The sequence below is a fragment of the Corynebacterium mastitidis DSM 44356 genome (genome assembly GCF_000375365.1).
Classification (GTDB): domain Bacteria; phylum Actinomycetota; class Actinomycetes; order Mycobacteriales; family Mycobacteriaceae; genus Corynebacterium; species Corynebacterium mastitidis.
In genome coordinates this window covers 1-56,913 of record NZ_AQXB01000006.1, presented here as the reverse complement: position 1 = coordinate 56,913, position 56,913 = coordinate 1, and the positions used below count along the sequence as shown (strand labels likewise).

General features: G+C 68.5%; 54 protein-coding genes and 3 tRNA genes (1 of these 57 only partly in view). 10 read left to right on the top strand and 47 right to left on the bottom strand.

The window, feature by feature from the left end; translation table 11 throughout:
* Positions 1–642, bottom strand: partial view of a glutamine-hydrolyzing carbamoyl-phosphate synthase small subunit gene (gene carA / locus B140_RS0107955; RefSeq protein ID WP_083912280.1) — the 5' portion only. Its footprint begins 558 nt before the window's first position; only the first 642 of its 1,200 coding nucleotides appear in the window; its start codon is at positions 640–642; its stop codon lies beyond the left edge, outside the window.
* Positions 643–933: 291 nt separating this feature from the next.
* Between carA and B140_RS0107950 the strand changes: the two genes are divergently transcribed.
* Both B140_RS0107950 and B140_RS0107945 read left to right on the top strand, forming a co-directional pair.
* Positions 934–1,446, top strand: a complete 513-nt coding sequence (locus tag B140_RS0107950) for a YbjN domain-containing protein (protein ID WP_018118828.1) — start codon at positions 934–936, stop codon at positions 1,444–1,446.
* Positions 1,443–1,877, top strand: coding sequence for a YbjN domain-containing protein (locus B140_RS0107945; RefSeq protein ID WP_018118827.1), 435 nt, complete (start codon positions 1,443–1,445; stop codon positions 1,875–1,877). The genes B140_RS0107950 and B140_RS0107945 overlap by 4 nt, the downstream gene beginning before the upstream one ends.
* Here the strand turns inward: B140_RS0107945 and nusB are convergent.
* The 15 genes from nusB to aspS all read right to left on the bottom strand — a co-directional run bounded on the left by nusB (position 1,874) and on the right by aspS (position 17,749).
* Positions 1,874–2,377 (bottom strand): transcription antitermination factor NusB, encoded by a 504-nt coding sequence (gene nusB, locus B140_RS12280; protein WP_040426330.1) that lies wholly within the window; start codon positions 2,375–2,377, stop codon positions 1,874–1,876. The two genes, B140_RS0107945 and nusB, sit on opposite strands and share 4 nt — an antisense overlap.
* An 8-nt stretch (positions 2,378–2,385) precedes the next feature.
* Complete coding sequence (gene efp / locus B140_RS0107935; RefSeq protein ID WP_026166143.1) at positions 2,386–2,949, bottom strand: elongation factor P; 564 nt, start codon at positions 2,947–2,949, stop codon at positions 2,386–2,388.
* A gap of 44 nt (positions 2,950–2,993) precedes the next feature.
* Complete coding sequence (locus B140_RS0107930) at positions 2,994–4,085, bottom strand: M24 family metallopeptidase (protein WP_018118824.1); 1,092 nt, start codon at positions 4,083–4,085, stop codon at positions 2,994–2,996.
* Between the two features lie 100 nt (positions 4,086–4,185).
* The gene (gene aroQ, locus B140_RS0107925) at positions 4,186–4,620 is read right to left on the bottom strand and encodes a type II 3-dehydroquinate dehydratase (protein ID WP_018118823.1); all 435 of its coding nucleotides are present in this window, start codon (positions 4,618–4,620) and stop codon (positions 4,186–4,188) included.
* Complete coding sequence (gene aroB / locus B140_RS0107920; RefSeq protein ID WP_018118822.1) at positions 4,617–5,681, bottom strand: 3-dehydroquinate synthase; 1,065 nt, start codon at positions 5,679–5,681, stop codon at positions 4,617–4,619. The genes aroQ and aroB overlap by 4 nt, the downstream gene beginning before the upstream one ends.
* Positions 5,682–5,720: 39 nt before the next feature.
* Positions 5,721–6,230, bottom strand: a complete 510-nt coding sequence (locus B140_RS0107915; RefSeq protein ID WP_018118821.1) for a shikimate kinase — start codon at positions 6,228–6,230, stop codon at positions 5,721–5,723.
* Positions 6,227–7,438 (bottom strand): chorismate synthase, encoded by a 1,212-nt coding sequence (gene aroC / locus B140_RS0107910; RefSeq protein ID WP_026166142.1) that lies wholly within the window; start codon positions 7,436–7,438, stop codon positions 6,227–6,229. The genes B140_RS0107915 and aroC overlap by 4 nt, the downstream gene beginning before the upstream one ends.
* Before the next feature lie 13 nt (positions 7,439–7,451).
* On the bottom strand, positions 7,452–7,841 hold the full coding sequence (locus B140_RS0107905) for a prepilin peptidase (RefSeq protein ID WP_026166141.1): 390 nt from the start codon (positions 7,839–7,841) through the stop codon (positions 7,452–7,454).
* Positions 7,842–7,851: 10 nt separating this feature from the next.
* On the bottom strand, positions 7,852–8,676 hold the full coding sequence (locus tag B140_RS0107900) for a shikimate dehydrogenase (protein ID WP_018118818.1): 825 nt from the start codon (positions 8,674–8,676) through the stop codon (positions 7,852–7,854).
* The gene (gene mltG, locus B140_RS0107895; RefSeq protein ID WP_040426300.1) at positions 8,673–9,860 is read right to left on the bottom strand and encodes an endolytic transglycosylase MltG; all 1,188 of its coding nucleotides are present in this window, start codon (positions 9,858–9,860) and stop codon (positions 8,673–8,675) included. The genes B140_RS0107900 and mltG overlap by 4 nt, the downstream gene beginning before the upstream one ends.
* Positions 9,857–10,375, bottom strand: coding sequence for a Holliday junction resolvase RuvX (ruvX, locus tag B140_RS0107890; RefSeq protein WP_018118816.1), 519 nt, complete (start codon positions 10,373–10,375; stop codon positions 9,857–9,859). The genes mltG and ruvX overlap by 4 nt, the downstream gene beginning before the upstream one ends.
* A 187-nt stretch (positions 10,376–10,562) precedes the next feature.
* Positions 10,563–13,244 (bottom strand): alanine--tRNA ligase, encoded by a 2,682-nt coding sequence (gene alaS, locus B140_RS0107885; protein ID WP_018118815.1) that lies wholly within the window; start codon positions 13,242–13,244, stop codon positions 10,563–10,565.
* Between the two features lie 77 nt (positions 13,245–13,321).
* Positions 13,322–14,680 carry a replication-associated recombination protein A gene (locus B140_RS0107880; protein WP_018118814.1) on the bottom strand — a complete coding sequence of 453 codons (1,359 nt, stop codon included), beginning with the start codon at positions 14,678–14,680 and terminating at the stop codon, positions 13,322–13,324.
* A 3-nt stretch (positions 14,681–14,683) separates the two neighbouring features.
* On the bottom strand, positions 14,684–15,904 hold the full coding sequence (locus B140_RS14565) for an aminoglycoside phosphotransferase/kinase family protein (protein ID WP_280512658.1): 1,221 nt from the start codon (positions 15,902–15,904) through the stop codon (positions 14,684–14,686).
* 30 nt (positions 15,905–15,934) lie between these two features.
* A complete protein-coding gene (aspS, locus tag B140_RS0107870) occupies positions 15,935–17,749 on the bottom strand; it encodes an aspartate--tRNA ligase (protein ID WP_026166140.1) in 1,815 nt (604 codons plus the stop codon).
* A gap of 147 nt (positions 17,750–17,896) precedes the next feature.
* Between aspS and ypfJ the strand changes: the two genes are divergently transcribed.
* Positions 17,897–18,772 (top strand): KPN_02809 family neutral zinc metallopeptidase, encoded by an 876-nt coding sequence (gene ypfJ / locus B140_RS0107865; protein ID WP_018118811.1) that lies wholly within the window; start codon positions 17,897–17,899, stop codon positions 18,770–18,772.
* A 3-nt stretch (positions 18,773–18,775) separates the two neighbouring features.
* On the opposite strand, the gene B140_RS0107860 is transcribed toward ypfJ, so the two are convergent.
* Entirely contained in the window at positions 18,776–20,872 is a 2,097-nt protein-coding gene (locus B140_RS0107860) for a YhgE/Pip domain-containing protein (protein ID WP_018118810.1), read from the bottom strand.
* Positions 20,872–21,786 (bottom strand): hypothetical protein, encoded by a 915-nt coding sequence (locus tag B140_RS12275; RefSeq protein WP_018118809.1) that lies wholly within the window; start codon positions 21,784–21,786, stop codon positions 20,872–20,874. Before B140_RS12275 ends, B140_RS0107860 begins: the two co-directional genes overlap by 1 nt.
* Positions 21,787–21,942: 156 nt before the next feature.
* Here B140_RS12275 and B140_RS0107850 point away from each other — a divergent pair, with 156 nt between their 5' ends.
* The 4 genes from B140_RS0107850 (at position 21,943) to B140_RS0107835 (ending at position 26,010) form a co-directional block, all read left to right on the top strand.
* Positions 21,943–22,527, top strand: a complete 585-nt coding sequence (locus B140_RS0107850) for a TetR/AcrR family transcriptional regulator (protein WP_018118808.1) — start codon at positions 21,943–21,945, stop codon at positions 22,525–22,527.
* A gap of 159 nt (positions 22,528–22,686) precedes the next feature.
* A complete protein-coding gene (locus tag B140_RS0107845; protein ID WP_018118807.1) occupies positions 22,687–23,871 on the top strand; it encodes a CE1758 family FMN-dependent luciferase-like monooxygenase in 1,185 nt (394 codons plus the stop codon).
* A 58-nt stretch (positions 23,872–23,929) separates the two neighbouring features.
* A complete protein-coding gene (locus B140_RS0107840; RefSeq protein WP_018118806.1) occupies positions 23,930–24,535 on the top strand; it encodes an FMN reductase in 606 nt (201 codons plus the stop codon).
* A gap of 71 nt (positions 24,536–24,606) precedes the next feature.
* Positions 24,607–26,010: an L-serine ammonia-lyase gene (locus B140_RS0107835; RefSeq protein WP_018118805.1), complete on the top strand. Its 1,404-nt coding sequence runs from the start codon at positions 24,607–24,609 to the stop codon at positions 26,008–26,010.
* A gap of 77 nt (positions 26,011–26,087) precedes the next feature.
* On the opposite strand, the gene B140_RS13785 is transcribed toward B140_RS0107835, so the two are convergent.
* From B140_RS13785 to B140_RS0107805, 8 genes are all read right to left on the bottom strand, one after another.
* The gene (locus B140_RS13785) at positions 26,088–26,669 is read right to left on the bottom strand and encodes a hypothetical protein (RefSeq protein ID WP_156801703.1); all 582 of its coding nucleotides are present in this window, start codon (positions 26,667–26,669) and stop codon (positions 26,088–26,090) included.
* Between the two features lie 383 nt (positions 26,670–27,052).
* A complete protein-coding gene (locus tag B140_RS13780; protein ID WP_156801702.1) occupies positions 27,053–27,547 on the bottom strand; it encodes a hypothetical protein in 495 nt (164 codons plus the stop codon).
* 41 nt (positions 27,548–27,588) lie between these two features.
* Positions 27,589–28,095 carry a hypothetical protein gene (locus B140_RS13775; RefSeq protein WP_156801701.1) on the bottom strand — a complete coding sequence of 169 codons (507 nt, stop codon included), beginning with the start codon at positions 28,093–28,095 and terminating at the stop codon, positions 27,589–27,591.
* Positions 28,096–28,371: 276 nt separating this feature from the next.
* Complete coding sequence (locus B140_RS0107825; RefSeq protein ID WP_018118803.1) at positions 28,372–30,984, bottom strand: hypothetical protein; 2,613 nt, start codon at positions 30,982–30,984, stop codon at positions 28,372–28,374.
* Between the two features lie 11 nt (positions 30,985–30,995).
* Positions 30,996–31,271: a hypothetical protein gene (locus tag B140_RS0107820; protein WP_018118802.1), complete on the bottom strand. Its 276-nt coding sequence runs from the start codon at positions 31,269–31,271 to the stop codon at positions 30,996–30,998.
* Positions 31,272–31,283: 12 nt separating this feature from the next.
* Positions 31,284–32,174 (bottom strand): MspA family porin, encoded by an 891-nt coding sequence (locus tag B140_RS0107815; RefSeq protein ID WP_244874408.1) that lies wholly within the window; start codon positions 32,172–32,174, stop codon positions 31,284–31,286.
* Positions 32,175–32,417: 243 nt separating this feature from the next.
* Positions 32,418–33,695: a histidine--tRNA ligase gene (gene hisS, locus B140_RS0107810; protein ID WP_018118800.1), complete on the bottom strand. Its 1,278-nt coding sequence runs from the start codon at positions 33,693–33,695 to the stop codon at positions 32,418–32,420.
* Between the two features lie 10 nt (positions 33,696–33,705).
* Complete coding sequence (locus B140_RS0107805) at positions 33,706–34,329, bottom strand: MBL fold metallo-hydrolase (protein ID WP_018118799.1); 624 nt, start codon at positions 34,327–34,329, stop codon at positions 33,706–33,708.
* Between the two features lie 66 nt (positions 34,330–34,395).
* Here B140_RS0107805 and B140_RS0107800 point away from each other — a divergent pair, with 66 nt between their 5' ends.
* Positions 34,396–35,232, top strand: coding sequence for a peptidylprolyl isomerase (locus B140_RS0107800; RefSeq protein WP_018118798.1), 837 nt, complete (start codon positions 34,396–34,398; stop codon positions 35,230–35,232).
* Between the two features lie 66 nt (positions 35,233–35,298).
* Here B140_RS0107800 and B140_RS0107795 read toward each other — a convergent pair whose 3' ends face one another.
* The 21 genes from B140_RS0107795 to B140_RS0107695 form a co-directional block, all read right to left on the bottom strand.
* Complete coding sequence (locus B140_RS0107795) at positions 35,299–37,581, bottom strand: RelA/SpoT family protein (RefSeq protein ID WP_026166139.1); 2,283 nt, start codon at positions 37,579–37,581, stop codon at positions 35,299–35,301.
* Between the two features lie 7 nt (positions 37,582–37,588).
* A complete protein-coding gene (locus tag B140_RS0107790) occupies positions 37,589–38,155 on the bottom strand; it encodes an adenine phosphoribosyltransferase (RefSeq protein ID WP_425304663.1) in 567 nt (188 codons plus the stop codon).
* Positions 38,151–39,749, bottom strand: a complete 1,599-nt coding sequence (locus tag B140_RS0107785; RefSeq protein WP_018118795.1) for an ABC transporter substrate-binding protein — start codon at positions 39,747–39,749, stop codon at positions 38,151–38,153. Before B140_RS0107785 ends, B140_RS0107790 begins: the two co-directional genes overlap by 5 nt.
* A gap of 163 nt (positions 39,750–39,912) precedes the next feature.
* A complete protein-coding gene (secF, locus tag B140_RS12270; protein WP_018118794.1) occupies positions 39,913–41,088 on the bottom strand; it encodes a protein translocase subunit SecF in 1,176 nt (391 codons plus the stop codon).
* Positions 41,085–42,824, bottom strand: a complete 1,740-nt coding sequence (secD, locus tag B140_RS12265; protein ID WP_018118793.1) for a protein translocase subunit SecD — start codon at positions 42,822–42,824, stop codon at positions 41,085–41,087. Before secD ends, secF begins: the two co-directional genes overlap by 4 nt.
* A gap of 175 nt (positions 42,825–42,999) precedes the next feature.
* Complete coding sequence (yajC, locus tag B140_RS0107770; RefSeq protein ID WP_018118792.1) at positions 43,000–43,314, bottom strand: preprotein translocase subunit YajC; 315 nt, start codon at positions 43,312–43,314, stop codon at positions 43,000–43,002.
* Positions 43,315–43,322: 8 nt separating this feature from the next.
* Positions 43,323–44,399 carry a Holliday junction branch migration DNA helicase RuvB gene (ruvB, locus tag B140_RS0107765; RefSeq protein WP_018118791.1) on the bottom strand — a complete coding sequence of 359 codons (1,077 nt, stop codon included), beginning with the start codon at positions 44,397–44,399 and terminating at the stop codon, positions 43,323–43,325.
* Between the two features lie 6 nt (positions 44,400–44,405).
* The gene (gene ruvA / locus B140_RS0107760; RefSeq protein ID WP_026166137.1) at positions 44,406–45,020 is read right to left on the bottom strand and encodes a Holliday junction branch migration protein RuvA; all 615 of its coding nucleotides are present in this window, start codon (positions 45,018–45,020) and stop codon (positions 44,406–44,408) included.
* Positions 45,017–45,556, bottom strand: a complete 540-nt coding sequence (gene ruvC / locus B140_RS0107755; protein ID WP_026166136.1) for a crossover junction endodeoxyribonuclease RuvC — start codon at positions 45,554–45,556, stop codon at positions 45,017–45,019. The genes ruvA and ruvC overlap by 4 nt, the downstream gene beginning before the upstream one ends.
* 193 nt (positions 45,557–45,749) lie before the next feature.
* Positions 45,750–46,502, bottom strand: coding sequence for a YebC/PmpR family DNA-binding transcriptional regulator (locus tag B140_RS0107750; RefSeq protein WP_018118788.1), 753 nt, complete (start codon positions 46,500–46,502; stop codon positions 45,750–45,752).
* Between the two features lie 161 nt (positions 46,503–46,663).
* Positions 46,664–47,485 (bottom strand): acyl-CoA thioesterase, encoded by an 822-nt coding sequence (locus B140_RS0107745; protein ID WP_018118787.1) that lies wholly within the window; start codon positions 47,483–47,485, stop codon positions 46,664–46,666.
* Between the two features lie 98 nt (positions 47,486–47,583).
* Entirely contained in the window at positions 47,584–48,078 is a 495-nt protein-coding gene (locus B140_RS12260; protein ID WP_018118786.1) for a LemA family protein, read from the bottom strand.
* Complete coding sequence (locus B140_RS0107735) at positions 48,078–49,181, bottom strand: glycosyltransferase family 4 protein (RefSeq protein WP_018118785.1); 1,104 nt, start codon at positions 49,179–49,181, stop codon at positions 48,078–48,080. The genes B140_RS12260 and B140_RS0107735 overlap by 1 nt, the downstream gene beginning before the upstream one ends.
* A gap of 4 nt (positions 49,182–49,185) precedes the next feature.
* Positions 49,186–50,094, bottom strand: a complete 909-nt coding sequence (locus B140_RS0107730) for a phosphatidylinositol mannoside acyltransferase (RefSeq protein WP_018118784.1) — start codon at positions 50,092–50,094, stop codon at positions 49,186–49,188.
* Positions 50,095–50,134: 40 nt separating this feature from the next.
* Positions 50,135–50,812, bottom strand: a complete 678-nt coding sequence (pgsA, locus tag B140_RS0107725) for a phosphatidylinositol phosphate synthase (protein WP_018118783.1) — start codon at positions 50,810–50,812, stop codon at positions 50,135–50,137.
* Complete coding sequence (locus tag B140_RS0107720; protein ID WP_156801700.1) at positions 50,805–51,395, bottom strand: HIT family protein; 591 nt, start codon at positions 51,393–51,395, stop codon at positions 50,805–50,807. Before B140_RS0107720 ends, pgsA begins: the two co-directional genes overlap by 8 nt.
* Complete coding sequence (gene thrS, locus B140_RS0107715) at positions 51,367–53,415, bottom strand: threonine--tRNA ligase (protein ID WP_018118781.1); 2,049 nt, start codon at positions 53,413–53,415, stop codon at positions 51,367–51,369. Before thrS ends, B140_RS0107720 begins: the two co-directional genes overlap by 29 nt.
* A 218-nt stretch (positions 53,416–53,633) precedes the next feature.
* Positions 53,634–54,857 (bottom strand): Dyp-type peroxidase, encoded by a 1,224-nt coding sequence (locus B140_RS0107710; RefSeq protein ID WP_018118780.1) that lies wholly within the window; start codon positions 54,855–54,857, stop codon positions 53,634–53,636.
* Positions 54,858–54,872: 15 nt separating this feature from the next.
* On the bottom strand, positions 54,873–55,478 hold the full coding sequence (locus tag B140_RS0107705; protein ID WP_018118779.1) for a copper chaperone PCu(A)C: 606 nt from the start codon (positions 55,476–55,478) through the stop codon (positions 54,873–54,875).
* Positions 55,479–55,514: 36 nt separating this feature from the next.
* Complete coding sequence (locus tag B140_RS0107700) at positions 55,515–56,066, bottom strand: copper resistance CopC family protein (RefSeq protein ID WP_018118778.1); 552 nt, start codon at positions 56,064–56,066, stop codon at positions 55,515–55,517.
* 207 nt (positions 56,067–56,273) lie between these two features.
* Positions 56,274–56,348: transfer RNA gene (locus B140_RS0107695), tRNA-Val, on the bottom strand.
* Between the two features lie 375 nt (positions 56,349–56,723).
* Here B140_RS0107695 and B140_RS0107685 point away from each other — a divergent pair.
* Together B140_RS0107685 and B140_RS0107680 are read left to right on the top strand one after the other, a co-directional pair.
* A tRNA-Gly gene (locus B140_RS0107685) sits at positions 56,724–56,796 on the top strand.
* A gap of 22 nt (positions 56,797–56,818) precedes the next feature.
* Positions 56,819–56,890, top strand: a tRNA-Val gene (locus B140_RS0107680).
* Positions 56,891–56,913 lie beyond the last annotated feature (23 nt).

The following is a 56,913-nucleotide window of genomic DNA, read 5'->3' as shown; positions in this document are numbered from 1 at the left end:
CTTGATGCCCATGTCAAAGGCCACCACCGTATAGCGGTGCTCCCCGGTGGGCTCCACCGTGTACGGCTCGGCGGTGCTGACCTGCGCGGAGAGGTCGGCCCCCGCCATCGGGTCCTGGCCGGCCACCACGTCCACCAGCTCCTCGACGGGGCGCAGCGCCTCCGGGCCGGAGAAGATGCCGGCGGCCACCGAGCCCTTGTCGCGCAGGTGGCGCACCACGGTGCGGGTGTCCACGCCTCGGATGCCCACGATGCCCTGCCGCTTCATCTCCTCGTCCAGGCTGCGCGAGGCGCGCCAGCTCGAGACCCGGGCCGAGAGGTCGCGGATCACCAGGCCCGCCACCCAGATGCCCCGGTCGCGGGACTCGTCGTCCTCGTCATTCCAGCCGGTGTTGCCGATCTGCGGGGCGGTGGCCACCACGATCTGCCGGTGGTACGAGGGGTCGGTCATCGTTTCTTGGTACCCGGTCATGCCGGTGGTAAACACGGCCTCGCCCAGGGTGGTGCCCTCTGCGCCCAGGCTGTGCCCCTGAAACGAGCGGCCGTCGGCAAGCACCAAGACGGCAGGAGAAGGAGGTGTAGACGTCACTGTATCGACCTTTCGGTTATGCGTACTGGGCTGCTGCAACGAGGGTTTACTCATCCGCCTTGTCCCCCATATGCTAGCCCTCCCCCATGAAGTCCCGCTGCCCCTCGGCAGCCGGTATGCCGGTGCGCGATGCGCTTGGCGACGCCGCGCGTGCTCGCCTCACTCATCGTGACCTCCTTTCCCGCCTCTCTGTGCGGCCCTTAAAGGATGTCCATTAATTGATATGACCTCGTGATACAAGGATCCCCGCCAGCATATCACCGCCACTTAGCTACAGTGGTGGGGAGATCATTAACTTCCCGCTGCAACACTGCAACATTGAGACCCTGCAACCCAAGGAGCTGCGTGACCCACTCAGAACACGACACCCCCATCGAGCCCGTCTCCGAACACACGATCGTGGACATCCTGGAGGCGGAAAACCTCGCCTACCGCCTCCAGGAGGAGCCCGCGATGGTGCGCACCGGATTCCGCAACGCCGCCATCTCGTTCGCCCTGGAGGGCGAGTACCTGGTGTGCGACTCCATGTGGCGCGGCCAGGTGGACAGCCAGCGCGCGGCCACGGCCCTGGCCGCCGCCAACGAGTGGAACCTCACCCAACTGGCCCCCACCCTGCGCTTCTTCGAGGGGTCCCCGGGCGCGCTGACCTTCTCCGCCTGCCGACGCCTCCACGTCGCCCGGGGGCTGAGCCGCAACCAGGCCGGGGCCTTCGTCATGTCCACCCTGGATACCATCGTGGCCTGCTTTCAGTGGCTCGAGGCCCAGTTCCCGGAGGCCATCACCTGGGACGATCCCCACAAGGACGGGAACGAAAGCCCCGCCGAGAACGCCGCCACCACCGAGGAGGAGGACAAGTGAACCAGGAACTTGCGCCCTTAAGCTTTGACCGCGTCACCGCGGCCATGCAGGAGTTCAACATCACCCTGTGGCCCACGGAGGACCCTAACGTGGCCACCGCCAACCTCAACGGGTTCCGCGTGACCTTCGCGCTGCTCAACTCCGTGCTCATCGTGCGGGCCGATCACCCCACCGACCTGGCCTCCGACTCCGGCGTGCCCACCCTGCACCTGGCCGCCAACCAGGTGAACTGCTCCGGCTTCGGGGCCAAGGCCGTGGTCTCGGACAGGGAGGAAAACCTGGTGGTGCGCACGGAGTGCGCGCTTCCCATCGCGGCGGGCGTGTCCGCCGAGCAGCTCACCTCCGCCCTGAGCGGAGCCGTGGACGAGGTGCTCGCGGGCCAGGATCGCGTGGCCCGCGCCGCCGAGGAACTCCTCGACCGGCAGGGTTAATCCTGTCCCTCCGGGGCCACCACGGCCTCCACGGCGATGGCCGCCCGGATCTCCTGAAGGTTCTCCGCCACGTCGTCCAGCACGGCGTGAATGTAGGGCGCGCCCTGCTCGCCGGAGTATTCGCTGGCCAGCTCCACGCCCTCCACCACCGCGGTGGCGGTGGGCACGTCCGGGTTGAACACCAGCTCCCACACGGACATGCGCAGGATCGCGCGGTCCACGGCGGGGATGCGGCCCAGCTCCCACTGCTCGCTGAGGAAGCGGGAGATGGTGGCGTCCACCGCGTCCAGCTCCTCGGCCGCGCCCAGCACGATCTGCCGGGTATATTCCGCGATGGGAGCCACGTGGTTGTCCGGCACCCGCGCCAGCTCCGTGCGATCCTCCACGATCGCCATCGGGTCCAGGTCGCGTGCCTCCGCCTCGAAGAGCACGTCCACGGCGCGACGCCGCGCCTTGTATCGGGCGCCGTGGCGGCGCCACTTGTCTTGCCGCTGCGTCACGGTAGCCACTAGTTGTTCACGCGGGAGAGGTACTCGCCCGAGCGGGTGTCCACCTTGAGCACGTTGCCGGTCTCGATGAACAGCGGAACCTGGATCTCCGCGCCCGTCTCCAGCGTGGCGGGCTTGGTGCCGCCGGTGGAGCGGTCGCCCTGCAGGCCCGGATCGGTGTGCTCCACCTTGAGGTCCACGGAGACGGGAAGCTCCGCGAACAGCGGCTCCTCGTCGTGGAAGGACACCTGCACGCGCATGTTCTCCAGGAGGAAGCGGGCGGCGTCGCCAAACTTGTCCTGGCTCAGCTCCACCTGCTCGAAGGTCTTATCGTCCATCACCACGTAGCTGCTGCCGTCGTGGTACAGGTAGGTCATGTCGCGGCGGTCAACGTTGGCGGTCTCCACCTTCACGCCGGCGTTCCAGGTCTTATCCACCGTCTTGCCGGAGACCACGTCCTTGAGCTTGGTGCGCACAAAGGCCGGCCCCTTGCCCGGCTTGACGTGCTGGAACTCGACGATCTGCTGCAGCTTGCCGTCGATCTTGAGCACAAGACCGTTCTTGAAATCAGCGGTGGTTGCCACTTAGCGGTTCTCCCTCGTGTGATCCGGTATCTAACTGTGCCAGTCTACAACACCATAAGGTCCTTGCTCACCCGGGTAATCACTTCCGGGGCCCCGGGGGTGATGATGAGCGTGTCCTCGATGCGCACCCCGCACCGCCCCGGCACGTAGATCCCCGGCTCGATGGTCAGGGTCATGCCCTCCGCCAGCTCCCCCTCGCCCGAGGCGGAGGCGTAGGGGCCCTCGTGCACCTCGAGGCCCACGCCGTGCCCGGTGGAGTGCACGTAATACTCCCCGTACCCGGCCTCCTCGATGATCTGGCGGGCAGCCCGGTCCACGTCCGCCAGCGCGGTGCCCACGGTGGCGGCCTCCACCCCGGCGGCCTGGGCGCGCCGGACCACCTCGTAGATCTCGGCGGCCAGCTCGTCCGCATGGCCCATCACCACCGTGCGGGTCATGTCCGAGTTAAAGCCCCCCAGGTGGGCGCCGAAGTCCAGGGTCACCACGTCCCCCTCCCGCAGCACCCGGTCCCCGGCGCCGTGGTGCGGCTTGGCGGAGTTGGGCCCGGAGGCCACGATGGTGTCGAAGCTCGTGCGCTCCGCCCCGGCCCTGCGCATCCGGTATTCGAGGTCGGCGGCCACGTCGCGCTCGGAGCGCCCCACCGCCAGCTCCCCGGCGGCCAGCAGGTCCTCGAACGCCCGGGAGGCCAGGTCGGCCACCTCCCGCAGGGCGTCCAGCTCCCGGGGATCCTTGACCAGCCGCTGCTCCTCGATGACCCCGCGCACCGGCACGAGGTCAACGTCCGCGCCCGCCGCCCGGGTCAGGGCGTCCCACTGGGCGGCGCTGACGTGATCCGCCTCCACCCCCACGCGGCGCGGCCCCTCGATCCGGCCCAACAGCGCCTCCGCGCAGGGCCGGGCGATGAGCGCCCGAATGTCCGGCACCTCCTCGGCCACCTGGGTGGTGTAGCGCCCGTCCGTGCAGATCTGCGGGTTGAGATCCTTGGAGAGCAACAGCGCGGCGTTGGAGCCGCTGAAGCCGGAGAGATACTGCACGTGGATGAGGTTGGTCACCAGCATCATGTCGATGCGCTGCCCCGCCAGGCGGGCCGCCAGGGTGCGGCGGCGCTGGGAATAACGGGTATCGGCCAGAGCCATAACGTCCTCCTCTAATTAAATCCTGATGAGCCTCACCATAGCCGCGCGGACCCGGGTTCCGCCGCGCGCCGCTAGAACGGTGCCCCAAGGCGCGCGTGCCTCAGCCGCGCCGGGCGAGAAAGTCCAGGGCCGCGCGGTAGCCCTCCACGCCCAGCCCCGCGATCACCGCCGTGGCGATGGGGGAAAGATAGCTGTGGTGGCGGAAGGGCTCCCGGGCGTGCACGTTGGAGATGTGCACCTCCACGAAGCCCGCGCCGTCGGCCACCTCCGCCAGGGCGTCGCGCAGCGCCACCGAGGTGTGGGTGAACCCGCCCGGGTTGATGATGACCGGCCACCCGGCGTCCGCCGCCTCGTGCACCCAGCCGATCAGCTCGTGCTCCGCGTTGGACTGCCGGCACTGCACCCCCACTCCCCACTCGGCGGCCCGGGCGGCGATCATCTCCTCCACCTGGGCCAGCGTGGTGGTGCCGTACACCTCCGGCTGGCGCTTCCCCAGCCGGTTCAGGTTGGGCCCGTTGAGCACCAGCACGTTCATGCCGTTTCCTCCTCGCTGATCGCCGCGTAGGCCGCGCGCAGCTCCGCCTCGTTTGGCCCCTCGATGCGGGTGGTGCGCCCCGCCGCGCCGTCGAGCGCCACGAAGCGGATCGCCCCGTCCCGGTTCTTCTTGTCCCTGGTCATGCCGCCCAGCAGGGCCTTAAAGTGCCCCCGCGGGTACCCGGTGGGCAGCCCCACCGAGGCCAGGACGTCGCGGTGGCGGCGCAGCAGGGCGGCGTCGATGAGCCCGCGCCCGTGCGCCAGGTGCGCCGCGTACATCATGCCCACGGCCACCGCCGAGCCGTGCCGCCAGCGGTACTCCTCGCGCAGCTCCACCGCGTGGCCGAAGGTGTGGCCGTAGTTGAGGATCTCGCGCAGGCCGGACTCCTTGAGGTCCTGGCCCACCACCTCGGCCTTCACCCGCACCGAGCGCTCGATCAGCTCCGGCAGCGTGCCGCGCGGGTCAAGGGCCGCCCGGGGGTCCTCCTCGTAGAGCCGGAGGATCTCCGGGTCCGCGATGAAGCCGGTCTTGATGATCTCCGCCGACCCCGCCACGATCTCCGCCCCGGGCAGGGTGTCCAGGTGGTCCAGGTCGATCAGCACGGCCCCCGGCTCGTGGAACGCCCCCACCAGGTTCTTCCCGGCGGCGGTGTTGATGCCGGTCTTGCCCCCCACGGCGGCGTCCACCATGGCCAGCAGGGTGGTGGGCACCTGCACCACGCGGATGCCGCGCATCCAGGTGGCGGCGGCGAAGCCCGCCACGTCCGTCACGGCGCCGCCGCCGAGTCCCACCACGGTATCCCGGCGGGTCCAGCCCGCGGCCCCCAGGCGGTCCCAGATCGCGCCCAGGGCGTCCAGCGTCTTGCCGGCCTCGGCGTCCGGAACCTCGATGAGGATGCTCTCCGGGCCGCAGGCCCGGGCCAGCTCCCGGGCGCGCTCCGCCAGCACCGGCTGGTGCAGGATGGCCGCACGCCCCCGGATCTCGGCGGCCACACCCCGGCTCAGGCCCGCCCCGATGGTCACGGTGTAGGGGCTCGGCCCCCGCACGTCAATGGCGTTCATGCGCTCGTCCCTTCCTTGTTTTTGCTTACTGCGCCCTGCTTACTGCTCCACGTCCAGGATCGCCAGGATCAGCGAGACCACCTGGGCGGGGGTGCGGCCGTCGGTGCGCACGCGGTGCGTGGACACCTCCCGGTACCAGGGCTCCCGCTGTTCCAGCAGGGCCCGGTAGCGCGCGGCGGGGTCCGCCGCCTCTAGGACGGGCCGGGTGCCCTCGGCCTGGGTGCGGCGCAGGCCCTCCTTTGCGCTCACGTCCACCCACACCACCACGTGCTCGCGCAGGAGCAGGCGGGTGCCGGGGTGCGTGATGGCCCCGCCGCCCAGGCTGAGCACCCCGGGGTGCTCCAGGGCGGCCGCCACGTGCCGGGCCTCGACCTCGCGGAACCCGGCCTCCCCCAGCTCCGCAAAGACCTCACCGCAGGGCTTGCCGCGCTCCCGCGCGATCAGCTCGTCGGTGTCGATCACGGCGAGGTTGAGCGCGTTGCCCAAGCGCCGGGCCACCGTGGACTTGCCCGCCCCGGGCGGGCCCACCAATACCACCGTGGGCGTCACGGGAGCTCCTCCTCGGGGAAGGAAAGCCGCCGCGCCACGTCCGCGAGGTAGCCCTCGATGTTCCGGCACGTCTCGGCCAGGGAGTCCCCGCCGAACTTCTCCAGCACCGCGCGCGCCAGCACCAGGGCCACCATCGCCTCGGCCACCACCGCGCCCGCCGGAACCGCGCAGACGTCGGAGCGCTGGTGGATCGCGGTGGCCGCCTTCCCGGTGGCCATGTCCACCGTGCGCAGGGCGCGCGGGACGGTGGAGATAGGCTTCATCGCCGCGCGCAGGCGCAGCGGCTGGCCGTTGGTCATGCCGCCCTCCAGACCCCCGGCCCGGTTGCTCAGGCGGGTGATGGTCCCGTCCTCGCGGACCATCTCGTCGTGCGCCTGGCTGCCCCGGCGGCGGGCCTCCTCGAAGCCGTCGCCCACCTCCACGCCCTTGACCGACTGGATGCCCATGAGCGCGCCCGCGAGCTGCGCGTCGAGGCGATCCTCCCCGGAGACGTGGGAGCCCAGGCCCACGGGCAGGCCGTGCACCACCACCTCGACCACGCCGCCCAGGGTGTCCCCGGACTTCTTCGCCGCCTCGATCTCCGCGATCATCGAGTCCTGCGCGTCCAAGGCGCGCACCGGGGAGGCGTCGATAGCCTCCGCGTCCCCCGGGGCGGGCGTGGCCCGGGACCGCTCGGAGGGGCCGATGGAGACCACGTGCGAGAGGATCTCCACCCCGAGGGCCTCGCGCAGGAAGTTCCGCGCCAGGGTGGCCGCCGCCACGCGCGCCGCCGTCTCCCTGGCCGAGGAGCGCTCGAGCACCGGGCGCGCCTCCCGAAAGCCGTACTTGACCATGCCCGCGAAGTCCGCGTGGCCGGGGCGCGGGCGGGTCAGCGCCGCCCCGCGCCCGGAGCTCATGGCGGCGGCGACCTCGGGGTCCTGCGCGTCCACGGGGTCGGCGGACATGATGGTGGTCCACTTGGGCCACTCGGTGTTGCCGATCATCACGGACACCGGGCTGCCCAGGGTGCGGCCGTGGCGCACGCCGCCCAGGATGGTGACCTCGTCCGCCTCGAACTTCATGCGGGCGCCGCGCCCGTAGCCGAGGCGACGGCGCGCCAACTGGGCAGAGATGTCCTCGCTCGTAATCGGAACCCCCGCCGGCATGTGTTCCACCAGCGCCATGAGCGCCTGGCCGTGAGATTCCCCTGAGGTAGTCCAACGAAGCATAGGCACCATTCTTTCACATCGCCGCCGCGCACAGCGCAGAAAGAATCATGGAGGGCCCGTGGGGCACGCTCGCGCGCCGGGTGACGAGCATGACCGCCAGGGAGATCGCGGAGGCGCCCGCCACCGCCACGCACCACCCCCGCGCGCCGCCGAGGCAGGCCATCACGCCCAGGCCGGCCGCCAGCTTGACGTCTCCCCCGCCCACCCCGTGGCTCCACAGGGCCACGCCCAGGTACAGCAGCGCCCACGCCGCGCCGCCGAGGAGCAGCGGCGGATGATGGACCACCGCCCACGCCCACCACGCCGCGGCCCCCGGCAGGGTCAGGGCGTCGGGCAGCCTGCCGTGCCGCAGATCCGCCCAGGCCAGGGCGCACAACCATACCCCCGTACACGTCCCCCACATGGGGGCCATTCTAGCCCAGGCGCTCGGCCAGGGCTTCCTCCAGCGCGCGGCGCATGGCGGTGCGCGGGGCGTCTACCCCCGTGAACTGCTCGAACTGCCCGTAGGCCTGGTGGGCCAGCATCACGTGCCCTCCCACCGTGCGAAAGCCGTTGGCCGCGGCCTGGGTGCACAGCGGCGTGGGCCAGGGATCGTAGATCACGTCCAGCACGGGGGCGTGGGCCAGGTCCCGGACGTGGCCGTCGAGGGCCGCGCTGGGCACGGTGGAGACGATCACGTCCACCCCGCGCGCCAGGGACGCCAGGTCCTCCCCGAAGCGATGCCCGCGCACGCGGCACCCGGTGCCCTCGGTCAGGGGGCGCAGCTCGTCCAGGCGATCGCTGCGGTTGAGCACGTCCACGCGCGCCACCCCCGCGCACGCCAGGGCGTAGAGGGCCGGGCGGGCGGTTCCCCCGGAGCCGATGAGCAGCGCCCGCTCGGGGCGGCGCACGCCCAGCTCCCCCAGCGCGCCGAGGATGCCCTCCACGTCGGTGTTATCGGCCCGCCACCCCGCCTCGGTGCGCACCAGGGTGTTGGCCGCGCCGATGGCGCGGGCCCGCTCGGTGGCCTCGTCGGCGCGACGCAGGGCCGCGAACTTCCCGGGCATGGTCACGGAGAAGCCCGCGTACTCGGGCCCCGCGCCGTCCACCACTCCGGGCAACTGCGCCTCCGCGCACTCGCGGCGCTCGTACTCCCAGCCCTCAAGCCCCGCCGAGGCGTAGCCCGCCCGGTGCAGCACCGGGGAGAGGGAGTGCTCGATGGGGCTGCCCAGCACGGCGGCGCGGCGCGGGGAACTCATCGGTTGCTGTCGAGCACGCCGCTGCCCATCGCTTCCTCCACGGAGCGCTGGTGGGCGTCGAAGTCGTCGTTGAACACGGTGGTGCCCTGCTGGTCCACGGTGACGAAGAAGAGCCAGTTGCCCTCGGCCGGGTTCTCCATCGCCTCGATGGCCTCGTCGGAGGGGGCCGCGATCGGGGTGTCCGGCAGGCCATCCTTGGCGTAGGTGTTCCACGGGGTCACCCGGGCGCGGTCGGCGTCCGTGGTGGCGACCTCCTGCTCGGAGAGGCCGTAGTTCACCGTGGAGTCGAACTCCAGGCGCATGGGCTCCTCCAGGCGGTTGAGGATCACGCGGGCCACCTTGTCAAAGTCCCCGGCGGGCGCCTCGCGCTCCACCAGCGAGGCGGCGGTGAGCAGCTCGTAGGGGGTCAGCCCGGTGGCCTCGGCCCGCTGCTCGATCCCGGTGGAGTTGTAGTAGTCCGCGGAGCGGGTGATGAGGTCGGTCAGGATGTCCTTGGCGTCCATGCCCGGGTCGATCACGTACTGGCCGGGGCGGATCAGCCCCTCGATCCGGCGCGGGTCGGTGCCGCGCTCCAGCACGGCGGGCACCGCCCACTCCGGCACCCCCAGCTCCTGGGGCGCGGTCTTGGCCGCGACGTCGTGGAGCTGGTCCACCGTCACGCAGTCGCCCGGCGTCTCCGCGCAGGAGACCTCGGAGATCATGGTGAAGATGCCCTTGCGGGTATCCCCGGCCACCACGGTCACGTCCATGAGGGTGGCACCGCCCTGCACGTCCAGCATCTCCACCCGGTTGTCGGGATCCAGCAGCGCCGCCACGGCGGAGGCCGCGCTCATCTCCTCCTGGAGGCGGTAGAAGCCGGGCTGGATGCTCCCGGCGTTGGGGTTGCTAAAGGCCGCGCTCTGGTAGGCGGCGTCCGTCTTGACGATGCCGCGCTCCTCCAGCTCCGCGCCCAGCTCGGACACGGAGGAGCCCTCCTGCACCTGCACCAATTGCACCACGCCGTTGCCCTCCCCCTCGTAATCGTTGCCGCCGATGGCTCCGATGGCGCTCAGCGCGATCCACACCAGGGCACCGAAGATCAGGATGATGGCGGCCACCAGCACGGCAGCCCCGCGCTGACGGCGCTTCACGTACTTGGGGTCCATCCGACGCCCCTTGGGCGATCGGCGCGGTTTCTTGGTCATTGGGACTTCTCCTCGTCGTCGACAATGGCGTGGGCGTGCGCATCCAACCAGCTCTGCAGGATCTCTACCGCAGCGGCCTGGTCGATGAATGCTCGTCCCTTCTTGGCGCTAACCCCCGATGCCTGGAGGGCCTGGGTGGCGGCCACGGTGGTCAGGCGCTCGTCCGCCAGGCGCACGGGCACCCGCCGATCGGTCCTGCGCAGCCGCCGCTTGATACGGAAGGCAATGTCCTTCGCGTGCTTGACGCTCCTTGATCCGTTTCCCTTGAGATCGCGCGGCAGCCCCACGACGACCTCCACGGCCTCGTAGGACTCGATGATCTCCAGCAGGCGGTCGATGTCCTCCTGGTCCCGGTCCTTCAGCCCGGTGCTGCGGGGCACGGTCTCCACCGGGGTGGCCAGGACGGCGGCGCGATCGCTCACGGACACCCCGATGCGCACGGTACCGACGTCGATACCCACGCGTCTGCCGGGACCGGGATCATCGGGCCCGGGGGTGTCCACCTTGACGACCATGAAAGACCGCACGCCTCCTTTGACAGCAATACTCACAAACCGGATTCACGAGGGCAACAAGATACGCTACGGACGCTTGCTGGCCAAGATCAGGGATAGTGTAACGAAACGGTCACAAAATACCTAATGCCGTAACTTTTCCGTAATATACGTTAACATCGCCCGCAATGCGAGCGATGTAATCAAATTACAGCGATTCCAATTCCTGCTTCACGGCCTCGAAGGCCTGCACCAGGCCCTCCACCCGGGCGCCGGAGCCCTGGGCCATGTCCGCCTTTCCGCCGCCCCGGCCCTCCACGTACTGCCCCAGCAGCTTGACCAGGTTGCCCGCGTGCACGCCGCGCTCCACCGCGGCCTTAGAGGCGGCCACCACGAAGGGCACGTTGCCCTTCTCCTCGTTCTCCGTGGCCAGCACCAGCACGGCGGCCTCGGAGCCAAAGCGCTGACGCCCCTCCGTGGCCAGGACGCGCAGGTCCCCCACCGCGCTGTTCTTGGGCAGGCGGGCCGTGACCACGCGGAAGCCGTTGATGGTGGTGGCCGCCGCCGCGTACTCCGCGGACTGCGCCGCCAACTGGGCCCGGTGCAGGCGCTCGATGGTCTTTTCCGACTCCTTGAGCTTGGCGGTGAGCTGGGAGATCCGCTCGGGCAGGTCCTCGCTGGGGCTCTTGAGCATCGCGGCCAGCCCGGAGGCCAGCGCCGCCTCCTTGGACATGTAGCGGAAGGCGTCCATGCCCGAGTAGGCCTCGATGCGGCGCGCCCCGGAGCCCACCGAGGACTCCCCCAGCACGGACACGGGCCCGATCTGAGAGGAGTGCGCCACGTGGGTGCCGCCGCACAGCTCCATGGAGAACGGACCGCCGATCTCCACCACGCGCACCACGTCCCCGTAGTTCTCCCCGAAGAGCGCCATCGCGCCCATCTTCTTGGCCTCCTCCAGGGAGGTCTCCGTGGTGTTCACCCGCCAGTCCGCGTCCACCGCCTGGTTGGCGATGGCCTCGATCTCGCGCACCTGCTCCGGGGAGAGCTGCCCGGTGTAGTTGAAGTCAAAGCGCAGGTAACCGGGGCGGTTCAGGGAGCCCGCCTGCACCGCCGTGGGGCCGAGCACCTGGCGCAGCGCGGCGTGGATGAGGTGCGTGGCGGAGTGCGCCTGGCGGGCGCCGTGGCGCCAGGCGCCGTCCACGGTGGTGGTCACGGCGCTGCCCACGTCCAGCCCGCCCTGGGCCACGGTGGCCTTGTGCACCCAGAGCTTCTTACCGATCTTCTGCACGTCGTGCACATCCAGGAGGGCGTCCCCGGCGCGGATCTGCCCGCGATCGCCGAGCTGGCCGCCGGCCTCGGCGTACATGGGGGTGGTATCGAGGATCACCTCCACCTCCTGCCCCTGGCGGGCCTCGCCCACCAGCGCGCCCCCGCTGAGCAGGCCCAGCACCGTGCCGGGCGCCTCCAGCTCCGTGTAGCCCACGAACTCCGTGGGGTGGTTGTCCACGAACTCCCGGTACACGGAGAGGTCCGCGTGCCCGTGCTTCTTGGCCTGGCTATCGGCCTTGGCGCGGGACTTCTGCTCGGCCATCGCCTCCTCGAAGCCGCGCATGTCCACCTCCAGGCCCGCCTCGGTGGCCATCTCCAGGGTGAGGTCGATGGGGAAGCCGTAGGTGTCGTGCAGCTCGAAGGCCTGCCGCCCGCTCACGGTGGTGGCCCGCTGCTCCCGGAGGGAGGCCACGGCCTGCTCGAAGAGGTGCGTGCCGGATTCCAGGGTGCGCAGGAAGGCGGCCTCCTCCGCCAGGGCCACCCGCAGGATGCGCTCGCGGTTCTCCGCGATCTCGGGGTACGAGGGGGTCATCGTGTCCATGATGGTGTTCATGAAGGACTCCATCGTGGTGCCCGTGGCGCCCAGCAGGCGCGCCGAGCGCACGATGCGGCGCAGCAGGCGACGCAGGATGTACCCGCGCCCCTCGTTGGAGGGGGTCACCCCGTCCAGGATGATCATCATGGCGGTACGCGAGTGGTCCGCGATCACGCGGAAGCGGATGTCGTTGGCGCGGTCGGTGTTCGGGTCCTCGTAGGCGGTGCCCGTGATCTTCTCTGCCGCCTCGATCACCGGGCGCAGCAGGTCCGTCTCGTAGACGTTGTCCACGCCCTGCAGGATGCAGGCCACGCGCTCCACGCCGAGGCCGGTGTCGATGTTCTTCTTGGGCAGCGGGCCCACGATCTCGAAGTTGCCCTTGCCCGTGCCCTCGCCCCGCTCGTTCTCCATGAACACGAGGTTCCAGATCTCCATGTAGCGGTTATCGTCCGCTATCGGGCCGCCCTCCTTGCCGTACTCCGGGCCGCGATCGTAGTAGATCTCCGAGGAGGGCCCGCAGGGGCCGGGAATGCCCATGGACCAGTAGTTATCCTCCATGCCCAGGCGCTGAATGCGCTCCCTGGGCACGCCCATCTTCTCGTGCCAGATGTCCGCGGCCTCGTCGTCGTCCAGGTACACCGTCACCCACAGGCGCTCGGGGTCCAGCCCGTAGCCGCCCTCCTCCACCGGGCCCGTGAGCAGCGTCCAGGCATGCGTGATGGCCCCCTCCTTGAAGTACTGGCCAAAGGAGAAGTTGCCGGCCATCTGGAAGAAGGTGTTGTGCCGGGTGGTGATGCCCACCTCGTCGATGTCCAGGGTGCGCACGCACTTCTGGATGGACGTGGCGGTGCCCTGGGCGAAGGGGGGATTCTGCTGGCCCAGGAAGTAGGGCTTGAAGGGCACCATGCCCGCGTTGACGAACAGCAGGTTCGGGTCGTCCAGAATCAGCGAGGCGCTGGGCACCTCGGTGTGGCCCGCGGCCACAAAGTGATGGATAAACCTCTCCCGGATCTCATGGGTCTGCACGAGCGCGTGTTCCTTACTATTAGTCCACTACTACGGGTGGCTACTTTACCCCAGGCCCGCGCCAAGCCGCGCCCGCCCTACCGCCGCTTGGCGCCGCGCACCATGCGCCGCAGCCGCCCCAGGTAGTCCCCGATGCGCTTTTCTCCCCCGTGATCGGTGGGCCGGTAGTACACCGCCTCGTCCAGCTCCTCGGGGATGTAGCGCTGCTCGACGACGCCGCGCGGGTCGTCGTGCGGGTAGCGGTACCCCACCGCGTTGCCGAGCTTCTTGGCCCCCGCGTAGTGGCCGTCGCGCAGGTGCGGGGGCACGTGCCCGATCCTTCCCGCCCGCACGTCCGCCAGGGCGGCGTCGATCGCCATGACCACGGAGTTGGACTTGGGCGCCGTGGCCAGGTGGATCGTGGCCTGCGCCAGCACGATGCGCCCCTCAGGGAAGCCGATCTTCTGCACCGCCTCGGCGGCGGCCACCGCCACCTGCAGCGCGGTGGGGTCCGCCATGCCCACGTCCTCGCTGGCGTGGATAATCAGCCTGCGGGCGATGAAGCGCGGGTCCTCCCCCGCCTCGATCATGCGCGCCAGGTAGTGCAGGGCGGCGTCCACGTCCGAGCCCCGGATGGACTTGATGAAGGCGCTGGTGACGTCGTAGTGCTGGTCCCCGTCGCGGTCGTAGCGCACCACCGCGCGGTTGACGTTGGCCTGCACCGTCTGGGCGTCCAGCTCGCCGCCGTCCGGGACCGCCTCGGCGGCGGCCTCCACGTAGGTGAGCACGCGGCGGGCGTCGCCCCCGGCCAGGCGCACCAGGTGCGTCACGGCCTCCTCGGAGACCTCGATCCGCCCGTCCAGGCCCCGGGGGTCGGCCACCGCGCGGCGCACCAGCACGCGCAGGTCCTCCTCGCTCAGCGGCTCGAGCTGGAGCAGCAGGGAGCGCGAGAGCAGGGGCGCGACCACGGAGAAGGAGGGATTCTCCGTGGTGGCCGCCACCAGGAGCACGGTGCGGTTTTCCACCGCCGCCAGCAGGGCGTCCTGCTGGGTCTTGGAAAAACGGTGGACCTCATCGATGAACAGCACCGTGCGCCGCCCGCGCGCGAGGTCGCGCCGGGCCTGGGTGATGACCTCGCGCACCTGCTTCACGCCCGCACTCAGGGCGGACAGGCCCACGAAGTGCTGGCCGGTGGCGGCGCTGATCAGCGAGGCCACGGTGGTCTTGCCGGTGCCGGGAGGGCCGTAGAGGATCACCGAGGCCTCGCCGGAGCCCTGGATCAGGCGACGCAGCGGGGTGCCCTCGCCCAGGACGTGCTGCTGGCCCACCATCTCGTCAAGGGAGCGGGGACGCATCCGCGCCGCCAGGGGCGCGGAGTCCGACACCTCGAAGTAGTCCGCGGCCCCGCGCGCGGCGGGCTCCTCCGGCCCCGGGCCAAAGAGCGATTCCTGCCCCATGCGCTAGGCCCCCGGCGCCTCGGCGTCGCGCAGGCGGCCCGCCACCTCGCGGGCAAAGTCCGCCACGGGCCCGCCTTCGCGGGCGGCGTACCTGTGCAGCGCGTCGAAGGTCTCGTAGAGGTCCCGGCGGATCATCAGCTCGTCCTCCCCGAATCCCCCCTCGCCCGCGGGACGCAGCAGGCGCTCCACTGGCAGCACCTGGTCCTCCTCCAGGCCGATGGAGCAGTCCCCCGCCGCCCGCGCCACGGAGTGCACCAGGTTGTGCGAGGTGCCCAGGTGCATGGCCGTGACCTCCCCCAGGGCCAGGCCCACCAGCGCGGTGACCAGGCGGGAGCGCAGGGCGTCCTCGTCGCGGACCTCCGGCCACAGGGAACGGACCTCGCGCGCCCAGGCGTCGATGAAGGCGTCGGCCTCGTCGTCCTCGATGGGGCGGGCAAAGAGGTACTGGGGAAAGCCGCCCACCACGCTGGCGAGGTCGAAGGCGGTGTCCCGGAAGTCCGCCCACTCGTAGTCGAGGAAGTGCGTGCGCTCGGCCACGATGATGTTGTCCGGCGAGAGGTCGAAGGGGGTAAAGGCGCGCTGGCCCCCGCGCAGCCGGCGGATGGCCTCGCGGGCCACCCGCTCCACGGCGTCGGGCACCTCGATCCCGGCCTCGCGCAGCAGCCCGAGGCCCTGCCTGATCCCGTGCTCCTGGGAGGCCAGCCGGTACTGGTTGATCCGGGCGGCCTTGGGGTGGGAGCGGGCCATGCGGGAGCGCAGGGAGATGAAGTCCCGCTCGCGCCGCGCGGTGGCGGCGTGCATGAGGCCCAGCGCCTGCCCCAGGTTGCGCAGGATGCCGATCCGGCGCTCCTCGTCCCCGCTGCTGAGCAGGTCCGCGAAGGTATCGCCCCGGCCGGAATCGGTAATCACCATGATCCGCTGGGCCACGTCGTAGGCCAGCAGCACGGGGCCGGGCCGCACGTCCTCGCTCAGGGAGGTGGTGAACTGATAGGCCACCACCTCGCGCACCAGGGCGGCGTCATCCAGGGCGTCGTCCGTCACCGGGATGTACTTGACCACCGCCGAGCGCTCCTGGAGGAAGGGGTTGGGGCTCAGCCGCACCCGCTGCACCACCGCGTTGCCGCCGCCGAGGAGCAGCTCGGCGTCCGAGCAGCGCTGGGTGCCGCCGAAGCGCTTGGACAGCAGCGCCTCCGCGCGGTCGAGGATCTCCTGATTGCTGGGCACCAACTCACCACTTCCTCATCGTCTCGGGCGCTATCCCTGCGTGCGCTCCTCGGTCTTCTTCGGCTCCGGCTTCTTCGGCTTGGCGTCGATGCCGGACTCCTTGCGCTGCTGCGGGGTGATGGCCGCCGGGGCGTCCGTGAGCGGGTCCACGCCGCCGCCGGACTTGGGGAAGGCGATCACGTCGCGGATGGAATCGAAGCCACCCAGCAGGGAGACGATGCGGTCCCAGCCGAAGGCGATACCGCCGTGCGGCGGGGCGCCGAAGGCAAAGGCGTCGAGCAGGAAGCCGAACTTCTCCCGCGCCTCCTCCTCGGAGATGCCCATGACCTTGAACACCCGCTCCTGCACGTCGCGGCGGTGGATACGGATGGAGCCGCCGCCGATCTCGTTGCCGTTGCACACGATGTCATAGGCGTAGGCGGTGGCCTCGCCCGGGTTCTCGTCAAAGCTGTCCAGCCACTCCGGCTTGGGCGAGGTAAAGGCGTGGTGCACGGCGGTCCAGGAGGAGTGGCCCAGGGCCACGTCGCCGGAGGCGGTGGCGTCCGCGGCGGGCTCGAACAGCGGGGCGTCCACCACCCAGGTGAAGGCCCAGTCGCCCTCCTTGATGAGGCCGAGCTTGGCGGCGATCTCCCCGCGCGCCGCGCCCAGCAGGGCGCGGGAGGACTTGGTATCGCCCGCGGCAAAGAAGATGCAGTCGCCCGGCCGCGCGCCCACGTGCTCGGCGATGCCCGCGCGCTCGGCCTCGGTGATGTTCTTGGCCACCGGGCCGGACAGCTCGCCGTCCTCGCCCACCAGGATGTAGGCCAGGCCCTTGGCGCCGCGCTGCTTGGCCCACTCCTGCCATGCGTCGAGCTGGCGGCGCGGCTGGGAGGCGCCGCCGGACATCACCACGGCGCCCACGTACTCGTTCTGGAACACGCGGAAGGTGGTGTCCTTGAAGAACTCCGTGCACTCGGTGATCTGGATGTCAAAGCGCAGGTCCGGCTTGTCCGAGCCGTACTTTTCCATCGCCTCGGCGTAGGTGATGCGCGGGATGGGGGTGGCGATCTCGTAGCCGATGAGCCTCCACAGCGCCACCAGGATCTCCTCGGCCAGGGCGATCACGTCCTCCTGATCCACAAAGCTCATCTCCACGTCGAGCTGGGTGAACTCCGGCTGGCGGTCGGCGCGGAAGTCCTCGTCGCGGTAGCAGCGCGCGATCTGGTAGTAGCGCTCCATCCCGGCCACCATGAGGAGCTGCTTGAAGAGCTGCGGGGACTGCGGCAGCGCGTAGAACGTCCCGGGCTTCAACCGCGCCGGAACCAGGAAGTCGCGCGCGCCCTCCGGGGTGGAGCGGGTGAGCGTGGGGGTCTCGATCTCCGTGAACTCGTGGGCGTCCAGGACCTCGCGGGCGGCGCGGTTGGCCCGGGAGCGCAGGCGCAGCGCCTCGCCCTGCTCCTTGCGGCGCAGGTCCAGGTAGCGGTAGCGCAGGCGGGCCTCCTCGCCCACCTCGCCGTGGGCGGCGGGGTCGTCAATCTGGAAGGGCAGGGCGGCGGACTCGTTGAGCACCTCCAGCTCCGTGACGTTGACCTCGACCTCGCCGGAGGGCAGGTTGGGGTTCTCGGAGCCCTCGGGGCGGGCCTCCACCACGCCGGTGGCCTTAATCACGTACTCGCTGCGCAGGTCGTGGGCGCGGGTGGCCACCTCGGAGTCGCGGAACACCACCTGGGCCACGCCGGAGCGGTCCCGCAGGTCGATGAAGATCACGCCGCCGTGATCGCGCCGTCGCGCCACCCATCCCGTGAGGGTGACGGTCTGACCAGCATGTTCTTTGCGGAGTTCCCCCGCAAGGTGGGTACGCAGCACGGAGCCTCGGTTCCTTCCCCTAGACGCTTATATTTTCCATGAGGGGCCACCACGGGCCTCATAGTACAAACGCGTAGTTTACCTTCCCCCTCGCGTCTGCGACCGCGCCGCCCCGTATCGGCTCCCGCTATGTGGCAGCATAGCAGCATGACCTTCCGTAAAGATGCTTCCTACGATACCGGGCGCGCCCGCTCCTCCAGCGGCGGGCGCGGCGGGCTGGTCGCCGGCGGCGGCGTGGGCACCGTGGTGCTGGTGGGCCTGTATCTCCTCCTCGGGGGCAACCCCTCCGACCTCGGTTCCCTGCTCGGCCAGGAAGGCCAGGGCGGGCAGAATGCCGGGGACTATAGCCTGGAGCACTGCCGCACCATCGAGGACGCCAACGAGCACGACGACTGCCGCATGGTGGCCACCGCCGAGACCATCGACGAGGTCTGGGCGGACCAGCTCCCCGCCCAGGCGGGCCTGTCCTACTCCGAGCCCGGCCTGCACCTGTTCCGCTCCTCGGTGAACACCGGCTGCGGGGCCGCCAGCTCCTCCACCGGCCCCTTCTACTGCCCCGCCGATCAAACGGTGTACCTGGACGTGTCCTTCTTCGAGCAGCTCGCCTCCCTGGGCGGCTCCGCCGGACCGCTGGCGCAGATGTACATCGAGGCCCACGAGTTCGGGCACCACATCCAGAACCTGGAGGACACCCTGGGGCTGAGCGATTACCGCAACCCCGGCGCGGACTCCAACGCCGTGAAGATCGAGCTGCAGGCGGACTGCTACGGCGGGGTGTGGGCGCACTACGCGGACGATAGCGAGGAGATCGAGGCCTTTAGCGAGGAGCAGCTCAACCAAGCCATCGAGACCGCCGGGGCGGTGGGAGACGACAACATCCAGCGCCGCTCCGGCGGCTCGGTCAACCCCGAGGGCTTTACCCACGGCACCTCCCAGGAACGCAAGGAGGCCTTCCTGCGCGGCTACGAGACCGGCACGATGGCCTCCTGCGACACCCTGGGGCGGGGCGTGTACCGGAGCTAGCCCCTACACCTGCAGCTCGGGGTGCAGGTCCTTGTGCTTGATGACCCGGTGGCGGCGCGCCGCGATGGAGGAGATCAGCAGGCACAGCGCCCACACGAGCACCAGCGTGGCGAGCGCCGCGAGCGCCCGGTGATCCCCGGGCTCGGCGCCCAGGATGGCGTAGCGGAAGAGGTTGACGCTGTAGGTCATGGGATCCACCGGGTGCACCCAGCTAAAGAAGGAGGGCTGCGTTTCCACCGGGTAGAGCCCGCCGGAGGAGGTGAGCTGCACCGCCATGAGGATCATGCAGATGACGCGCCCGGCGGTGGCCCCCACCACGGAGTTGATCATCTGGCTGATCGCCACGAACACGGCGGAGACCCCCCACATCGCCGCCAGCAGGTGCAGCGGGTGCTCGGATTTCAGGCCGATGAGGAACTCCAGCACCAGCCAGACGATGGTGGCCTGGGAGAGCCCCACGATCACGCCGGGAACATAGCTGGCCAGCACCGCGCGCAGCGGGGCCGTGCCGGAGTCCACCGCGCGCAACTGCAGGGGACGCAGCAGCATCCACATGGCGAAGGAGCCCATGAACAGCGCGAGACTGACGAAGAAGGGCGCCAGGCCCACGCCGAACTTGGTCACGTCCTGGTCCACCAGCTCTCGCTCCACGGGCTGACCGGCGGCGGCGGAGGCGTCGTCGAGGCGGTTGCCCTCCCAGGTGGGCACCTGGGAGGCGCCCTGGCCCAGGCGGAGGCTGAGCTCGTTGGCGCCGTCGTCGAGGCGGCCCAGGCCGTTGTTGAGTTCCCCGGCCCCGGAGTCCAGCGTCACCAGGCCGTCGCGCAGGGCGGTGGCCCCCACCGTGAGCTGGCGGCTGCCCTCCACGAGCTGGCTGGTGCCGTCGGCCAGCGTGTTGGCCCCCACGCGTAGCTGCGCGGAGCCGTCCTTGAGCTGGGAGATGCCCTCCGCGAGTTCCTGGGAGGCGCTGGCGGCGCGGTTCATGCCCGCGCGGTACTCGGAGACCGGGTTGCCCAGCTGGTCCGCGATCTGCCGCGCGCCGTCCTGAAGCATGAGCAACTGGTTGAGGCGATCCTGGCTCAGCCCGGCCTCCCGGATGCTCGCGGCCAGCCCCTCCACCTCGGCGGCCAGGCCGTTGGTCGGGGGAAGGTTGGCCTCGCGCAGCATGCCCGCGGCGTTGTCCAGCCTGCCCACGAGGCTTTCCTGCGCCTGCGCCACGCCGCTGAGCGTCCCCACCACCTGGTCCACGCCCCCGGAGACCCGGCCCGCGCCGTCGGCCAGGCGCTCGGTGCCGGCGTTGAGCTGGCCGAGCCCGTCCGCCAGTTGGCGGGAGCCGTCCTGGGCCCGGGCCAGGCCGTCGTCGAGCTGGCCCGCGCCGTCGGCCAGCTTGTGCGCGCCGGCGTCGGCCTCCCCGAGCTTGTCCGTCAGGGTGCCGGAGCCGTCGGTGAGCCGCTGGGAGCCGTCCGCGAGCTGGTCCGCGCCCTCCACCAAACGCCGGGAGCCGTCGCGGGCGGCGGTGGAGCCGTCCGCGAGCTGGCGGGAGCCGTCCACGGCCTGCCCCATCTTCTCCCCGATGGTGTTAAAACCCACCAGGAGCTGATTGCTGATCTTCTTGCCCAGCTCGGCGTCGATGCTCTGCAGCATGATGACGGTGGCCTGGTTGCCCAGCATGGTGGGGATGAAGCCGTTGTTGTTGTACAGGGCCACGTTGAGCTTGGCGCTGTGCGGGGCCTGCGAGTTGACGCTCACGGCGGCCCGGGAGAAGTCCGTGGGCAGCTCCACGGCAAAGTAGTAGTCTCCCCGGAGCACGCCCTCCCGCGCCTCCTGAGCGGAGACGAGGTGGAAGTCCAGCTCGTCGGACTCCAGCATCTTCTCCGCCACCTGCTGCCCCGCGTTGACGGTGGCACCCTCGCGCTGCGCCCCCTGGTCGGAGTTGACCAGGGCCACGGGCAGCTTGCCCATGTTGCCGATCGGATCGTAGTAGGCCCACACGAAGAGCCCGCCAAAGACCAGCGGCAGGCAGGTGACCACGAGGATCGCCAGGCGCGGGAGCACCCCGTGCCCAAAGCGCCGCAGCTCGGAGCCGATATGGAAAAGAGACATCAGTTTTCCTCCGAAAGGGTGGGAATCTGGTCCTGGCGGGTGGGCACGCGGGGCATGGGAGAGGCGGTTCCCGGCTCCTCGGCGGGCACGGCGCGCATGATCCGGGTGGCGTCCTCCTCGTCGCTCTCCCGGTGCCGCGCCTCGGCGCGACCGCCACCGGCGGCCTTGGGCCGCCCCGACTGCGCAGACCGCCCGGGCTGCTCCGCTGAGCCCGGGCCTCCGCCGGTATCGGCCTGGGGGCGCAGGTCGATCACGCGGTGCGCGATGCCGGAGGAGTCGGGGTTGACCGTGGAGGCGATCACCGGCAGGCTCAGGGAGAGCTCGCGCAGCTCGGCGAGGATCTCGTCGCGCAGCGCCATGTCCCGCACCTGGTCCACGTCGTCCACGATGAGCGCGGCGGCCTCGCCGCGCGCCACGAGCGCGAGCAGCACCCGCAGGCGGAAGCGATCGTGGGGGTTAAGCTCCCCGACCTTCGTCGCGGGGTCGATGTCCAGCCGCAGGGGTTCCAGCCAGGGGCGCACGAGGTCGTGTCCGAGCACGTCGCGGCCCACGCGCCTCCACCACGGGCTGGCCCAGTTGATCTGCTCGCGCAGCACGGCGCGCACGGGCACGATGCGATCGAGCGAGTCCACCTCCGTGGCCCCGGCCAGCGCCACGAGCCGGAAGATGTCCCCCTGCCTATGCGCGGAGACGCCCCGGTGTTCCAGGCTGACGGAGCCGGAGGTGGGGCGGCGGCGCCCGGCGAGCGTGAGGCTCAGCGCCGTGTGAAAGTTCTCCCGGTTGTTGCGCAGCAGGGTCAGCCCCGGCCCCACCGCAAAGCTCCATCCGGGTTCCGGCTGATCCGCCTGCACGCGGACGCGGTTGGCGGCAAGGGTAAAGGCCGCGCGGTGCCGTGCCCCTCTCCCATCGTTCATGCTGGTGTCCTCGTCATTCCCGATCAAGTGGAGGATAGACTATCACTTTTTAAGGCTCTATAATTCATCCGAGGCCGCCGCCGTGTCAACCCCACCGCCGCCTCCGGCACCCGCCCCATCGGCCTCCCCGCGAGGCAAGAAAGAGAGGTCCGCGCCGTGCGTACCGACGCCCGCGAGCGCAGGCAGCACATCATCGACGCCGCCTGCGATCTCTTCCGCACCACCAACGCCTCCGAGGTCACGATGGACCGCGTGGCCGAGCGCGCCGGGGTGGGCATCGCCACGCTGTACCGCAACTTCCCCGACCGCGAGGCGCTGATACGGCACTGCACGCTCTACCTCCTGGGGGTGGTGCGTCAGATCCAGGCCGATACCCTGGCCCGCTTCGCCGCCGCCCCCGAGCACGCGGAGCGCACGTGGCGGCGCTTCGTCTCCGAGCTGGTGGAGCTGGGAACCGGGGCGCTCGTCCCGGCCCTGGCCCCGGCCTCCATGCAGGACCTCGGCCCCGAGGGGGCGCCCCACCGGACCTCGGTGCGCGAACACACCCAGGCCATCCTGCGCGCCGCCGCCGCGCACCGGCTCGTCTCCCCGGGGTTGGCCGCGCACGAGTTCATCACCCAGCTCAGCGTGCTCACCCGCCCGCCGATCGCCGGGGTCGCGCGCCTTAATCCCGAGGTCACCGCCCAGCTCGTCGAGGGGTACCTGGATCACCAGCGCGAGCTGGGGCGCGCCCGCGCCTAGCCCGTTTCCTCCCGCAAACTTCCCTCCCGCCCGCCGCCGGTGGGCGCGGTTTTGCGGCGACGCCTTGGGGGACATCCCGGAGCGGAATAGCACGGCGTCGTTTTTGTTGACATATCATAGAAAGGCATTACCGGAACCCACCCGCGAAGGAGACAGATCATGCAGTTTGGCATCATGAGCGTCGGAGACGTCACCCAGGACCCCACCACGGGGCGCACCCCCACGGAGGCCGAGCGCATCGAGGCCATCACCGCCATCGCGCTCAAGGCGGAGGAGGTGGGCCTGGACGTCTTTGCCACCGGCGAGCACCACAACCCGCCGTTCGTCCCCTCCTCGCCCACCACGCACCTGGCCTACATCGCGGCCAAGACCACCCGGCTGCGACTATCCACCTCCACCACGCTGATTACCACCAACGACCCCGTCAAGATCGCCGAGGACTACGCCTTCCTCCAGCACCTCTCCGGCGGGCGCAACGACCTCATGCTCGGGCGCGGCAACAGCGGCCCCGTGTACCCGTGGTTTGGCAAGGACATCCGCCAGGGCATCCCCCTGGCCGTGGAGAACTACCACCTGCTGCGCAGGCTCTGGCGCGAGCGCGTGGTCAACTGGGAGGGGACGTTCCGCACCCCGCTCCAGGGCTACACCTCCACACCCTGGCCGCTGGACGACGTTCCCCCCTTCGTGTGGCACGGCTCCATCCGCTCCCCGCAGATCGCCGAGCAGGCGGCCTTCTACGGCGACGGCTTCTTCCACAACAACATCTTCTGGAACAAGGAACACACCGCCTCCATGGTGCACTCCTACCGACGCCGCTTCGAGGCCTTCGGGCACGGGCGCGCCGACCAGGCCATCGTGGGGCTCGGCGGGCACGCGTTTATCGCGGACACGGAGGCCGAGGCCAAGAGGCAGTTCCGCCCCTACTTTGATAACGCCCCCGTCTACGGCCACGGGCCCTCCCTGGAGGAGTTCAGCGAGCTGACCCCGCTGACCGTGGGCACCGCGGAGCAGGTCATCGAGCGCACCATGCAGTTTGCCGGCTGGGTGGGCGACTACCAGCGCCAGCTCTTCCTCATCGACCACGCCGGGCTGCCCCTGGAGGTGGTGCTCGACCAGATCGAGCGCCTGGGCCGCGACGTGGTCCCGGAGCTGCGCCGCCGCATGGAGGCCCGCCGCCCCGAGCACGTCCCCTCCGACCCGCCCACCCACGCCAGCCTGCGCGCCGACGCCCAGCGCTCCCACCCGCACTTCCGCGTGCGCCCCGGCAACCCCGAGGGCCAGGGCGCGCGGGGCACACGGGACGCACAGACGGGCGAGAAAGAAAACAAGGGAACGCGAGCCTAACTCGCCTACACTGGCACCACCCGCGATCTCACCGCGATACCCCCAAGGAGGCGCACCCATGCACACACTCACCGCGATCACCGCCGGGCTCTCCACCCCCTCGAGCACCCGGCAGATAGCGGAGCAGATAGCCCAGGCCACCTCCGAGCGCCTGGCCGACGGCGGCCGCGAGGCCGACGTCTCGGTGATCGAGCTGCGCGACCTCGCCGCCGACCTCGCCTCCGCCATGACCAGCGGGGGCCTGCTCACCCCCCAGCTCCAGCGGGCCATCGAGCGCGTCACCCAATCCGACGGCCTCATCCTGGTCACCCCCGTGTTCAAGGCCAGCTACTCCGGCCTGTTCAAGATGTTCTTCGACGCCCTTGACGCCCAGGCCATCGTGGGCACCCCCACCGTCATCGCCGCCACCGCGGGCTCCCCCCGGCACTCCCTGGTGCTGGACTACGCCCTGCGCCCGCTGCTGAGCTACCTGCGCGCCACCATCATGCCCACCGGCGTCTTTGCCGCCACCGAGGACTTCGGCGGCGCGGAATCCGGCGCGCTCACCGCGCGCATCGCCAAGGCCGGAGGGGAGCTGGCCCAGGCGATCGCGGGCAGCGCCCCCAGCGCCCCCGCCGGGGAGGAATCCTTCCTCGGGCTCCTCGACCAGCACGCCGGAGGCTAAGCATCGAGGACGCCGCCGACCATGTAACGTCGTGGAGGACCGTGACCCCAACCTGATTTGAAGGGTTCTCCATGACCATTAGCGTTGTCGATCTCTTCAGCATCGGCATTGGCCCCTCCTCCTCCCACACCGTGGGCCCCATGCGCGCCGCGCTGGCCTTCATCGACCACCTCCAGGGGGTCCAACCCGCGACGATCAGGGTGGAACTGCGCGGCTCCCTGGCCGCCACCGGGCGCGGCCACGGCACCGACCGGGCCGTGATCCTGGGGCTCGCCGGTTACGACCCCGTCACCGTGCCCGCCGACGCCTCCCCCGCCCCCGGGGAGCCCGTGGCCGTGGTGGGCACCACCACCGGCCCAGCCGGGTCCTACCCCTACGAGATCGACTTCAACCCCGTGGCCCTGGAACTCCACCCCAACGGGATGATCTTCACCGCCCTCGACGCCGCCGGCCAGCCGCTCTGCGCGCCCCAGGACTACTACTCCGTGGGCGGGGGCTTCATCCTCACCGGCACCGAACTGCGCGCCCAGCTCGACAGCGAGGGCGGCCTCGGCTCCGGCGCCGCCACCCAGGCCACCGAGGCCCCCGTGCCCTACCCCTTCGGCACCGCCGAGGAACTGCTCACCCGGTGCCAGGAACAGGGAAAGAGCGTGGCCCAGATCATGGCGGCCAACGAGGAGGCCCTCCACGGCGACCTCGACGTGGTCAACGACCACCTCGACCGCGTGTGGCGCACCATGCGCCAGTGCGTCACCGCGGGGATCTCCACGCGCGGCGTCCTCCCCGGCGGGCTCTCCGTGGTGCGCCGCGCCCCCGAGGTCTACGAGCACCTCCTCCAGGAACAGGAAAAGAACGCCGCCGGATTCGGCGCGATGGAGTGGTCCAACCTCTACGCCCTAGCCGTGAACGAGGAAAACGCCGCCGGGGGCCGCGTGGTCACCGCCCCCACCAACGGGGCCGCCGGGATCATCCCCGCCGTCATGCACTACGCGCGGGACTTCCTCGACGACTTCACCGCCTCCAAGGCCCGCGAATTCCTGCTCAGCGCCGGGGCCATCGGGGCCATCATCAAGGAAAACGCCTCCATCTCCGGCGCGGAGGTGGGCTGCCAGGGCGAGGTGGGCTCCGCCTCCGCGATGGCCGCCGCCGGGCTCTGCGCCGTGCTCGGGGGCACCCCGCAGCAGGTGACCTGCGCCGCCGAGATCGGGCTGGAGCACAACCTGGGCCTTACCTGCGACCCCGTGGGCGGACTGGTTCAGATCCCCTGCATCGAGCGCAACGCCATCGGCGCCGTAAAGTCCATCAACGCCGCCCGCCTGGCCAGGCTCGGCAACGGCACCCACCGCGTGAGCCTGGACGAGGTGGTACACACCATGGCGGAGACCGGGCGGGACATGCTCACCAAGTACAAGGAGACCGCCGCCGGGGGCCTGGCCGTGACCCTGGGGCTGCCGGTGAGCTTTACGGAGTGCTAACTGCTCCCCGCGCAGGGATCGGGTAATCCTTGGTTCCTGCCACAGGCTCCGGGCACGCGTCCACGCCTTGGATAGGGCTACGAGTCCTTCTTCAGGAGCGTTCCGGAGCGAAGAATCTTTTTAAACTCCTCAACATCTACGGCGCCATAGACAAACGGGGCAAGCTTAACAGAGGTTTTCTTTATTTCAACCCTATCCTCCTGAAAGGGAGTCTTTTTAACCACGCGCCACTCCCCGTATATCTCAAGGATATTAACAAATCCACCCTCCGAGAATTCCGAAAGAACCCCCGTGCCGGGTATTAAATCATAATGATAAAAATAATCAAGAGAAAAGGAGTAATGCGAGAGATAAAGCCGAGCCGGGCGACCCTTAAAAAAGGTACCACATACGTAGAATACAGCGGTCACGGATACCGCGTTTATTATGCTATACCCCGCATAGTAGACCCATGGAGAGAACTCTATCTCCATATCGAAAAATAGCATGTCGGACAGCATTGTTGACTGCAGAAGAATGAGAAAGGAGGAAAAATAAAAGGGCGAGTATAGGCGTAGAAATATCTCCTCGCCAGGACTGTGGGATAGCACCCTAGAGACCATCCACCCAAGGATTCTAGGATAATATCCAGCAAGGTGCATGAGAAACACGACGCTCATGCACAGGGTCATAAATAGAGCAACCCGCCGATTTGCAACAGGCCCGCATCAAATAGGAAGTAATATAAGAATCCCAGGAGCCCTAAGAAGAAGATTATGAAAAACGATCTTACAATAAATCTGATAAATGTGGTAACAATGGGGAACTTTTTCTTTATTGCAACAATTTTCGTCCAGAGAAAATAAGAAATGAGCACCGTTAAATACTCCTTTCCGAATTATTTTCTTCATTATAGCATGCTGCACTCGCGGAGGGCGGAACCTAGGTTATTCTGAACTGTAAAAATCACCCAGCATGCACCGAATCCACACCACTCACACTATCATTACTTCATTTTCAATATAGCCTATCGGCATACCGGTAATATTCGCTACGCCCTACCCTACTTCCCACCGCTGGGACACATAGCCCGAACCGAAGCATAAACATTATTAGTCCGACCAGTGCGTTCATTCTTCCGCTCGAATCGCACATTCCCCTTGCACCTTTCTTCTTCTCCGCGAGGAGAGGCCGTGAAGGTAAAATTATACGTCTTCGTGCGTCCGCTATACGGAAGATCAACCATCGATCCTCCCCCTTCCACCTTAACGTTCTCAACATGGTAGGAAGAATCCGCCTCATTCAAAAATTCTTCGAGGTCCACGGTATCAACATTATCCGGGGAAAAAGACAACACCCACAAACCAAAAACAAAAGCTACAGGCGTACCTAAAAGAAGAATAACACGACGGATCAACTTGGAAAGCTTGAGGGGGTTTCCATACGCCAGCCACGCAGGAAGAAAAAGAAAGAAAGTTATTAAAAATATAGCAGCGGAAGTCCAGTCCGTGGAATCAGCCGCATATATGCCCGTGACAGGAACATTATCTAGAGTCATATTCCCTCTCTTGTAAAAGGTGAAAATTACCACAGCCGCACTTATTCATGGGAAAGTAAATTTCCGGATCGTATTAAGTTCACAATCACTTCAGGCCCTTCAGAACCGTAGATATTGGAATTTATAAACTGGGTAATTACCCTATCTTTGGAATTGTAATCCTTAAAGAACAGTAACCTAAACTTTTCAACCCTCCACACTCCACGAATCTTGAATCCCTTACTAAAAAGAAGATTATCATTCTCCGATAGGCGTGCCGTACCTGGGACCAGGACATAGTCATTAAATGATTTAACAGAGAAGGAATCTTTCCGTACATGGAAATAGGTGACCCCAAGCTCTGGGGAAGACAACAAAGCCCATCCGCCCCAAAGCCACGGTAGGAGACCGAGAAAAGCCACCAATCCCAGACCTAGATAATCTACATTATCTACGTACCCTACATAAACCATGTCAAAAATTGATACCGTGGCCATTGCGACGGAAAGCATAAGTAGACACATTATCCTAATAATATAGGACTTTGTAACAATCTCCTCCTCTGGCACACATCGCACAACCCTAGCGAGCATTGATCCACACAAACGAGGGAAAATGAGCGGTATTAAAATATAGACGAACGAGAATAGCATCAACAGCATGGGGATTGAGGATAGGAGTTCGAAAAGCTCCCTATATCTTACACATAGGACCATCCATAATATTGGAGCGGAAAAATATATACCAGCAAAAGCCCTCGCTAATATATGTTTCATAATTCTCAAAACATTGCTCCAGAATTTATGAGCGTTTACTTACCTTAAGCACAAGGGGGTAGCGATTCTTTAGTCTTCCTTTTCTCCATAACGGTCATTCCACAATTCTTGACTTTTCTTTGTGGCATAAGTTCCCGCAATGACAGATGCAGCTCCAACCAACAAAACAGGCGCAGCCGGCCAAAGCACTGCAGCAGTACCGACAACTGCCAGGGAAGCAACTCCTCCAATGGAATTAGTTACCCACGCTTCAGTGGGATCCATACCATTTTTGATATCTGCGCCTGCCCCAATGCCGACACCAACACCAGTTGTGGCATACCCGCCAATTCTCGCAGCTTTTGCTACATCATCCACCGAAGTTCCAATAGCTTTTGCCGCATCCTGCCCTGAATCTTTAACATAATTTGCATATTTTTCAGCCCCTCCAAAAAAGGCGGCATTACCCATGTCTTTACCGACGTTAGCCGTGTCGGTTTTCCCCCAGGACTTTCCTTTAACCTTTTTCCTATTATCGTAATCCTTGCGAGTCATGTAGCCGTCTTGCTTGGTGACCACCGGGTCCCCTTCGGCATCCCACTCAAGTTCTCGGACGATGGATATATCGCCTTCCTTCTTCTCCCGTACCCAGTGGGTCCTCCCGCTGTTATTGGTTTTCCCATAGAGAACCGTCCCGTCCTCCATCCGATACACGGGGGTATCTATACCCTCAACGCTCTTCGCGCCGTCGTGCCAGCGGCCCTGGTCGTCCTGGAACATGCCGTCGTACGGATCCTGGGTGACGGTGCCGTTGTACCAGGTCTGGTTGTTCTCCCCCGTCTCGGGAGGCGATTCCACCAGCGTGTTGTCGATCATCTGGGCCTGATCGAGCCCGCCCTCGTCCTTCCACACCAAGGACGCAACGGCCTCCTGCTGCCCCTCGGTATTATTGTGCGTCCAGTCGGAGGTTCCGTACCCGTTGGGGTGCTCGGTGATGTAGCCGCCGTTGCCGTCGGCAAAGGAACGCTTGTCCAGCTCGCGGTTGTAATAACCGGGCACGGTCGTGCCCTGCGTGGGATCGGAAAAGGTCCCGTCTCCGTTGTTAAACGGGTGGTTGTCAATGTTGGAGCCCTTGCTCGTTCCGGTCCGGTTCGCCCAATCCTGGCGATCCTGTTGGGGCAGATCTACCTCGGAATTATTGATCGTCTTCAGGTTCGTGGGGCTGCCGTCCTCGTCCCATTGGACCTGGGAAAGGGACTCCTGCTTGGTTCCCTCCTTATTCGTTACCGTCCAGTCCGTGCGCCCGGAGCCGTCCTTACGCGGGTGTTCCGTCACCCTCCGGCCGTCCCCCAGTTCCCAGGAGCGCTGCCCGGTGACCGGATTCTTGCTCATGTTTTCCGGGTTCTTTGCCGGGTTGTCGCTGGCGGGCTTGGTGGCGCTGTACTTGTCCGGGTCGGCCAGGATCGGCAGCGCCGTGGTGTGCTCGGGGTCCACCACCTGAATGAGTTCCCCGGTCTCCGGGTCTACCTCAAAGTAGGTGGGCACCTCCCTCCCCAACGCATCGTATGCCCACGGGGCCTTCACGTGTTTCGTCACATTACCCTGTGCGTCGAGCACGTCCACGGACCCATCCGGGTTTTCCACCACGCGGCCGCCCGGAGGAACATCGAGGTCGTAGCGATACTCGCGCGGAGAATCCGGCCCCTCAAGCAGGATCAGGGACTGCTCCCGCCCGTTTCCCCAATTCAGGTCGCCCTGCCACGAGCGTTGACGGCGGCGTCGCTCCAGCACCCCAAGGCCACCGATGGCCGCGCCGACCGCGCCAAGCGGGGCCGCCGGGACGTCGTCCGTGTTCTCCCGTGCCTCGCCCTGCGGTGCCCCGGTGTTCTCCTGCGGAGCGTGACCAGGCGTATCTCCGGGAATAGCGGCCTCCGAGGAGGCGGTTCCCGCGTCCTCGGTGCCCTCCGGGTCCGGGGCAATCACCCGGCCCCGCAGCTCCTCCTGTACCTCTACGACTTTCTCCCCGGTGGTGGGGTCCACCCGGACTATCTCGCCGGTGGCGCGGCCGTCCTCTCCCACCACGGCCCGTGCCCCATCGCCTATGTCCGCTACCTGCACCGTGCGCGGCTGACCGTTATCCCCGGGCAGTTCCTCCTCCCAGAGGGGGATGGCGGGGACGTTGGATCGGGCGCTATCACCGGCAGAGGGCCCCTCGACTCGCGCGTTTCCCTGTTGAGAGGCACCACGGCGCGATTCTCCCAAAGGCCCCAGGCGCATGTCTTGCTCGTACTGAGAGGGGGTACGCCCGGAATCGTCCCAGCGATGCGTGCGCTGGTGCCCTTGGCTGGCGCCGTCATCCCAGCGGTGTTCCCGCCCGTACAGGGGACCGGAATCCTCCTCCCCCGTGGCACCGCTGGTTCCCTGCTGCCCGGCAGCGGGCGGCGCCACATTCTGCTGTCCGGCGTCGTTGCCCCCGGGGCCACCCACGCATACGTAGGGAGGCCAGGATCCCGGGCCGGGTTCCTGCCCCGGGTGCGACGCGCGCCATAGCGCCTCCATCGTGGCGTTATGCGCGGCCGTTTCCCTGGCGCAGCGCTCCTCGGGGGTCTCCGCATGAGCATACGGCGTGCCCAGGACCAGGACCGCCCCCGCGGCAAGAAGAGTGGCGCCGCGCAGAGGCATGCGCCCCGTCTGCTTCTTCATCACCTTTCCCCTTACCTCGCCGTCGCTCGGGTCCAGAGCGTGGTAAAACCGGACACCATGAGGGCCCCGCCGATAATCATGAGGACCACGTAGAAAAACATCACCGGGACGTATCCGTGCTGTTGGATGGGGCCATCGAGGTACTGCGACCAGGTCAGGGTGGCGATCATCATCGCCACACCCAGGCACAGGTTGGCGATGGGAATCCAGAGCGGAGTATGCTGCGGAGTCTGCGCGGTGGCCTTAGTCACTTCGATGGGGTATTCGCTGCGCTCATGCTGGCTCATGGTCGTTCTCCTTTACCTGATGCGCTGCGGATCGCCGTACACGTTGACGGCGTCGATAGAGGTGGGACTTATAGTGGAGATCGTCACGTAAGAGCGCACCGTTACCGGCCCCGCGCACCCGTTGACCTGGAGGTGCGCGCCGGTGAAACCGCCCGCCGCGCGCTTGTACTCCTTATCAATGGGCATGGACACCAGCGCCACGTTGGTGATCTTGCCCGGCTGCAGGTGCCCCTTGATCGCCGGGGATACCTCCGCCTTGCCGTCCACGCCGCCTTCGAGCTTGCCGGTGGCGTCGGCTCCGGCCTCGGCCTTTCCCGTGGCGTCCGCCCCGGTCTCCCCCTTGACCTTGCCGTCCGCGCCAATCTGAATGTTCCCTTCCGGTAGGTTCACCGATACGCTCGGCCCGGCCTCCCCGCCGAGCCCCATCTTCGGCCCACCCTCGACGCCTCCGGACACGCTCGGTCCGCCTTCCACCCCGCCGCTTACCCTCGGGGCAACGCCTACGGTCCCGGCGACCTCGTAATCCACGCCGGTGGAAATGTCCACCCCGCAGCCCACCTGATAGCCCGCCTCAAAGACGGCTCCGCGCAGCTCGGGCTCCCCCTGCCCCGTGATCCACACCTTGGCCTTGAGGCTGCCGAAGCTCTCCCCGGTGGTGACCGCAGAATCCAGCGGCGGGGCCACGTTGATCGTCTCGTCCTTCTTTTCCGCGTGCAGCACCCAACCATCCTCGGTGGTCTTTTCCAGGTATCGGTTCTCCAGGGACTTCTCCCCGCCAAAGGGGGCTGCGGGCCAGGGCACCATGTCCACCACGGGCTCCGCGTGCGCCATTCCGATCCCGGCTGCGGTAACGAGTCCTGTGATAGCCGCGCACGCCTGGGCGATCTGCTTTCTCATGGTCATAACCTCCACGGGTTCCTTTGAAGTTTTTAAGCCTTCATGAAGAAACGCTAATCCCACGGACACCATGCGCATCGGTTTTCGCAGATTTATTCTCAGAATCGGCGCATAAGTCCAATATATTGGACATATTACCCCCGTTTTCTTGCCTGTACCATTATCCAGGGCGTACCATTTATGCCCGCCCGATAGTACAAGGGAGGGACGCGGCACGCCGCGCCCTCCCTTTCCCCCTACAACCGGCTCCTACTCCCGCACCTCGTCCGCCACGAGGGCCACCACGGAGTCCAGCGCCACGTCCCGCTGGCTGTGCTCGGCCAGGTCCTTCACCGCCACGGTGCCCGCCTCCAGCTCCTGGTCCCCCAGCACCAGCGCCAGCCTCGCCCCCGCGCGGTCGGCCCCCTTCATCGCGCCCTTGAGCCCGCGATCCCCGTAGGCCATGTCCGCGCGCACCCCGGCCATGCGCAGGTCGTTGACCAGGGCGGCCATCGCGCGCTTGGCCCGCGCCCCCAGGGCCACCCCGTAGACCTCCACGCGCGGCGCGCTCAGGTCGATCCCCTCGGCCTCCAGTGCCAGCACCGTGCGGTCCACGCCCAGCCCGTAGCCGATGCCGGAAAGATCCTGCCCGCCGAGCTGCGCCAGGAGGCCGTCGTACCGCCCGCCGCCGCCGATGCCGGACTGCGCGCCCAGGCCGTCGTGCACGAACTCGAAGCAGGTCTTGGTGTAGTAGTCCAGCCCGCGCACCAGGTGCGGGTTCACGGTGTAGCGCACGCCCATGTCATCGAGTAGGCCGGTGACCTGCTCGAAGTGCTCGCGGCTTTCGGCGGAGAGGTGATCGAGCATCAGGGGCGCCTCCGCCACCATCTCGCGCACCTCGGGGCGCTTGTCGTCCAGCACGCGCAGGGGGTTGATCTCCGCGCGGCGGCGCGTCTCCTCGTCCAGCGGGAGGGCAAAGAGAAACTCCTGCAGCTTCTCCCGGTACTGCGGACGGCAGGTGTGATCGCCCAGGCTCGTCAGCTCCAGGCGGAAGCCGCTGAGCCCCAGGGCGCGGTAGCTGCGATCCGCCAGGGCGATGATCTCGGCATCCAGGGTGGGGTCGTCCACGCCGATGGCCTCCACGCCCACCTGCTGCAACTGCCGGTAGCGCCCCGCCTGCGGGCGCTCGTAGCGGAAGAACGGCCCCGCGTAGCAGAGCTTGGCCGGGAGCTGCCCGCGATCCAGGTGGTGCTCGATCACCGCGCGCATGACCCCGGCGGTACCCTCGGGCCGCAGGCTCACCGAGCGCCCGCCGCGATCCTCGAAGGTGTACATCTCCTTGGTGACCACGTCCGTGGACTCCCCCACGCCGCGCGCAAAGAGCGCCGTCTCCTCAAAGACCGGCAGCTCGATGTGCTCGAAGCCCGCGGTGCGGGCCTGCTCCACAAAGGTATCGCGCACCCGCACGAATCCGGCGGAGGCCGGGGGGACGTAATCGGGCACGCCCTTGGGGGCCTTATAGGCTTGATACTTCTTCTTCTCGCTCACCCCCCATACTCTAGCGCCCCACCCGCAGCAGGAAGGGGTTGGTGGCCCGCTCGTGGCGCACGGTGGTCTCCGGGCCGTGCCCGGGCAGCACGCGCAGACCCTCGTCCAGGCCCGCCACCGGCCCGCGCAGGGTATCCAGCATCGCCTCGGGGTCGGAACCGGGCAGGTCCGTGCGGCCGATCCCGCCCCGGAACAGCACGTCGCCGCTCCAGCACACCCGCTCGCCCACCAGCATGACGCTGCCGGGCGAATGCCCGGGGGAATGGATCACCGCGTGGTCGCTGCCCGCAATCAGCACGGCCTCCCCCAGCTTCTCGACGTCCCGGATGGGCACCATCGAGGCGACGTCGAACAGCTCCCGCAGCAGCGGCCCGCCGTCGAGCATGGGCACGTCCTCGGCGTGCACGCGCACCGGAACCCCGAAGTCGCGGGAGAGCTCCCCGGCGTCGCGGATGTGGTCGATGTGGCCGTGGGTAAGCACGATGGAATCGACCGTGAGCGAACCCTCGGCCACCGCCCGCCGCACCCGCTTAGCCGCGCCCATGCCGGGATCGATCACCGTGGCCCGGGCGCCGTCGTGCGCCAGGTAGCAGTGTGTGTCGAGGGGACCACAGGTAAGAGTGAGGATCTGCATGCACCCAACGCTACAATATGACAGATAGTTCAGACCCCCGACGCGAGATCCGAGGTACTACACCGGATGAACAACGAACAACGAGGCCAAGAGGCCCTCCAGCAACTTGATCGCGCCCTGCGCGGGCGCGACCGCGCCGAAAAGACCAAGCCGCTGATGGTGGTGCTCATGGCCGCCGTGGCGATCCTGGTCATCGTGGGTGGCATCGTCTACGCCGCGACCCGGGACGGCGGGGACACCGCCGCGGAAGGAAGCGGCGAGACCAGCAACGAGATGCCCACGCCCGAGGTTCTGGCGATGTCCCGCGAGACCCCGCTTGGCGACACCGTCACCTGCGAGTACCCGGACGCGGGCGAGGCCGCGAAGAAGGTAAGCAAGCCGCAGACGAAGGACGTCCCGGCCACCGGCACCGCCACCGTGACCCTGAACACCAACCAGGGCGAGATCGGCATGAAGCTGGACCGCTCTGTCTCCCCCTGCACCGTCAACGCCATCGCGCACATGGCCAAGGAGAAGTACTACGACGACACGGTGTGCCACCGCATGACCAGCGAGGGCATCTACGTGCTGCAGTGCGGCGATCCCTCCGGGACGGGCACCGGCGGGCCGGGCTTTAGCTTTGCCAACGAGTACCCCACCGACTCCCCCGAGGGTGAGGAGCTGCAGGTGGTCTACCCGCGCGGCTCCCTGGCGATGGCCAACTCCGGGCCGGACACCAACGGCTCGCAGTTCTTCCTCAACTACGAGGACTCCCCGCTGCCGCCCAACTACACCTACTTTGGCGAGATCGACGATAAGGGCATGGCCACCCTCGACGCGATCGCGGAGAAGGGCATCGAGGGCGGGGCCCTCGACGGTGCCCCGACCGAGGAGGTCAGGATCACCAGCGCCACGGTGTCCTAAGCGAATCCCCCGCGCCGCAGCGATCGCTCCCCGCCGCACACCGGCGGGGAGCTTTCTCATGCCCTCCTAGTTGGTCACGCGGTAGACGTCGAACACGCCCTCGGTGTTGCGCAGGGTGGTCACCAGCGCGCCTAGCTGCTTGGTGTCGGAGACCGCGAAGGTAAAGCGGATGGTGGCGATGTGGTCCTCGGAGGCGTGCGAGTTCATCGCCACCACGGAGAGCTTCTGATCCGTGATCGCCCTGGTGAGGTCCATGAGCAGGCCCTCGCGGTCCAGGGCCTCCACCTGCAGCGTGGCACTAAACACCGAGCCCTTCTGCTCCCCGGCCCACGCCACCTGGATGAGCCGCTGCGTCTCCGAGCGCAGCTTCTCCGCGTTGGTGCAGTCCGTGCGGTGCACCGATACCCCGCCGCCCCGGGTGACAAAGCCAAAGATGTCGTCGCCGGGGACGGGCTGGCAGCACTTGGCGAGCTTGGCCATCACGTCCGGGCTGCCCTCCACCAGGATCCCGGAGTTATCCGCCGTGGCCGTGGGCTTGGCGTTGACGATCTCCGAGAAGGGCGTGCGGCTGACCAGCTCGTCCTCGGCGGCCTCCTGGTCGCCAAAGATCGCCATGAGGCGGTGGGCCACCTGCTGCGCGGAGATGGTGCCCGCGCCGATGGCGGTGTAGAGGGCGTCCACGTCCGGGTAGTGGAGCTGCGCGGCCACCGTCTTCATCGACTGCGCGGTGAACAGCCGGTGCAGGGGCAGCCCCCCGCGCTGCACCTCGGCGGCAAGCGCGTCGCGCCCGGCCTCCAGGTGCTCCTCCCGGCGTTCCTTGCTGAACCACTGGCGGATCTTGGCCTTGGCCCGCCCGGAGACCACAAAGTCCTGCCAGTCCCGCGAGGGGCCGGCGTTTTCATCCTTGGAGGTGAAGATCTCCACGCGGTCCCCGGAGCTGAGCTTGGTCTCCAGCGCCACGAGCTTGCCGTTGATCTTGGCCCCGATGCAGCGGTGGCCCACCTCCGTGTGCACCGCGTAGGCAAAGTCGATGGGGGTGGAATCCACCGGGAGGTTCACCACGTCGCCCTTGGGGGTAAAGGCAAAGATCTGCTTGGCGGTGAGGTCGTAGCGCAGGGAGTCCAGGAACTCGTTGGGGTCCGCCGCCTCCTTTTGCCAGTCTAGGAGCTGACGCATCCAGGCCATCTGGTCCACCTCGGCCTGATCGCCCTTATGCGAGCCCTTGGTCTCCTTGTAGCGCCAGTGCGCCGCGATGCCGAACTCGGCGTTGTAGTGCATCTCGTGGGTGCGCACCTGTACCTCGAGCGGGCGCCCGGAGTTGGTCATCACCGTGGTGTGCAGGGACTGGTACACCCCAAAGCGCGGGGCGGAGATGTAGTCCTTGAAGCGCCCCGGCATGGCGGAAAAGAGGGCGTGCACCACGCCGATGGCGGCGTAGCAGTTGTGCACGTTATCCACGAGCACCCGCACGCCCACCAGGTCGAAGATCTCGTCAAAGCTGTGCCCGCGCACGATCATCTTCTGGTAGATGGACCAGTAGTGCTTGGGGCGCCCCATCACCTCGGCCTCGATGTTGTTCTCCCGCAGGGAGTCCTCGAGCTGTTCCTTGATCTCCGCCAGGGCGCGGTCGCGCTGCGGGGCGCGGTCGGCCACCAGGCGCACGATCTCGTCGTACTTCTTCGGGTACAGGATCGCAAAGGAGAGGTCCTCTAGTTCCCACTTCACGCTCGCCATGCCCAGGCGGTGCGCCAGGGGCGCGATGACGTCCAGGGTTTGCCGCGCCTTCTTGGCCTGCTTCTCCGGGGGGAGGAAGCGCATGGTCCGCATGTTGTGCAGGCGATCCGCCACCTTGATCACCAGCACGCGTGGGTCCTGGGACATCGCCACGATCATCTTGCGGATCGTCTCCGCCTCCGCCGCCGCGCCCAGGGCCACCTTGTCCAGCTTGGTCACCCCATCGACCAGGCGGGCAACCTCCTCACCGAAGTCCCGGGTGAGGTCGTCCAGGCCGTAGTCGGTGTCCTCCACCGTGTCGTGCAGCAGCGCCGCCACCAGGGTGGTGGTGTCCATGCCGATCTCCGCGGCGATGGTGGCCACCGCCAGGGGGTGGGTGATGTAGGGCTCCCCCGACTTGCGGAACACCCCCTCGTGCAGCCGCTCCGCCGTGGCGTAGGCGCGGTCCAGCACCTCCCCGTCCGCCTTGGGGTGAAACTGCCGGTGGATGCTCAGCAGGGGGTCCAGCACCGGGTTGACCTTGGTGCGGTGTCCGGTGAGGCTGCGCGCCAGGCGGGCGGACATGCCGCGCACTCCTACCGCGGCGCGGGGCTTGTTGGGGCGTTCCTGCGTCATGGGGTCCTCACGGCCTTCGCTGCTCGGGGTGGATAATAACCAGCGGGGTCTCGCCCAGCCGCTCCCGCCCGCCCAGGCCGGGAACCTCGAGCACCACGGCGTGGCCCGCCACGCGGGCGCCCACGCGCCGGAGCAGTAAGGCCGCCGCCGCGAGCGTGCCGCCCGTGGCCAGGACGTCGTCAATCAGCACCACCCGGCGCCCGGCGAGGTCCATGCCCTCGGCCGGGATCTCCAGGCAGGAGGTGCCATATTCCAGGGAGTATTCCTCGCTGACCACCGGCGGCGGGAGCTTGCCCTTCTTCCTGATCGCCACCACGCCCAGGCCCAGCTCGTAGGCCACCGCCGAGCCGAGGAGGAAGCCTCGGGCGTCGAGCCCGCCGATGAGTTCCGCGCCGAGCTCCCTGGCCGCCTGCGCGAGCGCCGCGACGATCTCGTGGAAGGCACGCGCGTCCGCGAGCGCCGGGGTGAGGTCCTGAAAGAGCACGCCGGGCTCGGGGAAGTCCTCGACGTAGCGCATGGTGCGCTCCAGCGCCGCCACGGCCTGGGGAAAGTGCGTTGTTCCCACCGTATTAATCCTCACTCGTTTGCCAACGGTCCATGTTCCAACCGATGCCGGCCAGCCCGGTGTACACGTTTACGTTACTCACCTGCGGGTCCACCGCGAACGAGCGGGGCTGCGCGGCCAGGGGCACGGCGGTGACCTCGTCCCAGAGCTGCTCCTCCGCACCGCGCAGCGCGGGCGTCTCCGTGTTCTCCAGCTCCATCGCGCCGTACTCGGCGGCCGGGTCCACCGCCCGCAGCACGGCGTCCATCGTGTCCATGCCCGGGGCGGCGATGCCCGCAAGGGTGGCCATGTCTCCCCCCTCGGCGGAGGCGTCCACCACGGTGATCCCGGCGGGCTCACAGGAGGCCCGCACGGCCTCCACCATCTCCGCCTTGCGCTGGTCCGGCCCCATGTACCCGATGCGCACGGTGCTGCCGCGCAGCGCCTCCGCGATGCCCACGTCCACGCCCAGGTGCGGGTCCGCGATGTCCGCGAGCTGGTGGCGCATCGGGTCCGTGGCGCTGACCACGTGCGCCGCCGTGGGCGCCACCTCCACGCCGCTCACGCTCGAGGAGGCCTGCGCCACCGCCGCCTGATCCACGCAGGCGGCGAACTGCCCACGGGCCTCCTTGGTGGCAAAGACGCCGTCGCTGCCCAGGACCAGGGTGTCCGTGAGCGCGCCCGGCTCGGAGTAGAGGTCGTAGGGGCGATCCCGCTCCGCCGACTTGATCCAGCGCTTGTTGCCGCCGCTGACGTCCGCCACGGCGATCCTCGTGGCGGTGCTCAGCCGCTCCCCGTCCACGCTGCCCGGCCACACCGTGAGGCGCTCCAGGGCGGCGGCGTCCCCGTAGTAGGAGTCGTTGCGGGCCAGCACCACCTCACCCTTGTCCCCCACCTTCTCGATGCGGTACGGCCCCGCCGAGACCTGCAGCTCGGGGTCGAAGGCGTCGAGGTTATACCCCTCGCGCCACACCCGCGCCAGGTCCGCGAGCGCCGGACGATCGTTGCTCACCAGCGCGCTGGTGAGCTGCTGCTGCGACATCCCCGCCTTGCGCGCGATGGAATGGGCGGGCAGCACCTCGCCCGGGCCGAAGAGGCTGCGCCACCGGCCGCCCATCTTCTTTTCAAAGACCACGGTGAAGGTCTTGGCCCCCGGGGTGCAGTCCAGGCTCTGCACCTGCTCCATCAGGGGCAGGTAGGAGCCGAAAAGCTCCGCCATGTCCCCCGCCTTGTAGGCGAGGAGGAAGTCCGTGCAGGTGATCTCCACCCCGTCGGAGAACCGGGCGTCCTCCGCGATGGAGTACACCACCTGGCGGTTCTCCCCCGGCAGGACCTGCGCGGTGGCCAGGTCGGTGTTGGGGATCATCTGCCCCGCGGGTCCCGGGGTGTACACCCCGGGGTACACGCGCGCGGACAGCGCCTGCGCGTTGCTGGACGCCCCCAGGGTGGTTCCCGCGTTCGAGGTCAGCAGCGGACCGCTGAGCAGGTAGGCGGGGTAGTCGGTGGTGGCGGCCTGGGGAACGTCCTCCTCCTGCTGCGTCCCGCAGGCGGCCACCGCCCACGCCATCGTTGCCGCCGTCACGCCGCCCACGACGCGCAGCGCCGCCCGCCTGAATCTGCGCATGTCTCCGCCCTCTGCTTTCTCCGCTTCCCGCGCGCCCCGCCCCGAGCACAAGCGCCCGGGCCCGGACGGGATACGCCGGTCGCGTGCTGGCGCGCGACCGGCGTGGTGGTGATCTAGGTCAGGATTATAGCGATGCAACCTGGTGGCACGGCACCAAGGGGGCCTAGGCCTGCGGCCTCCACGTCACGCTCCGGCCCTCCGGCTCCGCGCCCGCCTCGGCGTGCGGCGAGCGCACCACGCGGGCCCCGCGCGCCGCCGGCTCCTCGGAATCCTTAGGCCCCGCGCCGACGGGGGTGGCGGCCACGGCGGCGACCTCGCCGCTCCTGCCCTCCCGGTAGCGGGCCACCTCCTCGTTGTGGCGGCGCACCTGCCTGGTGCGGTTGGCGATGCTCACCAGGATCGGGGTGGCCAGGAAGATAGACGAGAACACGCCCTCGACCACGCCGATGAGCTGGATCAGCGCGAGATCCTTCAGGTCGCCCACGCCGAGCTTCCATACCGCGATCACCATGAGGGCCACGATGGGCAGCGCGGAGATCACCGAGGTGGAGATGGAGCGCATGACCGTCTGGTTCACCGCGGCGTTGGCCGCCTCCCCGTAGGTCTGGGTGCGCGAGCCCATGATCCCGGCGGTGTTCTCCCGGACCTTGTCAAACACGATCACCGTGTCATAGATGGAGAAGGAGAGCACCGTGAGCAGGCCGATGATGGCGGCGGGCGACACCTCGAAGCCGAACAGGGCGTAGATGCCCGCGATCACCACGGCGTCCACCAGCAGGGCGATCATCGCCGCGGCGGCCATCTCGCGCTTGAGGCGCACTGCGATGTACACGAAGGCCAGCACCAGGAACACGATCATGGAGACGATCATGCGCTTGGTGATGGTGGAGCCCCAGGACTCGGACACCGTGGACTCTCCCACCGCGTCCGGCGAGGGCGTGCCCGTGGCATCCTTGGGCTGGTAGGCCTCGAAGATCGCCATGCGCGCCCGCTGAATCTGATCCTCCCCCAGCAGCTCGGAGCTGATCTCCAGGGTGGCGGAGGAGCCGGAGCCCACCACCTGCGTGAGCTCCGGGGTCACCCCGGTGGCCTCCTCGAAGGTCTGGGCCACCTCCTCGGTGCTCAGGTCCGCGGCGGGCATGCTCATCTTGGTGCCGCCCTCGAAGTCGATGCTCATGTCGAAGCCGCGCACGCCCACGGCCACCACGCTTAGGGCCACCAGGGCCGCGGCGATCCAGTACCACAGGCGGGAGCGGCTGATGAAGTCCACGCCGCCCTCGCCGGTGTAGAGACGGTCAAAGAAGTTCATCGTGGGGTTCTGCACTGGGGTGGTGCTCATCGTTCCTCCTCCGTCGTGACCGCCGCCGCGGCGGCCTTGTTGCGCTGCTGCCCCAGGGCCAGGACCTTGCCCATTCCGTTGACGGCGGGCTTGGACCAGAAGGGTCGGCGCGCCGCCAGGTGCATGAGGGGGGCGGTGATCAGGAAGGTGACGAGCAGGTCGAACACCGTGGTCATGCCGAGGGTAAAGGCAAAGCCCTTGACCTCGCCCACGGCCAGGAAGTAGATGACCACCGACCCGATGAGCGTCACCATGTTACCCGTGATGACCGTGCGCTTGGCGCGGTCCCAGCCCCGGTGCGTGGCGGAGCGGAAGGTGTGGCCCTCGCGCACCTCGTCCTTGATGCGCTCGTAGATCACCACGAAGGAATCGGCGGTGGCGCCCAGGCCGATGATGAGGCCCGCGATGCCGGAGAGATCCAGGGAGTAGTCCACCCAGCGGCCCAGGAGCACCAGGGAGCCGTAGACGATGATCCCGGAGCACAGCAGCGTGAACAGGGAGATCAGCCCATAGAGGCGGTAGTAGGCGAACACGAAGAGGGCGATGGCGGCGATACCCACCACGCCCGCGATCAGCCCGGCCCGCAGCGAGGCCTCGCCAAGCGAGGCGGGGATGGTCTCCGTGGTGCCGCCGGACTCGCCGTTTTCCCCCGCGAAGGAGAGCGGCAGCGCGCCGTAGCGCAGGTTGTTGGCCAGGGTCTGGGCCTGCTCCTGGGTGAAGTTGCCCGTGATGGAGGTGCCCTCGCCCACCGGGGTGGGCGACTGGATCACCGGCGCGGAGATCACCTGGGAGTCCAGGGTGATGGCCACCTGCTTCTTCTCATACTCCCTGGTGAGCTTGGCCCAGGTCTCCGAGCCACCGCCGGTGGCAAAGGCGAAGTTGATCACCATCTGCCCCTGCTGAGGGTCGTACCCGCCAAAGATCTGCTTGCTGGTGTCGATCTGCGCGCCGGACAGCCGGGTGCCGTCCGCCCCGGCCTGCACCTCCAGCACGGGGGCGGGGTCCAGCAGGATCACCCCGGCGGGACCCGCCGCGCTGGGATCGCACGTCACCAGCGGCTTGGCCGGATCGTCCGTGCCCTGCAGGGGGTCGATGGAGCCATCGCAGGTCAGCAGGGTGCTCGCCGCGAGCTGCGTGGTGGGGTCCTCGGACTGCCGATCCTTGCGCAGCATCTCCGTGAGCTCCTGGCGACGCTCGGTGGCCTCGATGGAGTTGGCGGGCTCCGGCAGCGCGGTGGCGGTGATCTCGGGGGCCTTGGTCTCCTCCTGTCCCTCGGGGAGGGAGGAGTTCACGCCCTCCACCATCTTGTCCACCGCCGCGGTGGCCTCCTCCTTGCTCAGCACGCCGTACTTCACCCACCGGTTGGCCATGTCCTGCACCACGTCCGGGTACGCGGCCAGGTCGGGGGTGCCCCCCTGCGCCACCGGGCGGAAGAGCAGCTTGGAGGTCTGGCCCAGCGCGCGGGCCTGGGAGGTATCCTCACCCGGCACCGTAATCACCAGGGTGTTGCCGTCCGTGACCACGGAAGCTCCGGTCACCCCCATGCCGTTGACGCGGTTCTCCATAATCGTGCGGGCCTGGGCGAGCTGATCCTGGGTGGGCTCCGCGCCCTGCGGCACGAGCGTCACGCGGGTGCCTCCCTGAAGATCGATGCCCAACTTAGGGGTGGCGTGGCGATCCCCGGTAAAGAAGATCAGGGCGTACACCACGAGGACGATGAGGAGGAATCCCCCCATCGCCTTCTGCGGCCAGGTGCGCCTGGCCCTCTGCGAAGCCCGTGTTCTGGGTGCTGACACTACGTATTCTCCTCGTTCGCTCGCGTCATCGGCGCGCAGACAGACGGTTCTCGATGCACTTCAAGGAAGTCCAAGCCAACATGGTACGGCATAGAGGCTCGGAAACGGCAGCGACCTAGTGGTTCTCCGGGTGGTCTTGCTCTCCCCGCTCCCCCGCGGCGGCAGCCCGGCCCTCGGCGTCCAGGTTGCGCACCACGGCCATGAGTTCCCAGGTGGTGACCACGCCGGGGGCGATCTCCAGCTCCACGGCGTCCCCCTCCACGCGCACCACCGTCCCGTGCATTCCGGAGGCCGTGACCACGCGGGTCCCCGAGGTCAGGGCGCGCTGCGTGTCCAGGATCTCCTGCTGGCGCCGCCGCTGCTTGCGCAGCAGCAGGATCTGCGGGATGAGAAAGACGACGAGCAGGCCCAAGATGACGATGAGTTCCATGCCCCTTACTATCCCATAACCGGCGGCGTGGACATACCGATAGTGCCCTCGGGGGGCTCGAGCCCGAGGTGGCGCCAGGCCCGGGCGGTGGCCACGCGCCCGCGCCCGGTGCGCGCGACGAGCCCGGCCCGCACCAGGTACGGCTCGCACACCTCCTCCACGGTGGCGGGCTCCTCCCCCACCGCGATGGCCAGGGTGCTCACGCCCACCGGCCCCCCGCCGTGGCCGCGCACCAGGGCGCCGAGCACCGCGCGGTCCAGGCGATCCAGGCCCAGCTCGTCCACGTCGAAGATCTCCAGGGCGCCCCGGGCGGCGGCGAGGTCCACGTAGCCGTCCGCGTTGACCTCCGCGAAGTCCCGCACCCTGCGCAGCAGCCTGTTGGCGATGCGCGGGGTGCCCCGGGAGCGCGAGGCGATCTCCGTGGCGGCGTCCGCGTCCACCCGCACGTCGAGGATCTGCGCGGCGCGCTCGACCACCCTGGTGAGGTCCGCGACGTCGTAGAACTCCATCTGCGCGGTGAAGCCGAAGCGATCCCGCAGCGGCCCGGTGAGCATGCCCGACCTCGTGGTGGCCCCCACCAGGGTGAAGGGGGGAATGTCCAGCGGGATCGACGTGGCGCCGGGCCCCTTGCCCACGATGACGTCGATGCGGAAGTCCTCCATCGCCATGTACAGCATCTCCTCCGCCGGGCGGGCGATGCGGTGGATCTCGTCGATGAACAGGACGTCCCCCTCCATCAGGTTCGAGAGCATGGCCGCCAGGTCCCCGGCCCGCTCCAGGGCGGGCCCGGAGGTCATGCGCAGGGAGGTGCCCAGCTCCTGGGCCACGATCATGGCCATCGTGGTCTTGCCCAGGCCGGGCGGCCCGGAGAGCAGCACGTGATCCGGCACCACGCCTCGGTTCTTGGCGCCGCGCAGCACCAGGGACAACTGGTTGCGCACCTTCTGCTGCCCGATGAACTCCCCGAGGGACTTGGGCCGCAGGTTCTTCTCGATGTCCTGCTCCCCGGCGTTCAGGCGCGGGTTGACCTCCTGGGAGGGCTTGGGGGGCTGCACCTGGAACTCCGTGCGCTCGATGTCGGACATCCCCGGCTACTTCTTTCTTCCCAGATGCGCCAGCGCCGCGCGCAGCGCCTCGGCGGTGCCCAGGCCCGGCTGCTGCGCCGTCACGTGCTCCACGGCGGGCCGCGCCTGCTTCTCGGTAAAGCCCAGGCCCACCAGGGCCTCCACCACCTGATCCCCGGTGGCGTCCGGAAGCGCGATCTGCGCCGGGGCCTGCGCCTGCTCGGGGGCGCCTGAGCCCGCGAACTGCGCCACCTTCTCCTTCAGCTCCACCACCATGCGCTCGGCCATGCGCTTGCCCACGCCGGGGATCTTCTGCAGCCGCTTTGTGTCCCCGCCCGCGATGGCCTGGGCCAGCTCCGCCGGGTCGAGCACGGACTCCGCCGCCAGGGCCAGGCGCGGCCCCAGGCCGGACACTCCCTGCAGCGTGCCGAACATCTCGCGGCTCGCGGCGTCGGCAAAGCCGTACAGCACCATCGCGTCCTCCCGCACCACCAGGGTGGTCAGCACCGTGGCCTCCTCCCCCCGTGCCAGCGTGGCCAAGGTGGCGGGCGTGGCGTGGAAGTAGTACCCCACCCCCGCGCACTCGATCACGGCACCGCCGAGCTCCACGCTCAGCACGGTGCCCCGCAACGAAGCAATCAACGCAGTCCTCCTTGGGATAGGGCGGGCGCCAGCCTGGCGCGTTCCAGCAGCGGCGCCCGCCAGCAGTGGCACACCGCGAGCGCCAGGGCGTCGGCGGCGTCGGCGGGCTTGGGCGGCTCCCCGAGCCCGAGTATGCGGGTAATCATGGCGGTCATCTGCCGCTTATCCGCGCGGCCGTTGCCGGAGACCGCCTTTTTCACCTCGCTGGGGGTGTACATGTGTACCGGAATGCCGCGCTCGGCGGCGGCCAGCACGAGCACCCCCACGGCGTGCGCGGTGTGCATGACGGTGGAGACGTTGCCGCGCTCGAACACGCGCTCGACGGCCACCACGTCCGGGCGATACTCCTCCATCCACTCCCGCACCGCGCGGGAGAGCCGCAGCAGCCGCTCGGACAGCTCCGCCCCGGAGGGGGTGCGCACCACGCCCACGGCGATCGGCAGGACGGCGCGCCCCCGGCCCGCCTCCACCATGGAAAGGCCGCAGCGGGTGAGCCCGGGGTCGATCCCCATCACCCGCATTCCCTCTAGGTTCACTCCGTCCTCCTCGGCCCCGGCTCACGGCCGCGCGACGCTCGCGCGGACCGGCCTCGGGGCCATCGCCCCTCTATTTTTAGCACACAATTGCGAAACGCGCCCCGTCCCGCCGAGTATCCTCCGGCCGAGCGGGGCGCGTCGGAAGCGCGCCGAGGACGACGCCGCCAGGGGCTAGCCAGGGGCTAGCCAGGGGCTACGCCTCCAGCGCCGCCAGCACCTCCGGGGAGAGGCTCATGTTCGTGTACACGTTCTGCACGTCGTCGGAATCCTCCAGGGCGTCGATGAGCCGGAAGATCTTCTTGGCGTCGTCCGCCTCCAGGGGCACCTCCAGGTCGGCGCGGAAGTCCTGCTCGGCGTCCTCCACCGCGATCTCGGACTCCACCAGGGCCTCCTTGACCGCCTTCATGTCCTCCGGCGCGCTGACCACCTCGAAGAACTCGCCCACGGTGTTGACCTCCTCCGCGCCGGCGTCCAGCACGGCCATGAGCACGTCGTCCTCGCTCAGCTCGCCCTTGGTCACCTGCACCACGCCCTTGCGGTTGAACATGTAGGACACCGCGCCGGAGTCCGCCATGTTGCCGCCGTTCTTGGTCATCGCCGTGCGCACCTCGGTGGCCGCGCGGTTACGGTTATCGGTGAGGCACTCGATGAGGATGGCCACGCCGTTGGGGCCGTAGCCCTCGTACATGATGGTCTGCCAGTCCGCGCCGCCGGCCTCTTCCCCGGAGCCGCGCTTGCGGGCGCGCTCGATGTTGTCGTTGGGCACCGAGGCCTTCTTGGCCTTCTTAATCATGTCGTCCAGCGTGGGGTTGGCCGCCGGATCGCCGCCGCCGGTGCGGGCCGCTACCTCGATGTTCTTGATGAGCTTGGCAAACTCCTTGCCGCGCTTGGCGTCATTGGCGGCCTTCTTGTGCTTGGTGGTTGCCCATTTAGAGTGTCCTGACATCTCGCGGGTCCTTTCTGGCCGCACCGCCACGGGCCTGCGACCCGCCCGCGGCTCGAGCGGGGAGGCATCCGTGGCGGAAAACTAACGGCATCTCCGGGTACGGTTTTCCAGCTCGCTCGATTATACGCACCCACGCGCCACGCCCACGAGCACTCCCCTTGCTATTGCTCCTTAAGGGTGCGGGTCAGGCCCTCCTGCGCCACGGTGGCCACCAGGGTCCCGTCCTGGGCGTAGATCCTCCCGGTGCACAGCGCGCGCCCCTCGCTCGCGCTCGGGGAGACCTGATCGTAGAGCAGCCACTGATCCACCCGGGCGGGGCGGTGGAACCACACCGCGTGATCCAGGCTGGCCATCTGCACCGGGTGCCCCCTGTGCGGGGCCATGGCCCCGTACAGGATCGTCATGTCGGACATGTAGGACAGCGCCAGGGTGTGAAAGACCGGGTCGTCCGGCAGCCTCCGGCTGGCCCTGAACCACAGGCGCTGATGCCCGTAGCCGCCCTCCGCGTGGTTCTCCACCATGCGGAACTCCCAGTCCTCCCACTCGCTAAAGAGCAGGAGGTTCTTCTGCGGCAGGTACTCGCGCCCGTCGCTTAGCCCCTCGGGCGGGGGCACCTGCGGCATGGGCACGCTGTGCTTAGGGCCGGGATCGCCGGGGCGGCGAAAACTGACGTTGCCCACAAAGAGCGTGGCCTCCCCCTGCGCGGCCCGCACCGAGAAGTTGCTGTAGCTGCGCCCCCGGCGCACCGGCATCGCCTCCACGGTCATGCCCCGGGCGGCGTCGCCCCCGGAGACGAAGTACCCGTGCAGGGAATCCACCACCTTATCCTCCCCGAGGTCCGCCGCCGCAGCCACGGCGGCCGCGAGGCTCTGCCCCACCACCTGCCCGCCAAAGGTGCGCTTTTGCCGCGTGCCGGCCGCGATCCCCTCCCAGGTCTGGCCGCCGAGGGGGGCGACGGACAGGATCCTTTCCACGCTCTCCATGTAGTGCTCCTCATCTCTTTTTTCACTACACCGTAGCGCGTTTCACTCCCCCGGGAAAGACACGCACGCCCCTCCCACGCACGCGCCCGCGCCGGGGCCTACGCGCCCTCGGGTCGCTCCTCCGGGTTGGCCCGGTTCTCCCGGCCCTCCCGCGCGGACGGCAGCTCGAAGTACACCGGCAGCGGGGCCGTTCCCCCCAGGCGCAGCACCCGCACCGCCGGGCGGGTGCGCAGGGCGCGGGTGTCCGTCACCGCGTCGTTGTAAAAGCGCCGGGCCAGCTCCACCCGGGTGGAGGCGTCCACCACCTGGCGCGGCACCGCCCTTCCGGCGAGGATGGCCTCGAGCCTCTCCTCAGCCCGCGCCCGGCGATCCAGGGCGTGCACCGGGTAGTCCATCGCCAGGATGGCGCGCGCGGCGGCCTCGGCCTCCGGCACCAGGGCCTCCGCCAGGCTGGCCCGGCGATCCAGGCTGGCCTGGAGGCTCTGCAGCGCGGAATCGGTGCGGATGTGCAGGCGGTTGAGGCGCTGCGCCGTGAAGTACGCCCACGCCACCACCAGCGTCGCGATCACCGCCAGGGCTATCCACCACCCCATCAGCGCACCCCCACGGTCGTGCCGTCCGCCACCGTCTCGTACACCGCGAAGATGTCGCTGGCCACGGTGGACCAGTCGTAGCGGTGCGCGCGCGCCAGGCCCGCCTCCACCAGCCGGGCGCGCCGATCCGGATCCCGCAGCAGCGCGTCGAGCTTGGCGCGCAGGTCCTCGGCGGAGCCGTTGCGGAACAGCAACCCCGCGGGCTTCCTGCCGCCCGCGTCGCACACCGCCTCGAAGGCCTCCAGGTCACTGGCCACCACCGCGCACCCCGCGGACATGGCCTCCACCAGAACGATGCCGAAGCTCTCGCCGCCGGTGTTGGGCGCCACGTAGATGTCCGCCCGGCCGAGGATCCTCGCCTTTTCCTCGTCGCTGACCCGGCCCACGAAGTCCACGCCCGGCACCGCGCGGGGCTTGCCGCCGCCGATGACCGTCACGCGCACCCGGTGGGGCAGGCCGTCGAGGGCGCGCAGCAGGATGTCCAGCCCCTTGCGCGGCTCGTCGATCCGGCCCAGGAACACGATCTCCGGTATGCGCTCGCCCGCCCCGGGGGCCTCCGGGGGCCTCCGGTTCCGGCGATAGGCCTCCGTGTCCACCCCGTTGGGGATGAGCACCGGGTCCCCGCCCAACTGCTCCACCTGCCAGCGCCGGGCCATCTCGGAGACCGCGATCCCACCGCGGATCTTCTCCAGGTACGGCCGCAGCAGCGGCAAAAAGAGCTTCAGCAGCCGGGATCCCGAGGCGGAGGCGTGGTAGGTGGCCACCAACGGGCCGGTGGCGTAGAACATGGCCGCCATGGAGTAGCTGGGCGAGTTGGGCTCGTGGATGTGCACCACGTCGAAGTTCCCCTCGCGGATGAAGGCGCGGATGTTGCGCACCACCTGCGGCCCGAAGGCGAGCCGGGCCACGGAGCCGTTATAGGGGATGGGGATCGCGCCGCCCCCGCGCATCACGTAATCCGGCACGTCCGCGCCGCCGGTGGCCGGCCCCAGCACCCGCACCTCGTGGCCGCGCTCGCCCAGCACCCTGGCGAGGTCGAGGATGTGGGCCTGGACGCCGCCGGGCTCGTCGAAGGAATAGGGGCACACGATGCCAACGCGCATATGCTCAGGCTCCCTCCTCGGCGCGGCGCCGCTCCCGCAGGCGGGCGTCGCTCGGCCACAGCGGTTGGAGCATGTGCCAGTCCTCCGGGTGCTCCCGGATGTTGCGCTCGAAGATCTCCGCGACCCGCTGCATGGTGGCGCCGGTCTCCCCCACCTCCAGCTCCTCGGAGATGGAAAAGCCCCAGCCGTCCTTGCCCTCGAACCAGCAGTGCACCGCGTGCAGGGCGGCGCCGGTGTGCCGGGCCAGCTCCACCGCGCCCACGGGCATGGTGGTGGGCTCCCCGAAGAACTCCACCTCCACCCCCTTGTTCTTGATGTCGCGCTCGCTGAGCAGGCACACCAGCTTGCCGCGCTCCAGCTCCCGCCGAAGCTCCGGGAAGGGCGGGCGCCCGCCGGAGAGCGGGAAGATGTCAAAGCCCAGTAACCTGCGGTAGCCCACGAAGGCCTCAAACACCTCCTCCGGGCGCAGGCGCTCGGCCACCGAGACCACGGAGCCAAAGGCATCCACCGCGTACACCCCCGCCATGTCCCAGTTGCCCGAGTGGGTCAGGGCCAGCACCGCCCCCCTGCCCCTGGCCATCGAGGCCGCAAGGTGCTCCTCTCCCCGCACGCTGCGGCGCAGGCGCGGCGCCAGGCGGGGATCCCGCGCCTGCGTGGGCAGCCGAAAGGCCTCCAGCCAGTACCGGGCGTAGGAGCGGGTGGCGTCGCGCACCAGCCTCCTGGTGACGTTTTCCGGCCCCACCACGCGCGCCAGGTTGCGGCGTAGCTGCTCCATCCCGCGCCCGTTGTCGCTGGCGATGTCCGCCCCGCGCTCGAAGATCCACGCGCCCCACGAGGCGGGCAGCAGACGCACCAGGCGCCACCCCGCCAGGTAGCCCACCGTGCTGAGATCTCGACGATCCCGATGCCCCATGCGACGCCCTTTCCTCGTGAACCCTTGCAACACCTGCGCGCTAGCCCCGCGGTCCCGCACCGCCCGCGCGCCGGGCGGCCTCCTTGGAGCCCGCCGGGGGCGCGGAGAGCTCCCCGGCGAGCGGGGAACGCGAGGCGATGCGCAGGCGCTGCACCACCGTGAACACCGACCCTACCGCCAGGACCCACAGCGCGATGTCCACCGCATAGGGCACGCCCATGCCGTGCAGACCGATGCCGCCCAGCCCGATGATGAGCCGCTCCGGGCGCTCGATGAGCCCGCCGACCATCCTAAAGCCGCTGGCCTCCCCCCTGGCCTTCACGTACGAGATCACCTGGGAGCACACCAGGACCACCAGCGAGGCCGCCACGAGGGCCTTGGGGGCCTGGTAGGTGTACACCAGCCACCAGGTGATGGAGGCGAAGAGCACGCCGTCGGTGATCCGATCGCACGTGGCGTCCAGCGTGGCGCCGTACTTGGTGCCGCCGCCGCGCAGCCGCGCCATGGTGCCGTCGATCATGTCCGTGGCGGCAAAGAGCCCGGAGAGCGCCGCCGCCCACACCAGGTGCCCGCTGGGGATGAGCACTGCCGCCACGGCCATGGTGAGCGCCGCCCCGGCCACCGTCACGGCGTTGGGGGAAAGTCCGGTTCTCAGCAGGGCCGAGGCCACCGGCTCCACCACCACGGCCGCCGGGCGCCTGCCGTAGACGCTAAGCATCCTGATCCTCCTGCGTCGTCTCCGCGACCACCTGGGCCCACCCCTGGGCCAGCAGCGCGCGAGTGTCCCGCAGCGTCTGCGGGAGCACCTTGGTGCCCGCCAGCACGGTCATAAAGTTGGCGTCCCCGGACCACCTCGGCACCACGTGCATGTGCAGGTGATCGCGCACCGAGCCGCCGGAGCCGTGCCCGAGGTTGAGGCCCACGTTGATGCCCTGCGGGCGCGAGACCTTCTTCAGCGTGCGCACGGCGCGCTGGGCAAAGAGCATCAGCTCCGCGCTCTCCTCCGCGCTGAGCTGCTCCAGCTCCGCCACCTTGCGGTAGGGCACCACCATCATGTGCCCGGCGTTGTAGGGAAACAGGTTCAAAAGGCAGTACACGCGCGCGCCGCGCGCCACGATGAGGGCCTCCTCGTCGCCGCGGCGCGGGGCCTCCACGAAGGGATCCTCGGAGGACACCGCGGCGGCCACGTAGTTCATGCGGTAGGGCGCCCACAGCCTTTGCAGGCCGTCCGGCTGCCCCACCCCGGCGTCGGCCCAGGTCTGTTCGTTTCCCTTAGCGTCGCTCGGCAAGGCGAGCCTCATTCGGTTGATCGTTGATGCGATCCCCCACCCACGCCGCGATGAGGTCCACCGCCTCATCCACCGGCACGCCGTTGATCTGGGTGCCGTCGAGGAAGCGGAAGCTCACCGCGCCCGCCTCCACGTCGCGGCCGCCCGCCAGCAGCATGAAGGGGATCTTCCCGGTGGTGTGGTTGCGGATCTTCTTTTGCATGCGATCGTCCGAGGCGTCCACCTCCGCGCGGATGCCCCGGGCGCGCAGGGCGCTGGCGACCTCGTTAAGGTGCGGCACGAACTCGTCCGCCACCGGGATGCCCACCACCTGGCGCGGGGCCAGCCAGGCGGGAAAGGCGCCGGCGTAGTGCTCGAGCAGCACGCCGAAGAAGCGCTCGATGGAGCCGAACAGCGCGCGGTGAATCATGATCGGGCGCTTCTTCGAGCCGTCCGGCGCGGTGTACTCCAGCTGGAACCGCTCCGGGAGGTTGAAGTCGAGCTGCACGGTGGACATCTGCCAGGTGCGCCCGATGGCGTCGCGCGCCTGCACCGAGATCTTCGGCCCGTAGAAGGCCGCCCCGGCGGGGTCGGGCACCAGTTCCAGGCCGGACTTGGTGGCCACGTCGCTCAGGATGGTGGTGGCCCGCTCCCAGACCTCGTCGTCCCCCACGTACTTGTTCGGGTCCTTGGTGGACAGCTCCAGGTAGAAGTCGTCCAGGCCATAGTCGCGCAGGAGGGAGATGATGAACTCCAGCACGTCGGTGAGCTCCTGCTCGAGCTGCTCCTCCGTGCAGTAGATGTGGGCGTCGTCCTGGGTAAAGCCACGGGCGCGGGTCAGGCCGTGCACCACGCCGGACTTCTCGTAGCGGTACACCGTGCCAAACTCGAAGAGCCGCAGCGGCAGCTCCCGGTAGGAGCGGCCCCGGGTGGCAAAGATCAGGTTGTGCATGGGGCAGTTCATGGGCTTGACGTAGTAGTCCTGCCCGGGCTTGGTCTCCTCGCCCTCGGCGTTGTGCTCGGCGTCGAGCTGCATGGGCGGGAACATGCCGTCGGAGTACCAGTCCAGGTGGCCCGACTTCTTAAACAGCTCCCCCTTGGTCACGTGGGGGGTGTTCACAAAGGAATACCCGGCCGCCAGGTGGCGCTGCCGCGAGTGCTCCTCCATGGCAAAGCGCACGATCCCGCCGTCCGGGTGGAACACGGGGAAGCCGGAGCCGATCTCATCCGGGAAGCTAAACAGGTCCAGCTCGGCCCCCAGGCGGCGGTGATCGCGCTTCTCGGCCTCCTCCAGCATGGTGCGGTACTCGTCCAGGGCCTCCTTAGACTCCCAGGCGGTGCCGTAGACGCGCTGCAGGCCCGCGTTGTTCTGATCCCCCCGCCAGTACGCAGCGGAGGTCCGCATGAGGGCAAAGGCCGGGATGTACTTGGTGGTGGGCACGTGCGGGCCACGGCACAGGTCGAACCACTCCACCTCGCCGGTGCGGGGGTTGACGTTGTCGTAGGCCGTCAGCTCGCCCGCGCCGACCTCCGCCGCCTCGTCGGAGTCCGGGTCCACGTTGCCCTTGTCCTCGATCAGCTCCAGCTTGTAGGGCTCGGCGGCCAGGGCCTCCCGCGCCTCGTCCTGGGAGGCCCACACGCGGCGCTCGAAGCGCTGCCCGGACTTGATGATCTTCTTCATCCGCTTTTCCAGCGTGCGCAGGTCCTCCGGGGTGAAGGGCTCCGCGGCGTCGAAGTCGTAGTAGAAGCCGTTCTCGATGGCCGGACCGATGCCGAGCTTAGTGCCGGGGAACTCAATCTGCACGGCCTGGGCGAGCACGTGGGCAGCGGAGTGGCGGATCACAAAGCGCCCCTCCTCGCTGCAGGCGGGAACCAGGGCGAACTCGGCGTCCTGCGCCGGGGCGTGGGAGAGATCCCGGAGGTTGCCCTGCCCGTCCTGCGCGCACACGATGGCCTCCGGCCCCTTCGTGGGCAGCCCCAGCTCCCGCATGGCCTTGCCCACCGGCACCCCGGCGGGAACAAGCAAGGTGGTCTTTTCCGCAGCGTTCACCATGATCCTTCTTCGCGCTCCTTCTTGCGCTCACGCGGGCGACGGCATACCGGGCCGCCCCCACTGCTTGTGCATCCGCCCCGTGCCTTCTTTATAAAACCGGGCGGTAATCGGTCAATAGCTTACCCCCCGGGGAAACAAAGCAGGCAAGGCAGGCCTCCTCCCCCGGCCCGGGGATCGCGCCGTGCCCTCGTCGCCTCCTCCCCCGGCCCAGTACCCCGTCAGTCCAGCAGCCCCGAGCCCCAGAAGCCCCCGCGCTCCCCGCCGGTGCCCGGCGGAACGAAGTACACGGCGGAGCCGATGTGCGTGATCCACTGGTTGAGCCGGTCCGCCTGGTCCAGACGCTCCTGGATGGGGGTGAACTGGCGCGTGGGGTCCTTCTGGAAGCAGATGAACACCTGGCCGGAGTGGGAAAGATCGTCCGCGCCCGGCTCCGGGGCCACGTCCCAGTTGTAGGGGCGGCGCAGGATGCGCTGCTCCGGATGATCCGCCGGGGGCGTGGCCCTGGCCATATGGCTGTGCGGGTCGATGGCCGGGAGCCCATAGGCGTCACGCGCGGAGAAGTCCGCCGGGGTGTGCTCCTCCCCGCCGGAAAGCGGCGCGCCGCTGCCCAGCGTGCGGCCCACCACCACCTCGCGCGAGGCCCGGTCGAGCTTCTCCCACTCGTCCATGTGCATCCGAATGCGGCGCACCACCATGGCGGTTCCGCCGCGCGCCCACGGCGGGCCGTCCTCGATCCACACGTGCTCGGACAGCTCCTCCTCGCCCCGGGGGTTGATGGTGCCATCCTTTTGCCCAAAGAGGTTGCGCTTGGTCTCCTCCCGCGCGGGCTCCGGCGCGGTGTTCGCGGAGACGAAGCCCTGCTGCAGCCACCGCACGGAGGCGTAGTCCGCCCCCGAGCGCACCATGTTGCGCATCGCGTGGGCCACGGTGAAGGGGTCCTCCGCGCAGATCTGCAGCACCAGGTCGGACTGGCCCCACCGCTCCTCGAGGCGATCCTGCGAGAACTCCGGTATCGGCGCCAGCCAGGCGGGGCGGCGATCCGCCAGGCCCGCGGCGTCGAACGCCCCCTCCCCCCAGCCGCAGGTGATGGTGAGCCGAGAGGGACGGGAGGTGAGTTCCGGTTCCAGGCTGCCGCGCGGGGTGCGCCCGGCGCACAGCTCCCGGGCGTCCTGCGTCCACAGCCGCATGAGCCGCCGCAGGCCCTGGCGGTCCACCCCCGGGTGCAGGGAAAAGGCCACCAGGTTCAGGTGTGCCTGCTCCGGGGTGGCGATGCCGGCCTGGTGGGGCCCATCGAACTCCACCGTGCTCGCGGCGCGGTCCGCCTGCTCCCGCCGGTCCTCCGGGTTCTCGTCGCGCGCGTCCGCCGCGCAGCCCGCCAGGGCGAGGCCACCGGCGGACAGGGAAAGCCCGGACAGAAAGCCCCTGCGGCTCACCGAACTCATCTCCCGCTCGCCTCCTTAGTGCTGGTGGTCCTCGTGGTCGCCGTGCTCATCGTGCTCGCCGTGATCCCCCTGCTCGCCCTGGTCCAGGTCGCCGTAGTTCTCGTCCCCTGCGCCGATGGTGCGCACCGGGATCGGGTCGAGGTCCACCTCGGAGCCGTCGGACAGGAGCAGCGTCACGGTCAGGTCGTCGCCCGCCGCCACGGGGTGCTCGTACCCCATCACCATCATGTGATCGCCGCCGGGCTTCAGCTCGTGCGAGTCGTGCGCCGGGATGGTGTACCCGCCCGTCTTTTCCCGCATCACGCCATCGACGACCTCGTGGAGCTGGTACTGCGCCTCCCCCAGGGAGGTGGTGAAGGACTCCACGGTGATGTCCTTGTCCGTGTCGTTGACCAGCGTGCCAAAGATACTGGTCATGTCGTTGTCCTCGCCCTTGGCGCGCACCACGGCGTTATCCAGGCGGATGCCGCTTTCCGACGCCGCCGAGGTGCCACTCTCCGAGGCGCTGGAGGCCGTGGGGGCCTGGGTTGCGGTGGAGTCCCCCTCGCTGTTGGAGCATCCGGCCAGGGTCACGCCTGCCACGAGGGCCAGCGCCCCGGCGGCGATCTTGAGGTTCTTCATCAGTGCTTCTCCTTTTAAGTCAATGAGAGTGTGGGGTCACAAACGACGATTCCTGGCCACGGCGAGCACCACCACCGCCGCTATGGCCAGCACCCCCAGCCCGCCGACGACCCACGCCAGCGGACCGGAGACCGGGGCGGAACCCTCATCCTGAGCGCCATCGGCGGCGTCCCCGTCCTTCTCGGCCTCCTGGCCCGCCGCCTGCCCGGCCACGCTAAACGTGGTCTTGCCACGGGTGGCGTGCCCGTCCGAGGAGGTGATCTGGAACCCCACCGTGTAGTCGCCGGGGCCGGGGTTAATGTCCTGGGGCACCTCCACGCTCACCTCCTGCCCCTCCAGCTTCGGCTCCTGGGAGAACAGGACCTCGCCGGAGGAGGTATTGGAGACGGCTACCGTGTTAAAGGTGTCCCGGGGGATGCCGGAGAAGGTCAGCACGATGTCGCGGGGAAACTCCTCCACGGTGCCGCCGTCCTCCGGCGTGGCCGCGATGACGCTATCGTGCGCCAGGGCCACCCCGGGGCTGATCAGCCCTCCGGCGATCCCCAACGAGAGCGCGATCGCGCCCCTGCGTGCGATTCGAGCCGCCACCCTGCACCTCCGCTTTCCTTGCCTTCTCATGACGGATGAGAGCAAGAATACCCGCGCCATGACGCCGCAAGGCATTCTCACCGTCCCGTAATGGAGGAGTCGTTCGCGGACCTCGATAAGTTCCGGGCGCGCGAGTGCCGTGCGTCACGGGGGTTGCGCCGCGCGCAAGAAAGGCCCCATCGCTTAGCGATGGGGCCTTAGTACCTATGGTGGTCCCAGCTGGGATCGAACCAGCGACCTTTCCGGTGTGAACGGAACGCTCTTCCACTGAGCCATGGGACCGTGTGCCTGCCGTGTGGCTTGCGAGAAATAAGTTAACACGCGGCCGTCCAACGTTCCTAATTTGCAGGTCAGGGCGCTTTTCTCCGCAAAGAAGCGTCGGTGCGCGCCCACCACGAGGCATCGACCGGCCCCGACGAGGCCCCAGAACGAACACGCCTTCCCTTCCCAGGGGACGCAGACGCAAGACGCACGACGTAAGGCACTCCCCCGGCCGCAGCGGCCCGCCTGCCCCGCCGCGCCGCCTCCCCACGAAGCTCGGCGGCGGGACCACCCGCACAATCACCGACCGAGCAGGCGATTTGTCTCCACACCCCGGGCAGGATAGAGTTTGTCAACGCACAACGGCGGAGCCTCACGGGTTCTCGTTGGTGCGATGCGGATGTAGCGCAGTTGGTAGCGCATCACCTTGCCAAGGTGAGGGTCGCGAGTTCGAGTCTCGTCATCCGCTCCGGGTATCCCCCTAATTACCTGCGCGTTTAGCTCAGCGGGAGAGCGCTTCCCTGACACGGAAGAGGTCACTGGTTCGATCCCAGTATCGCGCACAGAGGAGAAATCCTCGATGCGG

Coding starts and splice junctions, on each gene's coding strand:
- B140_RS0107930 (WP_018118824.1), bottom strand. CDS start 4,085: ATGGCTCTGGCCGATACCCGTTATTCCCAGCGCCGCCGCACCCTGGCG.
- aroQ (WP_018118823.1), bottom strand. CDS start 4,620: ATGAACGTGCTGGTGCTCAACGGGCCCAACCTGAACCGGCTGGGGAAG.
- aroB (WP_018118822.1), bottom strand. CDS start 5,681: ATGAACGCCATTGACGTGCGGGGGCCGAGCCCCTACACCGTGACCATC.
- aroC (WP_026166142.1), bottom strand. CDS start 7,438: ATGCTTCGTTGGACTACCTCAGGGGAATCTCACGGCCAGGCGCTCATG.
- B140_RS0107905 (WP_026166141.1), bottom strand. CDS start 7,841: ATGTGGGGGACGTGTACGGGGGTATGGTTGTGCGCCCTGGCCTGGGCG.
- B140_RS0107900 (WP_018118818.1), bottom strand. CDS start 8,676: ATGAGTTCCCCGCGCCGCGCCGCCGTGCTGGGCAGCCCCATCGAGCAC.
- mltG (WP_040426300.1), bottom strand. CDS start 9,860: ATGACCAAGAAACCGCGCCGATCGCCCAAGGGGCGTCGGATGGACCCC.
- ruvX (WP_018118816.1), bottom strand. CDS start 10,375: ATGGTCGTCAAGGTGGACACCCCCGGGCCCGATGATCCCGGTCCCGGC.
- B140_RS0107880 (WP_018118814.1), bottom strand. CDS start 14,680: ATGGGGCAGGAATCGCTCTTTGGCCCGGGGCCGGAGGAGCCCGCCGCG.
- ypfJ (WP_018118811.1), top strand. CDS start 17,897: ATGACCTTCCGTAAAGATGCTTCCTACGATACCGGGCGCGCCCGCTCC.
- B140_RS0107860 (WP_018118810.1), bottom strand. CDS start 20,872: ATGTCTCTTTTCCATATCGGCTCCGAGCTGCGGCGCTTTGGGCACGGG.
- B140_RS12275 (WP_018118809.1), bottom strand. CDS start 21,786: ATGAACGATGGGAGAGGGGCACGGCACCGCGCGGCCTTTACCCTTGCC.
- B140_RS0107845 (WP_018118807.1), top strand. CDS start 22,687: ATGCAGTTTGGCATCATGAGCGTCGGAGACGTCACCCAGGACCCCACC.
- B140_RS0107840 (WP_018118806.1), top strand. CDS start 23,930: ATGCACACACTCACCGCGATCACCGCCGGGCTCTCCACCCCCTCGAGC.
- B140_RS0107835 (WP_018118805.1), top strand. CDS start 24,607: ATGACCATTAGCGTTGTCGATCTCTTCAGCATCGGCATTGGCCCCTCC.
- B140_RS13785 (WP_156801703.1), bottom strand. CDS start 26,669: ATGAGCGTCGTGTTTCTCATGCACCTTGCTGGATATTATCCTAGAATC.
- B140_RS13780 (WP_156801702.1), bottom strand. CDS start 27,547: ATGACTCTAGATAATGTTCCTGTCACGGGCATATATGCGGCTGATTCC.
- B140_RS0107825 (WP_018118803.1), bottom strand. CDS start 30,984: ATGAAGAAGCAGACGGGGCGCATGCCTCTGCGCGGCGCCACTCTTCTT.
- B140_RS0107820 (WP_018118802.1), bottom strand. CDS start 31,271: ATGAGCCAGCATGAGCGCAGCGAATACCCCATCGAAGTGACTAAGGCC.
- B140_RS0107815 (WP_244874408.1), bottom strand. CDS start 32,174: ATGACCATGAGAAAGCAGATCGCCCAGGCGTGCGCGGCTATCACAGGA.
- B140_RS0107805 (WP_018118799.1), bottom strand. CDS start 34,329: ATGCAGATCCTCACTCTTACCTGTGGTCCCCTCGACACACACTGCTAC.
- B140_RS0107800 (WP_018118798.1), top strand. CDS start 34,396: ATGAACAACGAACAACGAGGCCAAGAGGCCCTCCAGCAACTTGATCGC.
- B140_RS0107795 (WP_026166139.1), bottom strand. CDS start 37,581: ATGACGCAGGAACGCCCCAACAAGCCCCGCGCCGCGGTAGGAGTGCGC.
- B140_RS0107785 (WP_018118795.1), bottom strand. CDS start 39,749: ATGCGCAGATTCAGGCGGGCGGCGCTGCGCGTCGTGGGCGGCGTGACG.
- secF (WP_018118794.1), bottom strand. CDS start 41,088: ATGAGCACCACCCCAGTGCAGAACCCCACGATGAACTTCTTTGACCGT.
- secD (WP_018118793.1), bottom strand. CDS start 42,824: ATGGGGGGATTCCTCCTCATCGTCCTCGTGGTGTACGCCCTGATCTTC.
- yajC (WP_018118792.1), bottom strand. CDS start 43,314: ATGGAACTCATCGTCATCTTGGGCCTGCTCGTCGTCTTTCTCATCCCG.
- ruvB (WP_018118791.1), bottom strand. CDS start 44,399: ATGTCCGACATCGAGCGCACGGAGTTCCAGGTGCAGCCCCCCAAGCCC.
- B140_RS0107750 (WP_018118788.1), bottom strand. CDS start 46,502: ATGTCAGGACACTCTAAATGGGCAACCACCAAGCACAAGAAGGCCGCC.
- B140_RS0107745 (WP_018118787.1), bottom strand. CDS start 47,485: ATGGAGAGCGTGGAAAGGATCCTGTCCGTCGCCCCCCTCGGCGGCCAG.
- B140_RS12260 (WP_018118786.1), bottom strand. CDS start 48,078: ATGGGGTGGTGGATAGCCCTGGCGGTGATCGCGACGCTGGTGGTGGCG.
- B140_RS0107735 (WP_018118785.1), bottom strand. CDS start 49,181: ATGCGCGTTGGCATCGTGTGCCCCTATTCCTTCGACGAGCCCGGCGGC.
- B140_RS0107730 (WP_018118784.1), bottom strand. CDS start 50,094: ATGGGGCATCGGGATCGTCGAGATCTCAGCACGGTGGGCTACCTGGCG.
- pgsA (WP_018118783.1), bottom strand. CDS start 50,812: ATGCTTAGCGTCTACGGCAGGCGCCCGGCGGCCGTGGTGGTGGAGCCG.
- B140_RS0107720 (WP_156801700.1), bottom strand. CDS start 51,395: ATGAGGCTCGCCTTGCCGAGCGACGCTAAGGGAAACGAACAGACCTGG.
- thrS (WP_018118781.1), bottom strand. CDS start 53,415: ATGGTGAACGCTGCGGAAAAGACCACCTTGCTTGTTCCCGCCGGGGTG.
- B140_RS0107710 (WP_018118780.1), bottom strand. CDS start 54,857: ATGAGTTCGGTGAGCCGCAGGGGCTTTCTGTCCGGGCTTTCCCTGTCC.
- B140_RS0107705 (WP_018118779.1), bottom strand. CDS start 55,478: ATGAAGAACCTCAAGATCGCCGCCGGGGCGCTGGCCCTCGTGGCAGGC.